Genomic DNA, 57,291 nt, shown 5'->3' with positions numbered 1-57,291 from the left:
CTTGAAGGAAAATTGCCAAGACCAGAAACAGCCCCGGTATGCCGCTAAAAAATAATGTGACCAACGCCAGACGGTAAAGATAGGTCGGGTTGGACATCAAGCCGGGCGGCATCAGGGCGGATGCGCCGCGTGCACTCCGATTGCGCTGATGTGAGGCAAAAGCCAAAACCGCCGGAATGGAGGCGGCCATCAATGCAAAGCTCCACCATGGCCAGCCAAGTGCGCGGCCCTGGATCAACGGAAAGATGAGCAGCAAAGCGGCCAACGCAAAAAGCGCAGATCCAAACCAATCGGGCTGCGTTTCACGATCCGTTTCGAGACGCGGCAGATAAAGCCACGCCCCGACAAGTGCGGCAACGCCCAGAGGAATGTTGAGCAGAAATGCCGGGCGCCAGCCAAGACCCGCGAGATCGGCGGAAATCAAGGCCCCGCCGATGATGGGCCCAACGACCACACCAAGGCTGGAAATCGTACCAAACAGACCAAAAACGCGGGCCTTTTCACTGGGGGCAAAGATCACATGCACGATGGCAAGCACTTGCGGTACCATCATCGCAGCGGCCATGCCTTGCATTGCACGCGCCGCGATCAGGCTTTCGATATTCGGGGCCAATCCACAGACCGCCGATGCCGCTGTAAACCCAAGAAGCCCCCAGACAAACATTCGCGGCCGGCCAAAGACATCGCCAAACCGTCCAAACGGCAAGAGGCCCACGGCCAATGCCAGAACATAGGCTTCAGCGACCCACTTGAGCTGCGTCGGGGTGGCTCCGGTGTCCGCTTGAATTTGCGGCAAGGCCACGTTCACGATGCTCACGTCAATCAGATTGATCAAACTCGCAAGATAGAGAACGGCCAGCGCCGCCCAACGCCGGATGGGTTTGAACTGCGGCTCGACGCTGTTGCTGGTGTTTTGGGGGGCACTCATGTAACTTTCAATGAAACATGTTTTGCGCCGAGTCAATCTCTCGTGCGAATAAAAGTTACATGAAGGAAAGCCAACATGCGCACTGACAGTCGCCTCTCCCGTGTTTTGCACGCGCTTCTTCATCTTGATGAGATGGACGGACCCGCCACCTCAGAACAAATTGCACAGATGCTTCAAACCAATTCTGCGGTTGTTCGCCGGATGATGTCAGGTCTGCGGGAGGCGGGATTTGTTGCCTCTGTCAAAGGGCATGGCGGTGGGTGGTCTTTGCAAAAACCGCTCACAGAAATCACGTTGCTTGCCATCTACCAGGCGCTGGGAACACCACATCTGTTTGCCATCGGAAATGACGAGGAAGCGCCCAAATGCCTCCTTGCACGGGCCGCCAACGATGCAACGCGGCAAGCGCTGAGCGAGGCGCAGGCGGAGTTTGAGAGATCACTGTCAGAAAAAACTGTCGCGCAACTGGCAAAGCGTGGATGAGCTACGCTGGTTGGTCCGCCCGCCTGTTGGTGCGCCGTTTATTAAAAACCTCGCGCCGTGCTGCTGTTACCAGACGCCCTTCAAACCAGACGATCAAGCGCGCGCGGCGTGGCCATCATTGCTGGCCGGGACAAGCCCGCCTGCGGCCTCCAGCAAATCAACGATTTCTGCCACTCCTTCCCGTTTCCGGCATGCCGCAAAAACAAACGGACGCCCCCGGCGCATTCTCTGTGCGTCTTTGTCCATAACCTCCAAAGAGGCGCCGACATGTGGGGCCAGGTCCGTCTTGTTTATGATCAGGATGTCTGATTTGGTGATGGCAGGTCCACCCTTGCGCGGAATTTCCTCACCCGCCGCGACGTCGATCACATAAAGCGTCACATCTGCCAACTCGGGGCTGAAGGTCGCCGAAAGGTTATCTCCGCCGCTTTCAATCAGCACTATTTCGACATCTGGGTGACGACCAACCATCTCGGCCACAGCGGCGAGGTTGATAGAGGCATCCTCGCGGATCGCGGTATGGGGGCAACCGCCGGTCTCCACCCCGATGATCCGGTCTTGGGGCAATATCTGCATCCGCATCAACGCCTCCGCATCCTCTTGTGTGTAGATGTCATTGGTGATCACGCCGATGGAATAGGTCTCGCGAAGGGCCTCACACAGGGCGGCTGTCAGTGTGGTCTTACCGGCGCCCACCGGGCCGCCAATGCCCACGCGCAGTGGTCCGTTCATTTGGGTCATGTGCGGAAAATCCTTGAGTATTGGGTTTCATGGTGCATCGCAGCCACGTCCGTCAGAAAGGCCGTATTGCTGAGATCGTCGAGAGAGGCGCCGCTTGTGCGTTCTGCCAGCTGGGTGCAAAGCGGGGTCAACGCGCGGATCAGTTTCTGACCCTCGGTTTGACCTAGAGGTACAAGGCGCATGGCTATGGTCGCGAGGTTGGCGATGAAAGCCTGCAAATAGAATTGTGTGGTCAGATCCAATGGCAGGCCCTGCAACCACGCGGCGCGGCCCACAGCCACGGGATAGGTCAGCCCCTCCAGATCTGCGGACCACACCTTTTGCGTGACCTCACAAAACGCGGCCCCTTGCAGGTCCGTTTCCTTTAGCCGTTCGGCAGATGCGGCAAAGGCGCGGCACTGCGCGTCGATCTCAGCCACATCTGCCGCATTGGCCCGGTAAGCAGCGGCCAGAAACAGGCTGTCGTTCCACCCTGCGCCATGATTCAAAACCGTTGAGATCCAAACGCCTGCGTGTTCGGCGGTGATGATCTGGCCGTGGTCAATCGCCCACTCTAAGCCGTGCGAATAAGCAAATGCACCCACCGGATAGCCCGGCGAGAACCATTGGGTCAGGGTCAGGATGTCAGTGACTGTGGCCATGGGTCCGCCCGTGACCATAGGCCCCGCCTTCGGGGGTGAAAGGCTCAACAACCTCACGCACTGTTGCGCCGATCTTGTCCAGCATGTCGCGGATCACATGGTCGCGCTGGATCAGCAGGCGGTCGCGCTCGATCTGGCAGGGCGTATGGCGATTGCCGATATGCCAAGCGATGCGGGGCAGATCAGCGCCCGTCACCTCAAGGAGATCTTCGTCCGCGGCGACCACTTCGATCAAGCGCCCATCTTCCAACTCAAGCGCATCACCATGGTCAAGCGAAGTTGTCTGCACCAGATCAATGATGAAGGCCTCTGCCGCGGCAGTGGTCAGCCTTTTGCGCCGTAAAAACCGATCATCATAGTTGAGGCTGACACGGTCATAAGCCTTGGACCAATGGCCAGTTTTGCGGATCTGGCGGCAAGGGGGAAGCGTCATATGGTGTCCCTTCAGAACAAGAAATATCGTTGCGCCATCGGAAGAACCTCAGCGGGTTGGCAGGTCAGCAACTCTCCGTCGGCGCGGACTTCGTAGGTTTCCGGGTCCACCTCCATGTGCGGCGTTGCATCGTTCAGCACCAAATCGGATTTACCAATGGCGCGGGTGTTGCGCACCGGCAGCGTGGCCTTGGCGAGACCTAAATGTGTGCCGATGCCGGCGTCTTGGGCGGCGGCGCTGACGAAGGTCACGGAGGAATGTTCGACTGATCTCCCATAGGCACCAAACATCGGCCGAGAATAGACAGGTTGTGGCGTCGGGATAGAGGCGTTGGGATCGCCCATCTGGGCCATCGCAATGGTGCCGCCCAGCAAAACCATCTCGGGTTTCACACCAAAGAAGGCCGGATTCCAAAGCACCAGATCGGCGCGTTTGCCCTCGCTGACGGAGCCGATTTCGTGGCTCATGCCGTGAGCAACGGCCGGATTGATCGTGTACTTCGAGATGTAGCGACGCACGCGGAAATTGTCGTTTTCGCCGACCTCTTCAGGCAGTTGTCCGCGTTGCTTTTTCATCTTGTCGGCGGTTTGCCATGTGCGGATCAACACCTCACCAACCCGGCCCATGGCCTGACTGTCGGAGGCGATGATCGAAAACGCGCCCATATCGTGCAGGATATCTTCTGCCGCGATGGTTTCACGGCGGATCCGGCTTTCGGCAAAGGCCACATCTTCGGGTATCGATTTATCAAGGTGGTGACACACCATCAGCATATCGAGATGCTCTTCGAGGGTGTTGACCGTGAAAGGGCGCGTGGGGTTTGTTGACGAGGGCAGGACATTCTCCTGGCCGCAGATTTTGATGATATCAGGGGCATGCCCGCCCCCTGCCCCTTCGGTGTGGAACGCATGGATGGTGCGGCCTTTCATGGCTGCGACCGTGTGTTCCACAAATCCAGATTCGTTTAAGGTATCAGTGTGGATCATCACCTGAACGTCATATGCGTCAGCCACAGAGAGGCAGCAGTCGATGGCAGCGGGGGTGGTGCCCCAATCCTCGTGCAATTTCAACGCGCAAGCGCCGCCCAGGATCTGTTCTTCGAGGGCTTGGGGCAAGGACGCGTTGCCCTTGCCAGCAAAGGCAAGGTTCATCGGAAAGGCGTCAGCGGCCTGCAACATCCGCCCGATATGCCAAGGACCGGGTGTGCAAGTGGTTGCCAAGGTGCCATGGGCCGGACCCGTGCCACCGCCCAGCATCGTGGTCAGGCCGGAATGTAACGCGTCTTCGATTTGCTGTGGACAGATAAAGTGGATGTGGCTGTCAAACCCGCCCGCGGTCAGGATGCGCCCTTCACCGGCGATAGCCTCGGTGCCGGGGCCAACGATTATATCGACACCTGGCTGCGTGTCCGGGTTGCCCGCTTTTCCGATCTTGAGAATGCGCCCGTCTTTCAACCCGACATCGGCCTTGAAGATGCCGCTGTGATCGACAATCAGCGCGTTGGTGATCACGGTGTCAACGGCTCCAGCCGCACGGGTGGTCTGGGCCTGCCCCATGCCATCGCGGATCACTTTTCCGCCACCGAATTTAACCTCTTCGCCGTAGGTCGTGAGATCATATTCCACCTCGATGATCAGATCGGTATCGGCCAGTCTCAGGCGATCCCCGGTGGTGGGGCCGAACATGGCGGCATAATCGGCACGTGAAATTTTTGCGGGCATTTGGGAGCCTTTCAAACGTCGAAAGCAGGCAAAGGGGCAGCACGGTTATGAGGAGACCTGAAAATCACAGATCTCCCATGACCTTTTGGTTAAAGCCAAAGACCCGTCGCGCGCCGGCGATCGGCACCAACGACACGTCGCGCCGTTGTCCGGGCTCGAACCGCACGGCAGTGCCCGCCGCGATGTCCAACCGCTGGCCATGCGCTGCCTGCCTGTCAAAATCAAGCGCCGGGTTGGTTTCTGCAAAATGGTAGTGGCTGCCGACCTGCACGGGTCGATCACCGGTATTGGCAACCATCAGCACTGTCACGGTGCGGTCTTGGTTCAAAACCAGGTCTCCCTCAGCAGGAAACAGCTCACCGGGGATCATTTGACAGCTGCCCGTCTGACAGCAAAGCCGGCGAAAGCACTCGCCAGCCCAAGGACCAACATCACCGCCAGCAACGAAGGTTCCTGCCCGTGCTGCACGACATGGGTTCCGGGATGGGCGACTGCGGGCCCAGCGGCGAGCATTGCAATCGGGATAAGGGACAATATCAGGTGTTTCATCTTAGGTCTCCTTCAGCGGATCGGGTTGTGAACAGTGACGAGTTTGGTGCCGTCTGGAAATGTGGCCTCGACCTGCACGTCGTGGATCATCTGGGCGATCCCTTCCATGCATTGCGACGCCGAAACCACCTGAGCGCCAGCTTCCATCAGGTCGGCCACTGACCGGCCTTCGCGGGCACCTTCGACCACGGCGTCCGTGATCAGGGCGATCGCCTCGGGGTGGTTCAACCGGACGCCCCGCGCCAGCCGTCTGCGGGCGACCTCGGCCGCCATGGCAACAAGCAGTTTGTCTTTTTCTCTAGGGGTCAGGTTCATTTCAGATCATCCAGCATCGAGGAAAGTCGCCTTGGTTCAAGCATTTCAGAATGGGCAAAAGGATTATTCTCAGGGCAAAACCGTCTTCGGCCAACACCCGCATCACCAGCACATCCTTCCCGATCAAGCTGGCACCACCGGTATCCGGAAGCGCCGCGCGCAGGGTCGGCAGATGGCTTTCGGCGTTGGCTGCAACCATGACCACAAGCGCCATTGCGCCTGCGCCACCCGCGACAAACGGATCGGCCAAATGCGCTTGCACATCCCCGGTCAACGTCATTGCGTCCATAAACAGTGGCCGCCCTTCTCGCCGGATCTCGATCCGGTCCCGAATGCGGAGGTTCCTTAGAACCTCTCCCATCGCGGGGCGCCCGAAAATCAATGGCTCGACCATCAAAAGGGATGCATCGGCGGCCAGATCAACATTCAGGCGCCGGTCCAGCGCACTGCCATTGAAAAGTATCGTTTCCTGCGGCAACCAGTTGATCCTTGCGCCGGGTCCGACGTTAAGGTGATTGCGGAGTTTACCAGTTTGGTCCGGTTGCGCCTTATAGGCCCGCTCGCAAGTTTGTGTTGTCAGGGTCATGGTCGTGCCCTTGGCCGCATGGGCAGACAGGGAAAACTGATCGCCACCGGTTACACCGCCCGCCGTATTCAACAGCACCGCCTCAAACCCAAGGGAGGTCGGACGTGGGAACAGGCATTTGAACGAACCCGATTGATGGAGCCGGTCCAAGGTGGTGACCGCCCCAGCACGTTTGGTACGTAGACGCAGCTTTCCAACAGCGCGCGGCGGGCCAATGCTGGCACTGCGAGATATGTCTGCGTGTTGGGTGATCGGGGCGACCTCTGGCCTTTTAATACTGCCCTTGGTTTTGCCCTCTCCATCCAAAAGCGCCATTCCAATTGGCGCATTGGCGATCAAATTGGGGATCATTGTCTGCTTTTTAATCGATTGCAGCATTGGGCGATCAAAAAATGTGCAGCTGTTGTGAATCTTCAAAATTCGCAGACCTTGGGTTTGCTAATTTCGCTGCAATGCAGAATCGATGAGACACCTGCCGGGGGATCACCCTTTAGAACGCAGGTGTGTGGCGACCATACGAATTGGACCTCGACGCGGCCGCCACACGGATTGCAACACGAAGTTGCGGGGACAGGTAAGGGAACATCGCGCCGCTGCGCAAGCCCCGACCGATGACCCCGCCTGGAGTATAGTATGAACTTTCTCAAATCCGCTCTCACAGGATCCGTCGTTTTTGCCGCTTTGGCCAGCGCTGCTATGGCTGCCGAAGACACGATCAAAGTTGGCGTTCTGCACTCGCTTTCGGGAACGATGGCGATTTCCGAAACAACGCTGAAGGACACCATGCTGATGTTGATTGATCAGCAAAACGCAAAAGGTGGCCTTTTGGGCAAACAGCTGGAAGCCGTCGTGGTTGATCCGGCATCGGACTGGCCGCTGTTCGCCGAAAAGGCCCGTGAACTGCTGACCGTACATGATGTTGACGTGATCTTTGGCAACTGGACATCAGTTTCGCGCAAATCGGTCCTGCCGGTGATCGAAGAGCTAAACGGTTTGTTGTTTTATCCGGTGCAATATGAAGGCGAAGAATCCTCCAAAAACGTCTTCTACACCGGCGCGGCTCCGAACCAGCAAGCCATCCCGGCGACCGACTATTTTCTAGAGGAACTGGAAGTCGAAAAATTCGCGCTGCTTGGTACGGACTATGTCTACCCCAGAACCACCAACAACATTCTGGAAAGCTATCTCAAGCAGAAGGGCATCGCTGACAGCGATATCTTCGTCAATTACACCCCCTTTGGTCACTCTGATTGGTCAAAGATCGTCGCTGACGTGGTGGCCTTGGGCGCGGACGGCAAGAAGGTTGGCGTGATCTCGACCATCAACGGCGATGCAAACATCGGCTTTTACAAAGAGCTGGCCGCTGCGGGCGTATCAGCGGACGATATCCCCGTCATTGCCTTTTCAGTTGGTGAAGAGGAGCTGACCGGTTTGGACACCTCCAACCTTGTCGGCCATTTGGCCGCCTGGAATTATTTCCAATCCGCCGAAAGCGATATGAACACCGAATTCGTCGAAACATGGAAAGCAACGATGGGCGAAGAGCGCGTTACCAATGACCCGATGGAGGCGCATTACATCGGCTTTAATATGTGGGTGAATGCCGCAACCGCCGCCGGTTCGACCGAAGTGGATACGGTGCGTGCCGCGATGTACGGGCAGGAATATCCCAACCTGACCGGTGGCCTGGCCGTAATGCTGCCAAACCACCACCTGGCCAAGCCGGTTTTGATTGGCGAGATCCAGGAAGACGGTCAGTTCGACATCATCAGCCAGACCGCAGAAGTACCGGGCGACGCCTGGACAGACTTCTTGCCGGAATCTGCTCTGCTGAAATCGGATTGGAAAGACCTTGGGTGCGGTATGTACAACATCGAAACCAAGACCTGCGTTCAGACTCTGTCGAATTACTGAGGCCTGAACTTGCGAAGGGGGCTGCCGGGCGGCCTCCTTCCATCCCAAATCGCGGACATATCCGATATGAAAAGACTATACCTATTGGGGCTCGCGGCCTTGCTTTGCTGTGTGATGGCCGCTGCGCAAGCCTCTGACATCCAGCCCATCCTTCAAGAACACAAGCAAATCATCGCCAAAAGCGCGCGCAAAACAATTGCCCCGGCGATTGATGCCATTGCCAAAAGCGGATCACCGCAGGCGCAGACCGTGCTTGAGACATGGGCCGCAAAAGCCATGTGGATGCGCAAGTCTGACGGTGTGTTTTTTGCAGGAGAAAAAGCCGAAGACAAACAATACCGTCTGTTTGATTTTGACAGCGGTGAGGTGGCGGGGACCTATCCCAAGGCTGATCTGAAACAGATAAAACCGAACAGCGGCATTCGTGCGATGATCGGCACTGCCCTTGTTCAATTTCAACTGATTGATCCCGATGCGGCCCGCAGGCAGGCTGCGCTGACCTCTATTCAACGTGATCCCGAGGTCCGTTTTCTCGCGCCGTTGCGAGCGTCGATTGAGGGTGAACCGGACGTGAAGTTGCTGGCCCAGAAACGGCGGCTGGAGCGGTTGTTGACCATCAGTTTTGATAAGAATACCGAGGCCCGCGTCAACGCGATTGAGGAGATGTCCGGAGATCTGGGCGTCGATCTGCGGGCAACGCTCAATCCATTGGTCGCGACAACACGGGACGTGGCACTGGGCGAAGTGCCTTCCGGGTTGAACATCGCGGACATTCTGGCGCCAGGAACAGAATTCTTTTCCCGAACAGACGCCTATGATTTGCTAGTGATCAAGAGCTTGGCCCAGCCAAAGGTGACAGCAAACGACATCCGCAATGCACTGGCTGCCAATATAGATGGCGGACGGGTCGCTGGCATTCCGGTGGCCCGGTTGGACAACGATACCGCCCGCCATCGCGCCTATGATATTTTGGCGAAAGCAGGCCAAGCACCTGCGCGTGTCACCACAGACGACGTCGATGCGGCGCTTGCCAGCCATGTGTTTTTTGAATCCTATTACGAACCGTCCCCAGACGTCACAACCGCCGCAAATGCGTCGCTGACAGCCATCGGCCTCAGGGTCGGTCTGAACCAAACACTCGATCTGGCGCTGGATGCGCTTTCCCTTACGTCGATCTACTTTCTTGCGGCCATTGGGCTAGCGATCACCTTTGGCGTGATGGGCGTGATCAACATGGCCCATGGCGAATTTATCATGATGGGGGCCTATACCGGCTATGTGGTCCAACGGATCATTCCCGATCACACGCTGTCGATCATTGTCGCGATCCCGCTGGCCTTTGTGGTGACGTTTACTGCCGGTGTCGCCATGGAGCGGTTGGTCATTCGTTGGCTCTATGCGCGTCCGCTCGAAACGCTTTTGGCGACTTTTGGCATCTCAATCGCGTTGCAGCAGTTGGCCAAAAACATTTTTGGCACACAGGCGCGACCCCTCACTGCGCCGGAATGGCTGAATGGGGCATTTACGATGAATGACGTGGTGTCGATCAGCTATATCCGCATTGCCATCTTCATCCTTGCGCTAATCTTTCTCGGTGTTTTTTTGTTTATAATGAAGCGCACGCGGCTGGGGTTGGAAACCCGGGCCGTTACACAGAATTCGCGCATGGCGGCCTCCATGGGGATCAATCCCGGCAGGGTGAATATGCTGACCTTTGGTCTTGGTTCTGGGATTGCCGGGGTGGCCGGTGTCGCCATCGGCCTTTTTGCAAAGGTAACCTCGGAACTGGGCAGCGACTACATCGTCCAAAGCTTTATGACCGTCGTTGTCGGCGGGGTTGGCAACATCTGGGGCACCCTTGCCGGGGCCGCGATGATCGGCTTTTTGCAAAAGGGCATCGAATGGCTGAACCCGTCAAACACACTGGCGGCGCAGACCTACATGATCGTCTTTATCATCATTTTCATTCAGTTCCGGCCAAGGGGCATCATTGCCCTCAAAGGCCGCGCGGCGGGAGATTGATCCATGCAACGCTCCTTCATAGCCAAGAACCCATCAGTTCTGATCTTCTTTGCCTGTCTGGCACTGTTCACGCTCGCGGTCACGGTACTGTCGGAAGGGTTTGGCGTCGGTCTGGCGTCCACCAGTTTCGTCAAGACATTGGGTAAGACGCTGTGCCTGTGTCTGATCGCCGTCGCGATGGACTTAATCTGGGGGTTTACCGGCATCTTGTCCCTTGGCCATTTCGCCTTTTTCGGGCTGGGCGGGTACATGATTGGCATGTGGCTAATGTATGAACGCACGCGCCTGATTGTGGTAGAGTCCCTTTCGCAGACCGAAATCCCGCCCACCCCTTCAGAGGTTGTTGATGCCATTGGCAACCAGATCTTCGGCGTTGTCGGTTCCAGCGAGTTCCCTATGATCTGGGCTTTTGCCGACAGCCTCGTTTTGCAATTGGCACTGGTGGTGCTGGTGCCTGGCCTGCTGGCCCTGGTCTTTGGTTGGCTGGCCTTTCGGAGCCGGGTGACTGGGGTGTATCTGTCCATCCTGACCCAAGCGATGACACTCGCGCTGGCGCTTTACCTGTTCCAGAACGACAGCGGTTTGCGGGGCAACAACGGATTGTCAGGGTTGCAAAACCTGCCCGGTGTGACCGCATCGCAAGATTTCGTGTCCGTTTGGTTTCTCTGGGCCTCGGCCGGCGCTTTGGGGCTGGGGTATGCGCTGGCGGCATGGGCCGTTTCGGGAAAATTCGGATCAGTCGTTCGCGGCATCCGCGACAACGAGGCCCGTGTGCGGTTCCTTGGCTATTCAGTGGAAACATACAAACTGGTGATTTTTGTGCTGACCGCTTGCCTCGCGGCGATTGCCGGTGCGCTGTACTATCCTCAGGCTGGAATCATCAATCCGGCGGAAATGGCACCGATTGCATCGGTTTATTTGGCTGTATGGGTCGCAATTGGTGGCCGGGGACGGCTTTACGGTGCTGTCATCGGCGCGGCTTTCGTGAGCCTGCTAAGCACTTGGTTCACCGGTGGTCAGGCGCCTGACATCCCGCTTGGATTCTATACGATCAAATGGGTGGATTGGTGGCTCGTGCTTCTTGGTCTGTCCTTTGTCGCGGTCACCCTTTTTGCGCCCAAAGGGATGGGCGGTTTGATCGATCTGTGGACACGGCGCAAAAGCCCCAATCGTCACGGTCTAGATCTTGGCCCCGATGAAGGCGCTTTGCGCGAACAGGAGGCCAGTAAATGAGCACCCTTTTGGAAGTTTCCGGTGTCTCGGTCAGCTTTGACGGGTTTCGTGCCATCAACAACCTTTCCTTCCGGATCGGCGAGGCAGAGTTACGGGCAGTGATCGGGCCAAACGGCGCAGGAAAGACAACGTTTATGGACATCGTGACCGGCAAGACCAAACCGGACGAAGGCCGGGTGATCTGGGGCGAGAAGTCCATTTCTCTGCTGAAAATGAACGAGGCAAAAATTGCCCAAGCCGGGGTCGGCCGAAAGTTTCAAAAGCCAACCGTGTTTGAAGATCAAACCGTGCAGGAGAACCTGTTGATGGCGTTGAAAAAACCGCGCAGTTGGCTCTCAGTATTGGCCTATAAACCCAGTACAACGGATCTGGATCAGACTGCTGCGCTGGCGCAAGAGATCGGCCTACTTGATGCGCTTAAACGCAATTCGGGCGAATTGAGCCACGGCCAAAAGCAATGGCTGGAGATCGGTATGTTGCTGGCACAAGAGCCGCGTCTGCTGTTGGTGGATGAACCCGCCGCAGGGATGACGCCGCAGGAACGAGAGCACACCACCGATTTGTTGTTGGAGGCTGCCAAGACCCGCGCCGTGGTGGTTGTGGAGCATGATATGGAGTTCGTACGCAGGCTGAATTGCAAAGTGACAGTTCTGCATGAAGGGTCGGTTCTGGCCGAAGGCAGTCTTGACCATGTCACCTCCAACCAAGAAGTCATCGATGTCTATCTGGGGCGCTGAACCATGTTAAAACTGCAAGATCTAACCCTGCATTACGGACACTCACAAATCCTGAACGGCATCTCGATGGAGGCCGCGGTTGGCGAGGTGACCTGTGTGATGGGCACCAATGGCGTTGGTAAAACCAGCTTGATCAAGGCCATTTCCGGAACTCATCCGCGATCTGGGGGAACCGTGCAATTGCAGGGGGAAGCATTGGGCATTCTGCCTGCCCACAAGCTGGCGCATAAGGGCATCGCCTATGTGCCGCAGGGGCGAGAGATCTTCCCGCTGCTGAGCGTGCGAGAGAACCTAGAAATCGGTTTTGTCTGCCTGCCGCCTTCCGCGCATTTCATTCCGGATGAGATCTTTGATCTGTTTCCAGTGCTCAAGGAAATGCAAAACCGTCGCGGCGGGGATTTGTCCGGTGGCCAGCAACAGCAATTGGCCATCGCCCGCGCATTGATCACGAAACCGAGGCTTTTGCTGTTGGATGAGCCAACAGAAGGCATTCAACCCAACATCATCCAACAGATAGGCGATGTGATCCGTCTGCTGCGAGACAAGGGCGAAATGGCCATTGTTTTGGTCGAGCAGTATTTTGAGTTTGCCTATGATTTGGCAGACAGGTTCGTCGTGTTGCGGCGGGGCGAAATCATGATCTCAGGGACCAAAGAGACACTCACCAAACAGGATGTGCTAAAAGGTGTATCGGTCTGAATAGGAGCGATGATCCTCGGCGCCGCCAGGTTCGCGCATAAAAAAAGCGGCACCTCGAAAGATGCCGCTCCTTGGACGCTACAGATCTTTGATCAGACGATGAATTCTTCCATTTCATCACCCGCAGTGGCATCCGTCTCTTCCTCGGTGCCTGCCCCGCTCATCAGGGACATGACATCTTCGAGGACAATATCGCTGTCGTCCTGACCGTCGCCATCCATAAAGTCGGGATGGTCACTGTCTGACACACCAAGGACTTCTCCTCCGGTTCCGTCGCTGTCGACGATCACCCGCATGCCGTTCAGGTCAATATCTTCAAGCGTCACCGGACCGTCATCTGACCACAGCGTAAAGCTGGCGTTGTTTACACTGCCCTCAGAGCTGTCAGGCTCGGTGCCGAATTGCAGGCCAACGTCAAAGTTCTGACCGACACCTGCGCCGTTTGGCAAGGCCGAGACGCCATTCGCTTCGGCTTGAATGTCCGTGACGTTGTGGCTGTTTTCTTCGGGGAAGAAATTGAGCGAGCCCAACTGGCTGTCATCGGCCATGTCAAAGAATATGCCGTCGATGTCAGATGGCGATCCTGCGAAGTCGGTTTGGCTCATGTTGAAGTGCAACTGGCCCTCCGGTGTTTCGGACACGGAGATGTTGATCTCTGCCGGATCACCCATGACGAAGTTCAGAACCGATTTGTCGCTTGCAGGTGGATCGACGGGATCACCGCCGCCATTGGTGCCGCCGGACCCTGATCCATTCGAACCGCCAGACCCAGAACCCCGCGTACCGCCGGAGCCTGAGCCCCGCGTGCCGCCAGAGCCGGAGCCCTTCGTGCCGCCAGAACCAGAACCGCGTGTCCCGCCAGAGCCGGAGCCCTTCGTGCCGCCAGAACCAGAACCGCGCGTGCCGCCAGAGCCGGAGCCCTTCGTGCCGCCAGAACCAGAACCGCTCGTGCCACCGGAGCCGGAGCCCTTCGTGCCGCCAGAACCAGAACCGCGCGTGCCACCGGAGCCTGAACCCTTGGTGCCACCGGAGCCTGAACCCTTGGTGCCGCCAGAACCGGAACCCTTCGTGCCACCGGAGCCAGAGCCCTTGGTGCCGCCGGAGCCTGAACCCTTAGTGCCACCGGAGCCTGAACCCTTAGTGCCACCGGAGCCTGAACCCTTAGTGCCACCGGAGCCTGAACCTTTCGTACCGCCGGAACCCGAACCCTTAGTGCCGCCAGAGCCAGAGCCATTTGGATCGCTATTGTCGTCAGTAAACTCAGCTGCAAGGTGTTGGTCGTACCAGTTGGCAAAGCTGGAACCTTCTACACCACCGTTGTGATAAGACTTGGTGCCGCTTGCGCCGCTGCCGTCAGAATCGCTGGTCTGCGACGATCCCCAATTGCGAAATCCATAACCCATTGTGCCTAGCTCCTATGCTGTTGTCCGGTGCCAGAAGGGTGCAACAGGTTTGCAAACCACCTCGGCCGAATGAAGCGTTAAGCTATGGGAATCGCTCATTTCTAGACAAATCATTTCCGTTTTTTTGCCATATTTCCACGATTCTGGGATTTTTTCGGAAACAGTGTTTTGCGTCTTTCGGAGATTTGCCCCTGATCTGGATACAATCAGGTTCTGCGTAAAAGAGAATCACTTCAGCGCATTTAGGGGTTAACTTCTTTTTGACAGTTGGCCGCCACAGTAACGCCCTCTTGTGCTGATTTATCTCAAAGGGAAACCACGATTGGGACAGTTTGATGAGCAATAGCAAAGAGCAAAGCACACAGGATAAGATCATCGAATGTGCAGAGGCACATTTTGATGCGCGGGTGAAAAAGATCTCCGCGCCGGGTGGTGAAGGGCGGTCCAGCTTTCGGTTGTCCGTGGCCGGGCAATCGGTGATCGCAACCTTGCGCCCCAACTTCCGCCGCACTCATCTTGAGGCCCATGTTCTGGGCCAACTCAGTGCCCACTGTGATGACCTGCCTCAATGCCTTGGCGTGGTCGGAGAGATCATGTTTCAATCCGATGTGGGCGACCGCCGGCTCAACGTCGAGATCGCCGAAGTGACGCCCAGCGCACGGCTTGATCTCGCGCATGACGCGATTTCCGCGATCTTTCGCATTCAATCGGCAGCACGGAAAACCCAGCTGCATGAAATGATGCCGCATCTGGGCACCAACGACGACTGGATTTTGAACTTTGTCGATGCCATTGATTTTCTCCGCGACCTGGGCGGCGGCATCTCGGACAAGTTTGACCGCGAGGCGGCCTATGAACGGGTTGCGGTCGCTGGCACACAGTTTGTGAAATGGGATTGCCGGTCCGGCAACGCAGCCATCGACAGCAAGGACAAACTGCGCTGGTTCGACTTCGAATATGCAGGTCTGCGCCATGGTGCAGAGGACATCGCTTGGTTGATCGGCGATGAGGCATGGCCGATCCGGCCGCAGGACATGGTTGATATCGTGATCGATACCTTTGACCCCGAATGCGGTTACGAGCTGGATGATTACCTTGATTACCTGTCGGTATATTTGACGTTCCACGCGGTGCAGCGACTAAAGCTGATCAGCAAAGAAAGCCGCAAGCGCGGGTGGTTGAGCAAGGAAAAGATCCGCAAATATGACGATGCCGGCGTACATCCCGAGTTTGCCGCCCAGATTTGCAGAGTTGGCGCATATTTCTCGGCGCAATCGCCGCTAACGGCGCCATTGTCACGGAATTTCCTGTCCGCGTTGCATGGATTTATCCAGATCAACAACCAAGAAGATCAGCGGAACTTGCGCAGGGCTTAATCTAGGGTCGCGGCAGGACTGCGACCTCCACAAGCCTGCGCGCGATACTTGAGGTGCGGTTGCTGTTGGCGATCTTTATCCATCGCATGTGCAGGCGCAAGCGTCGGGCCCCTCTTGCCTCCCCGGAACACGCGGGGTCTCGTTACACAATGTCATTTTCCCATTGCACGGGATAAATCCAGCTTGATTCTGATTTGAATTCCAATCTTACTGCATCAGATTGCGTCAAATGACATCAAATCAAGGCAGGGCGACGATGAAGGCAACCATAAGTGACATCGCCGCAGCCGCCGAGGTTTCGACGGCCACTGTTGACCGGGTATTGAACGGCAGGTCGGGTGTAAAAGCCGCCAATCGCTACCGGGTGTTGGATGCCGCGGCCAAGCTTGGCTATTTGCCCGAAACCGGTGATCTGTCGATGCCGGCCAAACCCGCCCGGTTGGAGTTTTTTCTGCCGGTAGGGGGCAACCGGTTCCTTGAAAACCTTGCCTTTCAAATTGAGGATTATTGCCTGCGCCTGCCGCTTGTTTCTGAATGCAGGGTCACAAGGCTGCCCGATGCGTCGCCGTCCACTTTGCTGGCGGCCCTTGATGATCTTGATCCGAATACAGCGGGCCTTGGCGTTGTGGCGGTCGACGACCCCAAGACCAGAGCCGCGATCCAGCGTTTGGTTGAGGCCGGGGTCAGGGTTGTGACCATTGCATCAGATTTGCCCTCTTCGATGCGGGCAAATTATGTTGGTGTCGACAACCGGATTGCAGGGCGCACCGCCGCCAAGTTGATGGGTTCGATGCTCAGCAAAGAGGATGCAAAGATTGCCCTGTTTCTTGGCTCGCGCCGTTACCGTGGCCATGACGAACGGGAATCCGGGTTCCGTTCGGTGCTGTCCGAAGAATTCCCGCATTTGCAGGTTATCGAAGCGGTTGAAATCAACGACGATGCCGAACGCGGCTATCAACGGGCGGCGTCGATCCTTGCCCGGCATCCTGATTTGGGCGGTATCTATGTGGCAGGGGGTGGTCGTTCGGGCGTGATCAAAGCCGTTGAGGACCAAGGCGATGCGCCCGGTCTCGTCTTGTTTTGCCATGACTTGACGGATCAAACGCGAAAGTTCCTTTTGAACGATCGGGTCACCGTGGTCATTGATCAAAACGCACGGTTGATGGCCGAACAGGCCACCATCCAGCTGCTTGGTTCACTGGCCTCTTCCGCGCCCTATCTGACCAAAAAGTTCATCGAGCCCCGGGTCATCACAAGAGAGAATATTCCCGCCATGTGATCCACCGATCATTTCGCCTGTTCGGCCCTCAGCATCTCGACCATCTGATCCCGCATCACAAATTTCTGCGGCTTTCCGGTGATTGTCATTGGCAATTCATCGACCACACGGATGTGCCGCGGCACTTTGAAATGGGCAATCTGGCCCTGACAAAACTGGCGCAATGCATCTGGCGTCAGTTCTGCATCATCCGCCGCAACAACCCATGCACAGACTTCTTCGCCCAATCGATCATCCGGCACACCAAAAACCTGCGCCTCGCGGACTTGCGGATGGGAGTACAGGAATTCTTCGATCTCGCGGGGATAGATGTTTTCGCCGCCCCGAATGATCATGTCTTTGACACGTCCGGTGATGGTGCAGAACCCGTCTTTGTCAAACACGGCCAAGTCGCCGGTGTGCATCCATCCATCGCGGATGGCTTCGGCGCTGCGACCCGGATCGTCCCAATAGCCTTTCATCACCGAATAGCCGCGCGTACACAGCTCGCCCTGCGTCCCTGCTGGCACGATCTGCCCGTTCTCGTCGACAATCTTGACCTCAAGATGCGGATGCACCCGCCCAACTGTTTCGCAGCGCTGGGTGACCGGATCATCGACAAAGCTTTGGAAAGACACGGGCGCGGTTTCGGTCATGCCATAACAGATCGTGACCTCATCCATGTGCATCACAGAATTGACCGCTTTCATCACATCCACCGGGCATGGCGCCCCGGCCATCACCCCTGTGCGCATCGCCGACAGATCGCGCGGCGTTGTCTCAAGGTCTTGCAGCATCGCCACAAACATCGTCGGCACACCATAAATCGCGGTGCAGCGTTCCTTGGCCAGCGCATCGAGGGTTTGCGCCGCATCGAACCCCTCTCCGGGAAAGACCATCGCCGCGCCTTTACTGACCGCGCCCAGAACGCCCATGACCATGCCAAAGCAATGATACAGCGGCACCGGAATGGCCAATCTGTCATTCTCTGTCAATTTGATCCTGTCGGTCACAAACCGCGCGTTGTTCACCACGTTGTAGTGAGACAGCGTGGCACCCTTGGGCTGTCCGGTCGTGCCTGAGGTGAACTGGATGTTGATCGCATCATCAGGCTGCAACGTGGCGCCGATCTGTGGCAGGCGCAGTTGCTGGGCCGGGCCACCCAGTTCGGACAGCGTATCAAAGGACCACAGCCCCTGCCCCTCAGGCACATCGCCCATCACGATCACATGGCGCAGATGCGGCAGTCTGGCCGCATGCAGTTTGCCGCGCTCTGCCGTGGCCAGCTCCGGTGCGAGGGTCCGAACCATCCCCAGATAGTCTGAGGTTTTGAAAGCGGGGGCCAGCACCAGCGCCTTGCAGCCCACTTTGTTCAGCGCATATTCCAGTTCGGACAACCGGTAAGCCGGATTGATATTGACCAGAATCGCGCCGATCCGTGCGGTTGCAAATTGGGTGAGCACCCATTCCAGGCGGTTCGGCGACCAGATGCCAACACGGTCGCCTTTTTCGAGACCCAGCGCCAGCAGGCCCGAGGCCAGTGCATCCACAGCGCGGTCGAGATCATAATAGCTGAGCGTGCGATCGGGAAACACCAGCGCATCCCTTGGGCCGTACCGCGCCACGGCATCTTGCAACAACTGCGGGATGGTTGCGAAGGCCAGCGGCGGATGTGTGGGCCCCTGCACATATGATTTGCCATCGCGGGGCGTCAGGTCGGCTTGTTCTGCGGCGGCGTCATTTACACCGAACTTTTGGATCTGGTTTGCAATGCTTTCGTTTAAAATGGTCATCTCGAAGCCTCCCCGCTTACATGTCGCGCCAGTCGCCTGATTGTTCAAACGCATGGGCGGCTTGGTAAATCTTCATTTCCCCGTAGTTCGGGCCAACCAGTTGCATCCCGATTGGCAGGCCCTCGCTTAGTCCGCAAGGGATGCTCATCGCGGGCAAACCGCCGTTAAAGGGGGCCGTATTTGGCACCATCTCAAAGGCACGTTGAACATACAAGCTGAGCGAGCAATCGGCGGGCGGATGTTCTTGCGGTTTGATCGGCAGGGTCGGCATCAACAGCAGGTCATATTGCTGAAGCGCGGCGTGATAGCGTTCGTTGACCTTGCGCATGATATTCTGTGCCTTGCCGTAGAACCGTCCGCGATACTGACGCTGAAAATGCTCGCCTACAAACATGCAGGCCTTCAGGGAATGGCTCAGCTCATCCGCCCTGCCTTTCCATTGCGCCATGTGGTCGGTCATCGACGGCAAGAACAGACCGCGATAATTGGTGCCGGTGGAATTGCCCCACATCATCCCGTCTTGCAGACCTTCCAGTGTGATCGCGGTCCAGGCGTCCATGGCTGTGTGATGCTCAGGCACAGAGATCGTGTCGACCCTTGCACCCAATTCGCGGAACCGTTCGGCGGCGGCCAGGACTTTTTGTTCCACGTCACTTTCGGAATTGGGATGCCCGAAACCTTCTGTCAGGATCCCGATCCGCATGCCATGGACGCCGCGTCCCAGGCTTTCGGTATAGCTGTAGGTTTTGGGTTTGTACTGGCGCGGGTCCAGCCCATCTTCGCCTGCCAAGACCTCCAACAAAAGGGCATTGTCGGCAACGTTGTTGGTCACCGGGCCGAGGTGATCAATGGTTTGCTCAATCGGCATCGCGCCGGTGTAGGGCACCAACCCATGGGTGGGTTTCATGCCGTAGACGCCACAATTTGACGATGGAATGCGGATTGATCCACCCTGATCCCCGGCGATGGCCATATCGACCTCGCCCGCCGCGACCAGTGCCGCAGAGCCACCCGAAGATCCGCCCGCCATATAGCCGCGTTTCCATGGGTTGTGGATCGGTCCTTTGGCATTGGTGTGCGATCCGCCCGAGAGGCAAAAGTTTTCGCAATGCGCTTTGCCTGCGATCAATGCACCTGCATCGAGCATACGGGTCACGATGGTGGCGTCGATCTCGGGTGTGTACCCCTCCATGATGGATGAGCCGTTCATCATCGGCACCCCAGCCAGACAGATCGTGTCTTTCAACGCGATGCGTTTGCCGCGCAGTTTGCCATCCGGTGCGCCCCGCACTTCGGTCTTGACGTACCATGCGTTCAGCGGGTTTTCGGTTTGGTCCGGAAAATACCCCGGACTGCGCGGATAGCGGACCTGCGGCAGGTTGTCAGGCAAAGCGTCAAGCCGGTCATAGGCCTGCATATAGGGCTCGATGATCTCGGTGTATTCGGCCAGATCTTCGTCTGACAGGCTCATCCCGAACCGATCCGCCATGGCGCGCATCTGGGACAATGTAGGGCGTTTGATGGTCATGGATGTCACCGTGGGGCTGTTGGGTTGCGAATGAAGCGGCGCCGATGGCTTCGCGGCGCCGTCTTTGGGGAACGTCTGCGGGCGGCGGCTTGTAGGCGGCGCGGCAGGCGCGGTGGCAGGCGGTTCGGCCCGCGTGCCTGAGGTTTGGCGGGTGCCACGCGCCGCACCGAACCCGAGGAACTGATCCACTTTGGCCTGATCCGACAGTTCTGCCCGCGTCAGCGTGCCGGTGATCCGGCCCCGCTCCAGCACCAGCACCCGGTCGGACAGATCGGCGATAAAGTCGAAGTTCTGCTCGACCAGCAGGATCGACAACCCGCGCTGTTCGCGCAGGTGCAGCAGCGTTTCGGCCATCTCTTCGATGATCGAAGGCTGGATGCCTTCGGTCGGCTCGTCCAGCAACAGGAAATCCGGATCACCCATCAGACTGCGGGCCAACGCCAAAAGCTGTTGTTCACCGCCCGACAATGCGCCGCCTTCGCGATCCAGAAGGCGTTGCAAGCGCGGGAAGTCGGCAAGCACCGCGTCCATCACTTCTGTCTCGGTTCCGCCCGCGTGATCGTGCCAAGCGAACCTCAGATTGTCGCGCACGGAAAGCTGCGGAAATATCCCGCGCCCCTGCGGCACATAGCCGATGCCCATTTGGCCGCGCACATTGGGCGGTGTCCGGGTGATATCGGTCTGATCATAACGGACCTGCCCGGCAGTGGCGGGCAAAAATCCCATGAGGGTCTTGAGCAAGGTCGTCTTGCCCATACCGTTGTGACCCAGCACGCCGACAACCTCATTTTCGGCCACGTCCAGATCTATCCCATGCAGGATTGGCACGCGGCCATAGCCCCCAGAAACCCCTTTGGCAGACAGCAATATCTCGCGCTCTTCGGTCATCTTATGCCTTCTTTCCAAGATAAACGGCGCGGACTGTCGGATCAGACATCACATGATCGACATGGTCTTCCATCAGGACGGCCCCTTGATGGAAAACTGTGACCGTCTCCGCGATGGAGCGGATGAATTGCATGTCATGTTCGACAATCACCACTGCGGCACTGCGGGTCAGTTCGTGGATGATTTCGGTCATCCGGTCCACGTCTTGCGCGCTCATCCCCGCGGCAGGTTCATCCAGCAGCACAAGCCACGGATCGGCCACTGCGACCAATCCCAGCTCCACCCGCTGCCGTTCACCATGGGCCAGCTGTCCCAATTCAGTGCGGGCAATTCCGCCCAAGGCCAATCTGTCGATGATGGTATCGGTGCGGGCCTTTGCCTCTGCCGCGTCATGAAAACGACGGGCGGAAAGCCAGATGTTTTCATGCACACTCAGCGCGTCCATCACATTGGGCGTCTGGGTTTTGATCCCAACCCCGAGCGAGGCAATCTGGTGGGGTTGCCAGCCCGTGACGTCCTGCCCGCGCATGAAGACCTGCCCCTCCGTCGGGGTCAGAAGGCCGGTCACGCATTTAAAGAACGTGGATTTGCCTGCGCCGTTGGGGCCGATCAGACAGCGCAATTCGCGCGCCTTGAGCGAGAAATTCACATTGTCGCTGGCCGTGACCCCGCCAAAGCGCATGGTCAGCCCATGGGTTTCCAGAACAGTTTCAGCCATGTCTTGCTTTCCGTCTTTGCCGCGCATGCGGTCGGCGCCGGGCCCGGCCAAAGCTGGCCTTCCAGGGGGCCGCCACTGCGGGCACCAGACCTTTGGGCAGGAACAGTACGAACAGCACAAGGATCAGCCCGGTGATCAAGGTGTTGTCGATCAGGCTTTGCTGGCCCAACATGAATTTCAGATAAGCCAGACCCGCCGCGCCCAGAATTGGACCCAGCCGCGTGCCAAGACCGCCAACAATGCACCAGATGATAATCTCGGCCGATTGGCCCAGCGAGAACAACCCCGGGGTGACGATCTCGCCCCAGTTCGCAAAAAGCGCCCCGGCCAGCCCGGCGATGGCCGCGCCAATGGCGAACAGCACGGTTTTGCGGGCGGCTACGTCATAGCCCATCAGCGCCATGCGGGTTTCGTTCTCGCGGATACCGATGGCGACCCGGCCAAAGGACGAGCGCAGCAGCCATGTGACAAGCAAGAACACAATCACCAGCGTCACAGCACAGAAATAGAAGTACGGATCGCCCCAGATATAGGCGTCCGGATTGCCCGGCACGTTCAGTGTTTGAAACCCCGGAATACCGTTGTATCCGCCCAGTCGCGCGTTGCCGATCACATATTGCGGCCCTGCGGTTGAGTTCACAAATTTGAACAGGATCAGCGTCACAACAAGGGTGATCACCCCCAGATAGACATCCGTCAGCCGCCCGTAGAACATCAGCGCGCCCAGCACAGCCGCAAAGATCAGCGGCACCAGCACCGCCAAGAGCATTGGCACCGTGCTTTCCCCGAAATTGATCGCCGCGATGGCATAGGTATATGCGCCAAGACCAAAGAACGCCGCCTGACCAAAACACAAGATCCCGCCGAAGCCCCAGATCAACCCAAGGCTCAGCCCCAACATCCCGTAGATCACCAGCACCGTCAGCGTATAGGTCGCAACCATCATCGGCAGCAGCCAGATCAGCAGCGCCGACACGATCAAAGTGGCGGTGATGTCTTTTCCCAATGACCGCTCCATCACAGTTTACCTTTGAAAAAGCGGCCTGTGATCCCCTGCGGCATCAGCCGAAGCAGGATAACAGCCGCAACAAGCAGCGCCACCTCACCAATCACCGGAGAGATCGCAAAGGTGAACACTTGATTGACGACGCCAAAGGAGGTGGCCGAACTCAGCAAGCCTGCAATCAGCGAAGGGCCGCCAGCGATCACCGTGATGAAAGCTTTGGCGATGTAAGCGCCGCCCGATGTCGGCACCAAGCCAACCAACGGCGCAAGCACCGCGCCCGCCAATCCCGACAGGGCAGAGCCGCAGAAAAACGTCGCCATATAGATGCGGTCCGGGCTGTAGCCGAGGGCGGCGGCCATATCGGCCCGCTGCATCGTGCCGCGTGCAATCAGCCCCGCGCGGGTGCCGCGCAGCACCGCCAGCATCGCGATCACCAAAACGACAGCCACCACAATGATAAAGAAGTTATAGCCGCTGATTTGATAGTCCCCCACGGCAAAACCGGGGATCGGGGTCGAGATACCGGTGGTGGTGTTGCCAAAGATCATCGTGGCCAGACCAATGAACACAAGGCTGAGGCCCCATGTGGCCAACATTGTATCAACCAGTCGCCCATAAAGGTGCCGGATCACCAATCGTTCCACAATCAACCCGATCAGCCCCACCACCAAGGGCGCAATCACCAGCATTGCAATAAAGACATTCACGCCCAGCCCCACGGCGGTGATGGTCGTATAGCCGCCCAGCATCATGAACTCGCCATGTGCCAGATTGATGACCTTCATCATGCCAAAAACCACGGCCAATCCGGCGCTGATCAAGACCAGCGAGGCGACCGCGTAGAGCACTTCAACCGCTATGACAAAACTGAGATCCATGGAGGCCTGCTTGAATGAGAATTCAGGGTATGGCGGGGCACCAATGGCACCCCGCCTGGGAGAAACACGCAGTTAGATTTCGATTTCGTACTGCGTGTTGTCATTTGGATTTGCGCTGAGGTCGCAAACCGCTTGGGTGTCGACCGGCTGCCGCTGCGGCAGGGTTTCGATCACCTTCATTTGCTGGTCCTGCATTTCCATCAGATGCACGTCCAGAACGGCGTGGTGGGTCTTAGGATCAACCGTCACTTTGCCGCCCGGACCCATGATCGAAATGCCGGTTTCCAAGGCTTCGATGATTGCCATCCGGTCAAGTGATCCGGCTTTGCGCACCCCTTCGGCCCATGTTTTGATACCGTGGTAATGCGATACGGCAATCTCGTGCATCGACTGATCGCCATCAAACATCGCGGCCCATTTTTCCTTGAACTGGGCGTTCTCCGGCGTGTCCAGTTCCTGGCTGTAGTTGTAGGCGCACATGATGCCGTTGCCCTCTTCGGGGGTCAGGACCTTGTGTTCGTTGCCCACGCCCAAGGTGGTCGAGGCCAGTGCAATCTTGTCTTTCATGCCGGCAGCAGCCCACTGACGGAAAAAGGACAGATGCGCACCGCCAACCAGCGGGGCAATCACCAGATCGGGGGCGGCGGTCTGGACTTTGGCGATGGTGGAGCCAAAGTCGCTCACATCCAACGGGAAGAAATCGGTGCCGACCACTTCGCCGCCGTTGTCCGCCACAAACTTTTGAATCCACCGTGCGGTGATCTGGCCGTAGTTATAGTCAGCGGCAAGGATATAGACCTTCTTGCCCGAGTTTTTCATCGCGAAAGGCACCAATGCCTCAACCTGCTGGGCGGGCGTTACACCGTTGATAAAGATGTTCCGGTCGCAGACGCCGCCTTCATAGAGCACGTTGTAGAAATACAGCGTCTTGGTTTTGCGCATGGTTTGGCGGATCGCCTCGCGGGAGGCGGACAGGATGCCGCCGTGCACCACATCCACTTTGTCCTGGCGGGTCAGTTGCTGACCATATTGCGAATAAAGCGCCATGTCCGATTGGGTGTCATATGCGGTGACCTCAACCTGACGGCCCAGCAGACCGCCCGCTTCGTTGATCTCTGACACGGCCATGCGCATGGCTTGATCCATCGGTTTGCCATAGGCGTCAAAGGGGCCGGATGCGTCCAGAATGGAGCCAAGTTTGATGGTGCCATCCGCAAAAACGGCTGTGGGCAGCATCGCGGTTGTGGTCAAGGCGGCCGTGCGGCCAAGGAAATCTCTTCTGTTCAGAGACATGTGTAAGTCCTCCGTTAAACGACTGTTGGATGTGTGGAAAGGTGACTTAGATCACTCTTTGTCTTTGGGTTTCGGATCGTCTTTTGCCTTTATCCGGTTGGCATAATCCGCCGTGCGGCCTGCGATGTTGGGGTCGAAATCAAGGCCTATTTCATCGCCCATCTGTTTCATCGCGGGCAGGCGTACGGCCATGCCGAGGATCTGGTCCATCGCCGCACCAAAAGCTCCGTCGACACCCTCGGTCTGGCCGGTGCCGCCGCTGCCCATGCCGCCGATCTGGTTGATGCGGATCGAGTCGATCTTTTCGACGGGCTTCATCATCTGGGTCATAATCTCGGGCATCCGGTCGAGCTTGCGCTCTTCGAGGCGCATGCGGATCACTGCATCGCTCAGCGTGTTTTCCGCCGTATTCAGCGCGGCTTGACCTGCGGCTTGCGCTTCCATGGCTTCTTTGTCGGCGCTGGCGGCAGCGGTTTTGGCGGCGGCGTCAGCTTGGGCACGGGCCAGCAGGGTGCTGACATCACTTTGCACGCGGGCGTCTTCAAGTTCGATGTCGCGCTCTTGCTTGAGTTTGGCAATCTCCCGTTCGCGTTGGGCAATGGCGCGTTCTTTCTGGGCCTGCACGTTTTCGGCGGCGAGGATCACCTGAATACGGGCTTCCTCTTCGTCCGCTTTGGACTTGGCCTCTTTGGTGCGGGCCTGAGACAGCTTGATGTTGTTGGCAATCTTTGCCTCTTCCAGCTCCATCAATGCGGTCATCTCGGCTTTGCGCAACGCCTCGTCATTGGCGACCTGTGCGGATTTGGTCAGGCGTTCCTCGGCGATCCGGACAGCCTCTGACGCGCGGTGCGCCTCGGCACGGGTCTGGGCAGAGCGGCTTTCGGCTTCGGCCTCAAGGCGGGCAAGGTGTTCTTGCTGGGCGATCTCTGCCTCACGTTCCGCCTTTTGCAGCTCAATCTGGCGTTGATGCTGGGACAGGCGGTGTTCGCGCACCGCGACTTCGGTTGAGGTCTCGATGGCGATCCGCGCCTTGCGTTCCTCGGCCACCAATTCGGCCAAGCGCCGCATGCCTGTTGCGTTGAAGGCATTGTTTTCGTCGCGGCCCGACAGATCACTTTGATCCACCGAAATCAGCGAGGCCGACACCAGTGCCAGCCCAAGCCGGTCGGCATGATCTGCGACCATGTCCGCCACATCCTTGGTAAATTCGGCGCGGTTGAGATGGATGTCTGTCAGTGCACGCGCCGCTGCGGCGCTGTGTACGGCATTAATCAAGGCACCGGAGAGCACCTCTGCAATCGCATCACCGCTGCGGGCGATCCGATGACCAAAGGCTTGCGCTGCCGTTGCAATCCTGTCCGTGTCAGGGGCGACACGCAGTTCAAACTCCATTGCGATATCGGCCCGCAATTGATCGGCGGTCAGCACTGCCTCACGGCCACTGCGGACAATTTCGGTGGCTGCGGTCTGCATGGAGACCCGTTGCACCTGATGCAGGATCGGCAGGGCCAAACAGCCCCCGTCAGTCAGCACACGGCGACCGCCCATTCCGGTTCGAACAAGCGCCGTTTCAAGCGTGGCCTTCGCGTAAAACCGCTGAAAAAACCAAATGCCGACCAAGACCGCGACGATAAAAATGACAACAGCTAGCGCCCAATACAAAGCAAATTCCCCCACCTGTCACGCAGCGCTCAGATGGCCTGCACGATTCTGTTGCTTTACGGTGGGGGAGATTAGTTTCCAGTTCAAGTATTTTATTTGAAATGGAAAGTTAATTTCATTTTTTGTTTGTTTACAGAAGCTTGAAGTCGCAAAATTGAACACCATCGGCCCGCGCCATGTAAACAGATGGGCGCCTCAGAGCGGGCGAATGTGTGAAGTTGCGTCCGCTGGCATAGCTGACAGGCAGTTGGTCGCGGGTTGATTTTTGCTGCCAGACATCACCGAACTGGCCAATCAATCCGGCAAGGTAGTGCAGCCCCTCATAGGTCGATTGCCCCAGGGCATTCAGCGCCGGTGCGGTATCGCCGTGCATCCCGTAATACCGTTCCTTAAAGGCGGCATTTTCGTCATTGGAAATAGAGCCAAAATACGAAGACACTGAAAACAGACGCTCCAGATTGCCCCTGCCGCAGGCCATCAGCCCATTCTCTTCTAGCGCGGTGGAAAGCCGGACGATGTTTTTATGAAGCCCGCGCCGCCCGAAGGTGCGATTGAACATCACCGCATCTTGACCCACCAATGACACCAGTACCGCATCCGCGCCCGAGGCTTCGAGTTGTGAGACCAGACCGCTCATATTCGACAGGCCAAACGGCACGTAGCATTCCATCGCCAGATCAACGTTCATCTGTTTGAGGCAGGATTTCGCATAATCATGTGAACTGCGCGGCCAGACATAATCATTGCCGATCAACGCCCATTTGCGGGGCTTGAACCGCTTTTGCATGAACACCATTGCGGGGCCGAGTTGTTCTTTTGGGGTTTCGCCAATGGCAAAGAGGCCCGCCGTGGTTTCACCGCCTTCATAGAGCGGCGTATAGATATAGGGAATGCGCTGGCGCACGACCTTGGACAGGCGTTGCCGGATCGCGCTGAGGTGCATGCCGACAATCGCGTCGATTGCACCCAGATCAATCAAGTCGTTTACGATCTCTTCGATTGGCTCCCCGGCCTCAACCGCGGCGTCAATCATGATCAGCTGCACCTTGCGCCCGTCGATCCCGTCGGCCTTGTTCAGCTCGGCCACGGCAACCTGCGCGCTGGAGATGCAGGACGGTGCCCAGATGCCCGCCGCCCCGCAAAGGGGGATCAATAGCGCAACGCGATAGACACCACTTGCGTGAAACTGTCCATTCTCGCGGAAGTCAGCGAGTTCCATTGGCATGGTCACGTCGTGTCGCAGCGTCCCTCCCCCTCTGCGATGTGCGCTTGATGCAAGCTTGGTGGCACATTGCAATTGAATTTGCTTTCCAAGTCAACTAAATTCAGGTCAGTGATCATTGGTGATAGACATGTCTGAGCAGACCAGTTCGTTTGAAACGCATATTTCCTATGCCGTGGCGGCCGCGCATCGTTCGGTCAATCAACGGATGACGGCGCAGCTGAAAAAGCACGGGATTCAGATCGAAGCCTGGCGCGTGATGGAATGTCTGGATGCGGGCGAGCGGCTGACCATGGGCGCGCTGGCCAGCAAGGCGTTGATCAACCCGCCAACGCTCAGCAAACTGGTGGATCGCATGGTTTCCGATGGTCTGGTTCATCGCCAAATCTCGCAGAGCGACCAACGCGAAATCAATCTGCTGCTGACCCATTTGGGGCGCATTCGGATGCTCGACATTCGCAAGGACGTCGAGGAACAAGACGGCGCGTTGAACGGATTGCTTGAGACAGAAGACGGGGCGCTGCTGCTAAAGCTGCTGTCGAAGATTACGGTCTGATCTCAGCGGTGATCAGCGTCAATCAACTGTCGTTGCAAGGCTGCAAGGCCGTGGCCAAAACCGGCGCCAAATGACGTGCAATGCGGCCCGCGCCGGGTGCCGCTGGATGAATGTCATCGCGATAGTCCCCCACCTGCATCCGAACATCGCCCAGATCTATCAAGGAAATATCTTGGCTGCGTGACCATTGCGCAAACCTTGCCTTTGCCGGTTTCACCGTGCCGCCGCGTTCTTGTTGGGTGGGGTGATAGATCAGGAAAGGGTGCACGCCCTGATCCCTCAACATCATCGCCATCCGGTCCAGCGCTTCTAGACTTTGTCTTTCACGCTCCTCCAGTGGTGCCAGATCCGCCCCCGCATGTGCCGCCTGTTGTCTACGCTCAATGACGGCCTGAACCGCATCGCCGATGGCCGACCAGGATGGTGCCTGGCGATAGGGCAGAATGTCCGAGGCGGTTTGCGGAACGTCGTAAAGATCATGGGCGGAAACCACGATGCCCGCGACACTGGATCCAAATGTGCCCCGCTCGGCCAAGAACGCCGCCTGATTGATCGGGCCCCAACTGGACACCGCCATGGGCAGCACTCGAATGATGCAGCCGTCCAGATCTGGATCAGCCTCAAACGCGCGCCGCAATTGCGCCGATATCGTCTCTGTTTGATCCAGAAAGTGACCGCCATAAACAACACTGTCCCCGACCAAAAGCAGATGACGTTCATCGCTGGCGGGGGTATCGGGATGGTCTGGCGCGCGCATTCCGTTGGCGTTGATCGAAATGGTATTGCCCCAGCGCCGATAGCTCGCCGATGGCACCAGTTCGTATTCCGTTGCCCGGTCCATCCGGGCCAGCGGCGGATCACCAAGACCAATCCCCCAACGCAAGGCACATTCCGCCGCGACCAGCGCAAGCGCCGCAGTTGCGGCCAGATATGACAAGGCGGGCCTGTTCATCAATGTCCCGTGAGCCGCCGTCGCAGCGGATGAAACGGTTTTTCAAGCCAGCGATAGGTCGCCGCAGCAAATGCCGCCGAGAGCGCAGCCGAGGTCACGACCAATGTCCAATCGCCCAGCGCGGCAAAGCCGGAATAGATCAGCGCCTCGATGATAACGTAATGGATCAAATAGATCGTGAATGACCATTGCCCGATCTTGCGCAGCGGTGCCCAGTTCAAGGGCCGGAACCAAAGGTCGGAGGGCTGCGTCACAGCGTAGTGGAATATGGGCATCAACGCCAAACCCTGCAAGCTGTAGCGCGGGATGGAGCGGAAGGTCTCATCGCGGATCGACAAACACACCAACAGCGCAACAACAGCCCCGCCGAGCCACACCAGGCGGACCGGCAGGGATGGGCCAAACAACCGATCAGCGTGGCCGCGCCATGTCAGCATCGCCAGCAAACACCCATACAGCAGGCTGTCGAGGCGGGTGTCTGTTGAGATGTAGATCGTCCATTCATCCGTCCCGAGGCCAAAGACCCTGATCGCCCGCCAAACCACCACGGCCATCAACAGCACCAGCAAATAGCGGATTTCGAACCTTGTATTGACCAACAGAATGAACAGCGTCGGCCAGATCAGGTAGAAATGTTCCTCAACCGCGAGGGACCAAAGGATGCCCAACCCATTCACCGTGGCCGGATCAGGCGCATAAAGTGAGAAGTAGTTATAATAAAAGAAGATCTGACTGCTGATGGTTCGGATATCCAAACGCCCTTCGGCCCATCCGGCCCAAACCAGCAGCGCACTGACCAAAAGCACGAACAAGATTGGCGGGCTGAGCCGGACGATACGGCGTAGGTAGAACGCCCTCATTGCGATGGACCCATGTTGATCCCATTCGCGGGTCATCAATGTGGTGATCAGATAACCGGACAGGAAAAAGAAAATCGTGACCCCAAAACCACCCGGCACAACATGTCCAAAGCCGACGTGGCTCAAGAACACCAGCGCGATGGAAACCGCGCGAAGTCCGTCAAGCGATGGGATATAGGACGGTTTAGCCATTTCTACACTGGCCTTTCCCTGCCAACTCTTTTCATGCCGCCTGTCGCATCATTGGCTTTGGAGCGCGTTTCAAAAACCCTAAGTTGCAAGGGGCACATGCGCAATTGGTTTTGTCTGCAATAACTGCGGGACGTGCGCCTTTGGCCGGCCTCAAGATGGTGTAGGTTCCGGACCGTAAGTTCGTTCGGCAATGTCGATGGCAGAGAGCTCTTTCGCAAGTGCGGTGAGAAACACCGCGTCTGCCTCTGATTGGCGGCGAGCCGGATTGCTGATCAAATAGATGTTCACCATCGGCAAATCTTCATAGGGCGGCAACTGGCGGATATGGCCCGCGATCACGTCTTGCTGCGCCACGTGGACCGGCAGGGCCCCGATGCCGATATTGGCCATGATCATGCGCCGGATTTCATTCAAGCTGGAAGATACGCCGCGCCATGTGTTGGCCAGCCCCAGCCGGGCGCGAAGATGGGCTATCGCCTCAAGCGGGCCACCTTCGGCCTCAGTCTGGAAGGCCACAAACGGCTCACCCTCCAGTTCTTTGGGCTCAATGTCTGCAACGTTAAAGAGCGGATGCCGCGCACCGCAGTAAAGGCCAAAGTATTCGCGGTAGAGCACCATGGTATCGAGGTTCTTTGGCGCCTTGGACAGCAGACAGATGCCGCAACTTGCCCGGTTTTGGGAAATCGCGGTTTCGACCTCATCACTTTCGGACACAGTAAAGGAATAGGTCACATTTGGATGCGCCTTGGAAAACCGGTTCAGAAAATCATCAAAATGGTCCGAAATCACATAACTGGTGATCGCAATCGACAGATGGCCGCGCAGATCGGTGTTGTCGACATCCATGAGGGCCGGCAATTGCGAGATCGAGCCAAAGATCGTCGCGCATTCGGTATAAAGCACCTGCCCCGCACGGGTGATGGTAAACTCATTGGGTTTTCGGATGATCAACGTTCTGCCCGTGGACAATTCCAACCGCTTGAGCGCGGCTGAAACCGTAGGCTGTTTGAGGCCGAGAAAATCCGCGGCTTTTGAAATTCCGCGCTGTTCGACCACCACCATAAACATGCGCAGCAGGTTCCAGTCGAGGTTCCAGGGGAAACGTTGCTGATGGGGAAGGCGCATAGATTTCATCTATATTGAAGATACCTATTATTTATTTGCACGATGTTAGGGGCCATGCAAGTGTTTTTGCAGAGCGGGGAATCCGCCAATATCGCCGGGGTTTCACCCCCGGCGCAGTAACAACCGGGAGAAAAAAATGACTGTTCGCCGCACAATTCTGAAATCTGCAATCGCCGCAGCTTCGCTGGCGGTTTTTGGGCTGACCGCAGCCGCCGCAGAGGAACTCGATACACTCAAGGAAAAGGGCGTCATTCGCATTTCGATGTCCGGTGCCTATCCTCCGTTCAACTTTGTAAACGATGAAAACAAGGTGGTCGGCTTTGACCCTGCCGTCGGCACCGAGATCGCCAAGCGGATGGGTTTGGAAGCCGAGATCGTGACGACCGCATGGGACGGGATCATCGGCGGCCTGCTGGCCAACAAATACGATGCCATCGTCGGGTCCATGACCATCACCGCAGAACGGGACGAAGTGGTGGATTTTGTCGGCCCCTACTATTCCGACAAACGCGCCATCTTTACCAAGCCCGGATCAGACATCACCAGTCTGGCGGATCTGGATGGCAAAAAAGTTGGCCTGACATTGGGCGAAACCCATGAGGATTGGGCGCGCGCGAAAGGATATTCGATCAACACCTACAAAGGCTTGCCTGAGCTGCTGTTGGAGCTGGAAAATGGCCGTGTAGATGCGATCGTGAACGATTCCATCGCCGCCATTCTGGCGATGACTGCCAAGGGCCAGGAATTTGCGATGTTTGACGATCCGGACACCAAGCCCTTTGGCGCTGGCATCGCCATTCGTGAAGGCAACCCCGAACTGGCCGCAGCCATGCAGGCGGCGCTGGATTCCATGATGGAAGATGGCACCTATCTGGCGCTGGCCGAAAAGTGGATCGGCGCTGACATCCGCTAACCTCCCTGCCCCTTCCGCCCCTGTGCGGTGGGGGATTTTTGCAAGCGGTTTGACTGCTCCGCCCTCCTGCCCGACGATGGGGCAAACTCCGGGGCCAAGCTGGCGGTCAAAGCCGAACGTCAGGTCCGGGCTTTCATGTTCTTCTGCGCAGGATTTTCTTTGATGGCGAACAGGCAGGTCACTCTCTTATCAGGTCACTTTACAAAAGGAGGGCGGCATGGACTTTGAACTGATGCTGAAGGTCTATCCGTTCTTTCTTGAGGCGGCTTGGCTGACCATCCTATTGTCGGTGTTGACCGCCATATTGGGTCTGACTTGCGGGGCCCTTGGGGCCGCGGCGCGGTTGTCGCGGTTTCGCACATTACGGTTCATCGGCGCGGCTTATGTCAGTGTCATTCGCGGCACGCCCGCGCTGATCCAATTGTTCATTCTCTACTTTGGCGGGCCGCAGATCGGCATCCAACTGGATGCCTTCGAGGCCGGCGTGATTGGCCTTGGTGTCAACGCCGGGGCCTATATGACCGAAACCATTCGGGGTGCAATCATCACCATCGACAAGGGCCAGGGTGAAGCCGCGCGGACTTTGGGCCTCAGCCAATGGCAAGCGATGTACAAGGTCATTCTGCCGCAATCGGCACGCCTGATGATCCGCCCCCTGGGCGTCAACATCAATGCACTGATCAAGGCAACGGCGCTTGTCGCGGCGATCTCTGTGGTTGAGCTGACCTATACCGCGCAGCGCTATATCGGATCGACCTACAAGCCCTTTGAAATGTTCCTGCTGGCCGGGATTCTTTACATGATCATCATCTACGTGGCTGGCCGGGGCATTGCCTGGCTGGACCGCAAAGCACAGATCACCTGATCAGGAAAGGACGCACAGATGGGTCTCGATTTCTCTATTGTTCCCAAATACATGGATGTGATCCTTCTGGGCTGTGCCTGGACCATAGGGATCACTGTTGCCGCCGCCTTGCTCAGCTTCTTCGGCGGGATCGTTTTTGCGGTGATCGCGCTTTACGGGCCTTGGCTTTTGCGGCAGCCGTTCCGCCTTTTTGCGTGGCTCTTCATGGGCACGCCGCTGCTGTTGCAACTGTTCTTGATCTACTTCGGCCTGGTGCAGATCGGTATCGACCTGCCCGCATTTGTTGCCGGTATCATCGGCCTTGGCCTGCACTTTGCCGTCTATAACTCCGAACTGATCCAGACCGCGATCCTAGCGGTGGACAAGGGTCAAATGGAAGCGGCCCGCACATTGGGTCTCAGCCGCGGCGAGGCGCTGCGCAAGGTGGTGATCCCGCAAGCGGTACGGGCCGTGCTGCCGCCGATTGGCAACAACATGATCGCCCTGCTGAAGGACAGCGCATTGGTTTCGGTTATCGGGGTGAGTGAGCTGACCTTGTCGGCCCAGCGCGTCATCGGCAAGACCTACCGCCCCTTCGAATTCTATCTGCTGGCGGCGGCCTGTTACTACGTCATCAATCTCGGAATGGAATGGGTGCAGCGCCGGATTGAGCGCCGCATCTCCATCTCACGCTGATCTCAAGGGGCCAGACATGACCGACACATCCGACTTCGTCAGAATTGAACACGCACAGAAATCCTTTGGCAAACTTGAGGTGCTCAAAGACATCAGCCTGACCGTGGAACGCGGCCAGATTGTTGCCATCATTGGCCCGTCGGGATCGGGCAAATCAACCCTGCTGCGGGCGATCAATGATCTTGATGCGCTGACCGGCGGTGAGATCTGGCTGGACGGGGTGCAGGTCAACAAGACCCTGCCCCACCGCCAATATGAGAAACACATCAACGAGATGCGCCAACAGATTGGCATGGTGTTCCAGCATTTCAACCTGTTCCCGCATTTGACGGTGCGCGAAAATGTCACCATGGCGCCGATGTTGCTCAAGGATCTGTCCAAGGCTGAGGCGAACAAGCTGGCCGAAGAACAGCTTGACCATGTCGGGATGCTTGAACGGATTGAGTATTACCCCTCGCAATTGTCCGGCGGCCAGAAACAGCGGGTTGCGATCGCCCGCGCCTTGGCGATGAAGCCCAAGTTGATGCTGTTTGATGAAGCCACATCCGCCCTTGATCCTGAATTGGTGGATGAGGTGAATCAAGTGATGAAGAAGCTGGCCGAGGATCACATGACCATGATCATCGTCACCCACGAGATGGATTTTGCCGCGGCGGTTTGTGATCGGGTTCTGTTTATGGATCAAGGCGTTGTGGTTGAAGAGGGTCCGCCCGAGGTTGTGTTCAAGAACCCTGTCAAAGACCGCACCCGCGAATTTCTGCGCAAACACATCGAAGGTGCCAAGTGACCGACGCGCCCTCCTATCTGTTCTACCAATCGCGCAACCCGCGCCCGTTTTTGGATCGGGGCGAAGGCATCTATCTGTTTGATGAGGCAGGCAAACGCTACATCGACGGCTCTTCTGGTGCGATGGTGTCGAACATTGGCCATTCCAACCCACGTGTGCTGGCCAAGATCAAGGTCCAGATGGACAAGGCCACCTTTGGGTATCGCCTGCATTTCCGCACTCACCCGTCTGAGGATCTGGCGGCCAAGACGGTCGCCATGACGCCCGAAGGGCTGGACAGGGTGTTCTTTGTCTCTGGCGGGTCGGAGGCCGTGGAAAGCGCACTCAAGCTGGCCCGGCAATATGCGCTGACACAAGGGCAAGGCAGCCGCAGCAAGGTCATCTCACGGTTTCCATCCTATCATGGGTGTACGTTGGGGGCGCTTGATCTGACCGGCTATGATCCGCTGCGTGCGCCTTTTGACCCGATGATGAAAGGGATGCCAAGCATTCCCGCGCCTGCCACTTACCTGGACCGTGACAACCTCAGCGAAGAGGCACGGGGCCTGAAGTACGCGGAAATGCTGCGCGACAAGATCATCGAGGAAGGCCCTGAAACAGTTCTGGCGTTCTTGATGGAGCCGGTCGGCGGGGCCTCGACCGGCGCTTTGGTTGCGCCCGACAGTTACTATGGCCGCATCCGTGAAATTTGCGACGAATTTGACGTGTTGCTGATTTACGACGAGGTCATGACAGGCGCGGGACGCACCGGCAAATTCCTTGCTGCCGAACATTGGGGCATCACGCCGGATATCGTGGCCATGTCCAAGGGGTTTGGCGCGGGCTATGCGCCCTTGGGCGCGATTGTCGCCGGGGCGCGGCTGGTCGAACCGGTGCTGGATGCGGGCGGGTTTTTGCATGGGTTCACCTATGCAGGCAATCCTTTGGCCTGTTCGGCGGGGCTGGCCGTGCTGGAAGAAATGGAAGACCAAGGTCTGATCGAAAACGCCGCAAAAATGGGCGAGGTGCTGATGGCACGGCTGTGCGGGTTGATGGAGGGTTATCCGTTCATCGGGGACGTGCGCGGCAAGGGGCTTTTGACCGCGTTTGAATTTGTCAGCGACCGTGAAAGCATGGAGCCTTTGCCGCCCGCCCTTGAGGCGCATGCTCGGCTGGTTGAACTGGCCTATGAGCGCGGTTTGATCATCTATTCGCGCCGCACACGTGGCGGCACGGCGGGCGATCATTTTCTGCTGGCCCCACCCTTGATCATCACCGAAGCCCAGATTGACGAGATGATGACGATCCTTTGCGCGGCGCTGGATGCTTTCGCGGCTGAAACCGGACTGCACGTCGAGGGCGCGCAATGAAGCTGCGCGACAAACGATGTGACATCGCGGCAGCGGTGGGCCGGATCAAGGATGGCGATACGGTTATGATCGGCGGGTTTGGCGTGCCCGGCACGCCTTTCACGCTGATCCAGGCACTTGTCCAACAAGACGCTCGCAATCTGACCGTGATCAAGAATGACGCCAATGAACCAGGCATGGGCGTTGATCATCTGCTGCGCAGCGGACAGGTGGCGCGGCTGATCACCACCCATCTGGGGCTGAACAGCCACGCCATTGGATTGATGAACTCCGGCGCGATAGACGTTGAATTCAATCCCCAAGGCATCTTGGCAGAGCGCATTCGTGCTGGCGGCAGCGGCCTTGGCGGGGTGCTAAGCGATATTGGCATCGGAACCGAACTGGCCGAAGGCAAACAGGTGGTCAAGATGCAGGGAACAACCTATCTGGTTGAGCCTGCCTTGCGGGCCGATGTGGCCCTGATCCACGCGGATCGCGCCGATACTTTTGGCAATCTGACCTATGCTGCCACAGCGCAGAACTTCAGCCCGCTGATGGCGATGGCCGCGGCTTGTGTCATCGTTGAGGCCGAGACTGTTGTCCTTCCCGGGGAAATTGCAGCCAACGCGGTGCAAACTGCGGGCGTTTTTGTCGATCACGTCACACAGTTGGAAAACTTGTCCGAGGAATATGCCGTTGTCCGACGCTAGAACCCGCATGATCGCCCGCGCCGCCCGCGAGATTGCACCGGGGATGGTGGTCAATCTGGGGATTGGTATGCCCACCCAAGTGGTCAATCATCTGGCCGCTGACTATCCTGTTTGTCTGCATACGGAAAACGGCATGACCGGAGTTGGACCAGTGCTGCCACCCGAACAGGCAGACCGCAATTTGATTGACGCAGGGGGGGCCTATGTCTCCACCGTGGCGGGATCGGCGTTTTTTGACAGCGCGACCAGCTTTGCCATGGTCCGGTCCGGGCGTTTGGACCTGACGATGCTGGGTGCCTTTGAGGTGGCGGCCAATGGCGATCTGGCAAACTGGAAGATACCGGGCAAGTTTTCACCCGGTGTTGGCGGCGGGGTCGAATTGGCGCAAAAGGCACGGCGGGTGGTTGTGTTGACGACCCATTTGGACCGCGCCGGGCGATCCAAGCTAAAGGCAAAATGCGCCCTTCCGATCACCGCGCAGGCCTGCGTGGCGCGGATTTTCACCGACATGGCAGTGATTGATGTCACCCCTGATGGCTTTGCACTGGTCGAGGTCGCCCAAGGGGTCAGCCCTGCTGAGATTTGCGCCGCCACCGATGCGCCCTTGACCATTCCACAATCGCCCCTGCCCAGTTTTTAAGGAGCCAGATCATGCAATCAGACTTACAATCGCGCCTGTTTGATGCCGTAGATGCGGCCTTTGATCAGCAAGTTGCGTTCCTGTCTGACTTGACCGCTTTTCCCTCGACCAGAGGCAAAGAACAGGCCGCGCAGGATTTCATGGCCAGCGCCCTGACCGCACGGGGTTATAAGCTGGACCGCTGGCAGATCGACGTGGCGGAGATCCAGCATCTTCCGGGGTTTTCGCCAGTGCTTGGGCCTTACGAGGACGCGGTTAATGTGGTCGGCACCCGCCAGTCAAAGACCAAAACCGGGCGATCTCTGATCCTGAACGGGCATATCGATGTGGTGCCGGAGGGGCCGCTGGATATGTGGGACAGCCCGCCCTATGAGCCGCGCGTTGAAGGCGGATGGCTTTATGGGCGCGGCGGCGGTGATATGAAGGCAGGACTGGCGTCGAACCTCTTTGCAATGGACGCTTTGGCCGCCTGCGGATTGGCCCCTGCGGCAGATGTTTTTTATCAATCCGTGGTCGAGGAGGAATGCACAGGCAATGGCGCTTTGGCCTGCCTTGCGCGGGGGTACAAAGCCGATGCCGCGCTGATCCCGGAACCGTTCTCGGAAAAGCTGGTCACCGCGCAATTGGGCGTTTTGTGGTTTCAGGTGCATCTCAAGGGCCGCCCGACCCATGTGGCCTATGCAGGCAGCGGGGCCAATGCGATTGAGGCCGCCATACCCTTGATCAAGGCCTTACACGAGATGGAACATCGCTGGAATGCCGCCGAAAACCGCCCTGATGATTATGCTCATATGGAACATGCGCTGAACCTGAATGTTGCCAAGATCAAGGGCGGCGACTGGACCAGCTCTGTGCCCGCCTGGGCGGTCTTTGATGTGCGCATGGCGATCTTTCCGGGCCAATCCATTGAGGCCGCCAAAACCGAGATCGAAGAGGTCATTCTGGACGCGGCGCGGGAAAACGACTTTTTGCGGAATTCCCTGCCCGAGATCGTCTATCACGGGTTTGAAGCAGAGGGTTACGCGCTGTCGCAAGACAGTTCAGACCGCGCCAGATCTGCCATTGATGCGCTGGGGGATGCCCATCAGGCCGCCACCGGTGCGGACCTCAAAAAGGCGGCGATCACGGCAACAACAGATGCCCGGTTCTTCGGGCTTTACGCTGATACACCGGCGCTGGTCTATGGGCCGAGGGCCGAAGCGATCCATGGGTTTAACGAACGCGTCGAGCTGGAAAGTATGCGGCGCGTGACCAAAGCCACCGCATCTTTCATCGCCCGCTGGTGCGGCACCGAAGAGATTTGAGGACCGGCGCGATGGCCCATTCTTGCCAGAGAACTCATCCAACGCATAACGAACGCGGATCATTTGGGCGGCTTGTTTCGTGACCCACCGCCGCGATCTTTGCCGCAGTTCTTGGTGCGACATCTACCAAAGCCGCATTTCCAAAAATCTAGAACTGGCCTGCAATATGTTGCCCAGCCGGTCCAAGTTTTGCGCCGTTCTGAAAGCAGATGCATACGGTCACGGGATCAAGCAGGTTGTGCCATTGGTCACGGCGCAAGGCATCACCTGCATCGGGATCACATCCAACGCTGAGGCCCGCGCCGTGCGCGAGGCAGGCTTTACCGGCGACCTCATCCGCCTGCGCGCGGCGACTTTGGCCGAGATGGGCAGTGCCGCATCTGACCACGTTCAAGAACAGATCGGATCGCTTGACGCGGCACGGCATTATCGCAGCCTTTTGGATGGGGGCCATGATCTTGAGAGGGCTCATCTGGCCCTCGACGCGGAAGGCATGTCACGAGACGGGTTAGATTTGTCGACCGATGCCGGCAAGGCGGCATGCATGGAAATACTGGCCCTGCTTGGCGGGCATGTCACCGGGATCTGCACGCATTTTTCGTCGAATGAACCCGCGCATTTGCAGCAAAACTCTGCCGTTTTCCAACACCAGGTCGGCTGGGTCTTGGACAACAGCGATCTGCAACGCTCAGACCTGATTGTGCATGCGGGCAGTTCATTGACCCTGGTTTCGGATGTCCCGATTGACACGGACATGTACCGCTGCGGTGCGATTATTTATGGAATTTTGAAACCCGAACTCGGCTTTGTCCCCACGATGGAATTGAAGGCCCACGTTGTTGGCCTCGGGGCCTACCCTCAAGGTGCGACCGTTGGCTATGACCGCGCCAATCATCTGGACCGGGACAGCCGGCTGGCCTGTATTTCCATTGGCTATGCCAACGGCTTTTACCGCCACGCGCACAACCGCAGTGCCGTGATCATCAAAGGTCAGGTCGTACCAGTCCTAGGCAAAATGTCGATGAACACCATTGTGGCCGATGTGACCAAGATCAGCGGTGTGCAGGTTGGCGATGTTGTAACGGTGTTTGGCGGCACTGGCGCAGGTGTGATCGAGAAGGCGCAGGCAGAGGCGCAGTTTGGCACTATCATGGCCGATCTCTACTCTGACTGGGGCCTGCGCAACCACCGCGTTTATCGCTAGTCGTCAGTCGTTTAGATCATGCAGCAGACGGCTGTGTTTGCGGGTCTCTTCGATCAACTGGCCAAAGGTATTTACGCCCCTGCCCTCTAACAGCGGCAGCAGCTTGACCAAGGCCGCACCAGTTGCATGGGCGTCACCATAAGCGGTGTGTCGCAGCTCTGCCGGGATTGTAATGGCAAGGCGATCGCATAATGCATCCAGCGAATGCTCTTCGGTCACGCCAAAGATCACCGCAGACAACAGCACCGTATCCAACACAGGATGGTTCCACTCCACCCCCATCTCGGCTTCGGATTTGCGCAGGAGCCCGATGTCGAAGGGTGCGTTATGGGCAACCAGAATGGCGTCGCGGGCGAAATGGTGAAAGGCACGCCCGGCCGTGGCAATGTCGGGCGCATCTGTGACATCATCATCCGAAATTCCGTGCACCAGCGTTGAGCCGGGCGGTATTGTGCGACCGGGATGCACAAAGCTGCTGAACGCCTCACCGTCGATGATCTGTCCGTTCAGGATGCGCACGCCGCCGATCTGGATGATCGCGTCATTTTCAACCGAAAGGCCGGTGGTTTCGGTGTCGAAAGGCACAAAACACAAATCCCGCAGCGGGGTGTCCCTGATCTCTTTGGTTTCGGCGACATTCATCAGCTCAAAGTCAAACACCAAGGGCCGCGCCTTGAGAAGCTGGCTGGCGATGGCTTGCACATCGATGAGGATCATATGACCGCCATCGCCCAAAGACTTCACCTGCGCGTCAAAGACACGCTCGGCTTTTTTGTCACCCAGTTTGAAGGGCACCTCCGAGATGTCCGGCGATAGTTGGGCAATCGCATCGGTAAGCGTGGTGAGATCAAAATAATCCGACAAAGGCGCTTTGAGGCGCGGCGGCGCTATTTGCGACAGAACATCGGCTGCCTGACCGTCATAAAGGACAATCTCATGGGCCGGGTTCAGCAGGATCGTTGCTATCGGAATTTCCGTGAGCAGCGCCGTCAGGCGTTCGCTTTCGGATTTCAAACGCTGGGTTTCATGGGCAACCTGCGTAGCGGTGTCCATCATCGACGCGTTCAGAGTGCGCGACAACGCCCCCGCTGCCGGGGCCAGATCGCCCAAATACCGTGCGGCGTCTGTATCGACCGGCCCATCAATCCCCGAATGTGCCCGCAGCCGCAGATCGGCGGACAATTTGTTGATCGGCTTGGCAACGTTTTCGTCAAACAGCAGCCAGACCGCCACCGCAAGACCGGTGTTGAGGAAGGCAAACATGATAAAGGACGTGATGAAGGGCGCCGTGGGCAAGGCGGTTTCGGCCCGCGACCAGCCAAACCAAAGCGCCCCGCCCGCCAGCGCCGCACCTCCCGCCGCCAACAGGCAGAAAAACAGGAAGATGCGCAAACGCAGGGACAGGCGGGTGAACATGTCAGCCCTCGCAGACCAGTTTCAGGATTGGATCATCGGCTGGCACTGCGTGCCAATCGGCATCGGCGACCGCGCCATCCGCGCCAAAGACCGCCCCGTCGATGAGCAATGCGGACCGCGATGCCGCACAATCAAACAGCATCGGCGCCTGACTGATCGGCGACCAGCGGCCAAAGAAATAGATATCGGCAAGCCGTTGGTCCGGCAGATTTTCATTGCGGCGCGCCGTGCCGGTATCGACAGCCGAAAACCGCTTGGTATAGGGCCAGACCTTGGTCCATGGCCGCAGCCAGCCCTGTTCCTCGACCTTGAGCGCGATTTCGACACCTTCGGGCAGGCGTTCGGCGGTACGGTCGAACCATGTGTATTCGTTCGAGATGGTCATGCCGATCATACCTGCCCCTGCGGCGATGGGCATGATCCACTTGGGCAAACGCCGCCCTGTGATGATGTTCAGCGCCATCACAAGACCGGCGCAGGCAATCCCGGCAAAAACCGTGGCTATCAATTCTACAAACATGACGTCATCCTATCGCACCTTTGCCGGATCCCACGGCCGATTGCATTGTTTTGACCACCACAAAGGCATCGCGCAAATGGCTGCGCTCAAAATCAGACAGTTGAGATGGATCGAGGTAATTGCCCGGCTTTTCCCCTGCCTTGATCTGCGCCGCCTGATGTTCAAGCCGTGTCACGGCGATCAGGTCGTAGGCGTCCAGCAGATCCGCGCCGCCGGAACTCGACAGCACGCCAGCAGCCATCGCAGCCTCAAGACGGGCGCGGGTGTTGACCTGCGTCAGACGCCCTTGCAAGGTGTAGATCCGGCCCAGATCCACCACCGGCACCACGCCCGCATGTTTGAGATCAAGCTGGTTACGATGTTCCCCTGACCGGATGGTCGCCAGCCCGCGCAACAACCCCAAAGGCGGCTGATGCTTGAGCGAGTTTGAGATCATATGCGCCGTGAAGATCGAATTTTTCGACGCCTGCTTGAGAGTCTTTTTCTGTAGATCGGCAAACAGGGTTTGATCACCGCCGATGGGCCGCAAATCAAACATGACAGAGGCCAGCATCTGCGCCTCGGGGTCGGGCTTGGCGATCCAGCCTTTGAAATAGTCGCGCCAGACCTGCAATGGCTGACACCAACGCGGGTTGGTCGCCATCATATCGCCGGGGCAATAGAAATATCCGCAAGTGTCCAACCCGTCACTGACGTATTTGGCGAACGCCGCGAAATAGGGCATGTCGGCATCGGTGACATCATCAGACAGGATCAGGCAATTGTCCTGATCCGAAACACCGGTTTGTTCCTGCCGACCCTGTGATCCGCAAGCCAGCCACAAATAGGGCACCGGCGGTGTACCCAGCTCTGCCTCGGCCAGTGCCAGCAACCGGCGGGTGGCGGTGTCGGCGATATCGGTGATCAGACGGGTGATAACCTCATGGCGATTTCCGGCCTCCACCAGTTGCACCAGCAGTTGCGGGATCTCGGCCGTGGCGCGGGCCATCGTGGCCGCCTCATCCGCCTTGGCCACACGGCCCACCAGATCCGCCGAGGACATGGCTTGGGCGCGGGTCAGATCGGTTTGCGTAACGATGCCCAGAAGGTCAGCACCGTCCACGATGGGGATATGGCCAATGCCGCGCTCGACCATCAGGTGCAGAACATCCGTGACCAGCGCCTTGGGCCCAAGGGTCAGTTGGGTACGGGTCATCACATCACGAATGGGGCCATTGATATCAGCGCCCTGCGCCACGACGCGGCCCGTCATGTCACGGACGGTCACGATCCCCTCAAGCCCGTCCGGGCCAGTAACGCAGATCGACGAAATATGCGCCTCATGCATCATCGCGGCGGCCTCGCGAATGGTGGTCTGCGGCGTGCAGGTCACCGGATTGCGGGTCATCAACTGATCTACCGGCAAGGTGGTCAGGTCTTTGCGGTCGGCCCTTGTTGGGCGGCGGCGATCAAAGAACCGTGCAACAGCAGGCTGGCCCTCGATAAGTTCAAAAAGGGTGGCGGCGGGCATGACGATCATCCGCGATTGCGCCGTGACCGTGGCGGTACGGCTGGCGGCATCGCCGCGCAGCAAGGCGCGTTCGCCAAAGGAGTTGCGCGGACCAAGGATCGACAATTGCACGCCGGTCTCGTCGGTGATCTCCACCTCGCCCTCGGCGATGATAAACAGATCCGCAACAGTGTCCCCTACGGCAAAGGCCAAAGCTCCCGGCGCAAAATCACGCGCCTCGCAGACGGCTCCCAGCGCGTTCAGGTCGCCTTCGGACAGGCTGTCATAGGGATGAACCGAGGCAAGAAACTGGATCAGGTTGGCCGGAAGGGGCATATCGCTTGCCTTTGTAAATGCGTTGTCCTGCCCACAGTGACGCGGGCAGGACGGAATTGAAATGCGAGACACCGCCGCAGGTTTGCAGCGGTGTCAGGCGTTTGTTTAGTGGTCTTCGATCGCGCCGCCCGCACCGCGGGGGATACGCACGCTTTGGACCAGATCCTTGATCTCTTGCGGGGTCTCTTTGGTCATGCCTGTTACGATATAGGCAACCGCAAAGTTGACCGCCGCACCAATCGCACCAAAGGAGGTGGATTTGATCGGGCCAAGCAGAGGATCTGCATCGGTGAAGGAGTTGGTGTCAGGAATAAAGAACCAACCCTTGTGCAGGAAGATGTAGACCAGCGTCACAACCAGACCGGCCAGCATACCAGCCACGGCGCCGGTGTTGTTGATGCGGGTGGAGAAGATTCCCATCATCAGCGCAGGGAAGATGGATGCTGCGGCGAGACCAAAGGCAAGCGCCACGGTTTGCGCCGCAAATCCCGGGGGGTTGAGGCCCAGCAGAACCGCCACCACAATCGCCGCCGCCATCGAGATACGCGCCGCCAAGAGTTCTGACTTCTCAGACATGTTCGGGGTCAACTGGCCCTTCAGCAGATCGTGAGACACCGCAGAGGAGATCGCCAGAAGCAGACCCGCCGCAGTAGACAGAGCCGCCGCAAGGCCGCCCGCGGCCACAAGACCGATCACCCAGCCCGGAAGGCTTGCGATTTCGGGGTTGGCCAGCACAAGGATGTCACGGTTGAAGTTGGTCAACTCGTTCCCGGTCCAGCCGTTGGCCTCGGCCTTGGCTTGCAGATCCGCGTTCTTGTCGTTGTAGTACTGGATCTTGCCGTCGCCGTTCTTGTCTTCCCAACCGAGAAGACCGGTTTTCTGCCACGTTTCCATCCAGGCGTATTGCGGATCATTTTCGATCTGCTCAACGCTGACCGCCGCGCCATCCGTGCCATTTGGCCACATCAGCTCAGAGATATTCAGACGCGCCATTGCACCAACAGCAGGGGCTGTGAGGTACAGCAAGGCAATGAACACCAGCGTCCAACCGGCGGACCAACGTGCGTCAGACACCTTTGGAACGGTGAAAAAGCGCATGATGACGTGCGGCAGACCCGCGGTACCGATCATCAAAGACAGGGTGAAGAGCACCATGTTGATCGTCGAGCCGTGAGCGGCTGTGTATTCAGCAAAGCCAAGATCGCGCACGATTTGGTCCAGCTTGGCCAACAATGGCTCACCCGTTGCGGCGTGATCACCAAACAGACCCAAAGCAGGGATCGGATTGCCCGTCAGTTGCAGTGAGATGAACACAGCCGGAATGGTATAGGCCATGATCAACACGCAGTATTGTGCAACCTGTGTGTAAGTCACGCCTTTCATGCCGCCAAACACCGCATAGGCAAACACCACACAAGAGCCAAGCAGCAGGCCAAGCGTTGCGTCGATTTCCAAGAAGCGGCCAAAGGCAATGCCCACGCCCTGCATCTGGCCGATCACGTAAGTGATAGAGGCCACCAGCAGACAAATCACCGCCACCATGCGTGCGGTCTTGGAATAGAACCGGTCGCCGATGAATTCAGAGACTGTGAACTTGCCAAACTTGCGCAGGTAAGGGGCAAGCAACAGCGCGAGCAGCACATAACCGCCCGTCCAACCCATCAAGAAGGAGGAGTTGTCATAGCCGGTAAAGGCAATCAAACCCGCCATTGAGATGAAGGAGGCCGCAGACATCCAGTCCGCCGCCGTGGCCATACCGTTGGTGACAGGGTGGACACCCCGGCCAGCCGCATAAAATTCAGACGTGGACCCGGCACGGGCCCAAATCGCGATGCCGATATAAAGCGCAAAGGACGCGCCAACAAACAGCAGGTTAAGTGTAAACTGATCCATGGTGATTATTCCTCGTCCACGCCATGCTCACGGTCGAGCTTGTTCATCCGCCAGGCGTAAAAGAAGATCAAAATCAAGAAGATGATGATCGACCCTTGCTGTGCGAACCAAAAACCAAGGTCGGTGCCGCCCACGGCGATGCCCGACAATGCCGGGCGCAGGATGATCCCGAACCCGAATGAAACCAGCGCCCAGATGGCGAGACTGATCAGGATCAGACGCACATTGGCACTCCAGTATGCGTTGTTGCTTTCGTCTTGTTGGGACATGTGTTTGAGCCCTCCTTCGTTTGCTTTCGCAAGGCCCGGTTGGCGGGCCTTGGGTCCAAGCGTTATGCCGTGGCTTGCGACACAACGGCGTTGAGTTCGGCGGCAATATCGTCAATTGCGCCCATCGCAGGGACAGCACGAAGCGCCCCTTTGGTTTGGTAATAATCAATCAGCGGTGCGGTCTGCGCGTGATAGGCCTCAAGCCGCTGTGCCACGGTTTCGGCGTTGTCATCGGCCCGGCGTTTCATGTCTGTGGAACCGCAGTTGTCACAGATGCCTGCCTTGGCAGTGGGTTTGAAACTGTCGTGATACCCTTCACCGCATGCGCCGCAGGTGAACCGCCCCGAAATCCGCTCCACCATCGCGGCGTCTTCGACCTCAAGGCTGATTGCAGCGTTGATCCGCTGACCCGTGCCAGCAAGCAGGGCATCCAGCGCTTCGGCCTGAACCGTGGTACGCGGGAACCCGTCGAGGATGACGCCCTTGGCGCAATCGGGCTCTGCCAGACGGTCGCGCAGGATCGCGATCACGATGTTATCGCTGACCAGATCGCCCGCTTCCATCACGGCCTTGGCCTGTTTGCCCGCATCCGTGCCCGCCGCAACGGCGGCCCGCAGCAGATCACCCGTAGACAGTTGGATAAGCCCATGGGTCTCTTCGAGCATACGCGCCTGCGTGCCTTTGCCGGCTCCCGGAGGGCCGAGCAGAATGAGGACGGGTGCGACTGTCGGTGTACCTGCGCCGTCCATCACGAGGCGCTCCGGTTCATACGGTTGTTGATCAGATCATCCACAACGGACGGATCGGCAAGGGTTGAAGTATCACCCAATGCACCAAAGTCGTCTTCGGCAATCTTGCGCAGGATACGGCGCATGATCTTGCCTGAGCGGGTTTTGGGCAGGCCGGGGGCCCATTGGATCAGGTCCGGCTTGGCAATCGGGCCAATCTCGGTGCGTACCCAGACTTCCAGCTCTTTGCGCAGTTCGTCCGAAGGCTCTTCTCCGTTCATCAAGGTGACATAGGCGTAGATGCCCTGCCCTTTGACGTCATGGGGATAGCCGACCACCGCGCTTTCAGCGACTTTGGCGTGGGCGACCAATGCGCTTTCGACCTCTGCCGTGCCCATCCGGTGGCCAGACACGTTGATCACATCATCCACGCGGCCGGTGATCCAATAGTCGCCATCCTCGTCGCGGCGGCATCCGTCCCCTGAGAAATAGTAACCTTTGTAATCGCCAAAATAGGTTTTCTCGAACCGCTCATGATCCTGCCAAACGGTGCGCATCTGGCCCGGCCAACTGTCTTTCATGCACAGAACACCTTCGACACCATTGCCCTCGATCACCTCACCGCTGGTGGGTTCCAGCACGACCGGCTGCACGCCAAAGAACGGCTGTTGCGCGGCGCCGGGTTTGAGCTGAGTGGCGCCGGGCAGCGGGGTCAACATGTGACCGCCCGTTTCGGTCTGCCAGAAGGTATCGACGATGGGGCAATTGCCCTTGCCGACAACCTCATTGTACCAGTTCCATGCTTCGGGGTTGATCGGCTCCCCTACGGAGCCCAGGACGCGCAGATCGGACAGGTCATGCTTTTCCACCCATTCTGGTCCGGCGCCCATCAAGGCGCGGATTGCGGTTGGGGCTGTATAGAATTGATTGACCTTGTGTTTGGCGCAGACCTCCCAGAAGCGACCTGCATCGGGGAATGTGGGGACGCCTTCAAACATGATCGTGGTCGCGCCATTGGCCAACGGGCCATAGACGATGTAACTGTGGCCCGTGACCCAGCCAACATCAGCAGTGCACCAGAAAACATCGCCCTGATGATAGTCAAAAACGATTTCGTGGGTCATCGCAGCATAAACCAGATAGCCGCCTGACGAGTGCACAACGCCCTTGGGCTGACCGGTGGAGCCTGACGTATAGAGAATAAACAGCGGATCTTCGGCACCCATCTCGGCAGGGGCAAAGTCGTCAGAGGCCGCATTCATCAATGCATTGCAATCATGGTCGCGGTCGGTCCAGGTGGTCTGGCTGCCGGTGCGTTTGACCACCAGACATTTTACGTTGTCCTTGCAATGCAGCAGCGCAGTGTCGGTGTTGGATTTGAGCGGCGTTTCTCGACCACCTCGGGGGGCGTAATCCGCGGTGATGACAACTTTCGCGTCACAACCGTTGATACGCGCCCCCAAAGCGTCCGGGGAGAACCCTGCAAAAACAATGGAATGAATGGCCCCGATCCGGGCGCAGGCCAACATGGCGTAGGCGGCCTCTGGAATCATGGGAAGATAGATAACAACGCGGTCGCCTTTGGACACACCCAGATCCGTCAGGACATTGGCCATCTTGCAGACCGATGTATGCAGATCCTTGTAGGTGATGTGCAGGGCCGCTTCTTTGTTAGGATCGTCTGGCTCCCAGATGATTGCGGTCTGATCACCACGGGTTTCCAGATGACGATCGATGCAATTGGCGCTGACGTTTAGCGTGCCGTCCTCAAACCAGCGGATATCCACGTTGCCCGGAGCGAAGGAGGTGTTTTTGACGGTCTGGAACGGTTTGATCCAATCGATCCGTTTGCCTTCCCGCGCCCAAAAGGCATCTGGATCGTTCACCGACTCTGCATACATACGCGCATAATCCTGAGCGTTTACATGTGGCGGGCGGGATGTGTCTTGGGTTGCCGGCTGGCTTGCCTTGTTCAACAGATCTTCGGTTGTCATGGTATCCTCCTCGTGCTGCGCCGCCTGTCTCGCACTGAGAAACAGACAGCATCTGCTGTGGGAACATACTTAACTTTGTAAATAATCCGCGATTTCCGTTGGCTTTATTGCCACTTTCTGTAAATTTTTTTCGTTTTCGGAAAGTGCTTTGTAAAGATTTTCTCAAATCGCGAGAAACGGCAGAGTTTACTGACCTATAGTCAACTGCCTCTTAAATTGGGTCAGCGCTAACAGTATACAAACGTATACAGCAATATGGGCACAAGCCGTCAGATTGCGCTGCGACAAATCGTCAACAGGTGGTGGAATTGCCCCTGAATGAGGCGAATCGCACTGTGATTAGAGCGTTGAGAAAACTGTGAAGTCCGGCATCTCTTCAAGCCGCGATTTTTTGGTCCCTTCCGACACTCGATGACAAAGGCGCACTTGCGGCACGCATTGCACTGACGAGGAATTCCGCCTCACTGCATTTGAGCATCATCCTTGCACTCTGCGCAGTTGCCGTCATCGGAGCTTGTCCCACCGAAGGGAAAATGCGCGCAATCTCAGTGATTGATTGTTTTGGCAAGATACCAAGCGCAGTGTCACCAAGGAAAAAGCTTTCGGTTGCCTGGTTCTCTGCCAAGAGCACCTCGTGCTGACCAAGCAAGATGTGATAGTAGGTTACCTCGCGGGCGCTTTGGTGAAAGATATCGCGATGGTTGACCAGTGATTTTGCTGGCACCCAGACATCGGGTTGATCAAAATGCAAACTGGCCTGTGCAGAGCTGACCATCACACGGTGCTGCGGGGACAGGCAAAGCGGGCGTTCGTTGCTGAGAAAACCGGGGTTGATCACAACCGGTGCCGATGATCCGGCTGCAAGTACTGTTCGTTTACCAATCCACAAAATCTCTTGTGCGCTGTTATCAAGGGTTGTCACCTTGTCGCCCACCCGCAGCGTTTCCACCGGGAAGTTTCCGCGCGGTGTCAGAATGTTGGTGCCGCCGGTAAAGCAGACATAGCTAAAACTCTCGGAATCCTGATCACTGGTCCAGAAGGCATTGGGGCTGGATGGGCCTCCGCCATTGCTCCAATACCATTCTTCAAGATCAAAGTTTGGTGTCCAGACCATCTGGAACATTTCGCCGGTGTTGGAGTTGATCCCTTCAAACACAATCGCGCCCTGCCCCGGCTGCAAATAGTCAGAACGGATGACAGTGGCGTCCTCCATGTTACCGCCACCGTGACCTTCCCAACTGATATCGTAGGTCTCACCCGTTTCAAAATTGCGCGGATCATCATCGCCCTTGTTCGAGGTGATCGTCAGATTACTGGTCGAATTGGGCGGATGGTCAAAATAACTGCGATCCGATTGCACGTTCACATTTGACCCGCTCGCAGCGGCGAATTCGTGATTAGGCGGTGTGAATGTCATAATCATCGGCTCAATCCTTTCAGTGCATCCGGCCTCGCTGGACCGGTGGCGTTGCAAGGGTGATAAGCAGGCGCTTTGGCCATTTCGTGATGGAAATGGGGCAGGAATGGGAAAACTTCTTTGGCAGGACCGCAAATCGTTAGATATTTAGACAAAGGCAAACGTGCGAAAAGCAGATTTGAAAGGCTCATTGGCCAAAGAATGGTTTGGTGTTCGGGGGCGCATTGGCTAGCGTGATCAAATGACAGATGCCTTGCCCCCGTTTTATGCTTCCGTTCCGGTTCAGGATGATTTTGCCGCCCTGTCGGACACTGAAAACTACACCTCTCTGCCAGAGGATTGGTGGGTCGGCACATCAGACATCGTTGGATCAACGCAAGCCGCCGCCGCAGGAAAATATAAAACCGTCAACATGGTTGGGGCGGCCGTGATTTCTGCCCAGATCAACGCTCATGGCGGGGCGGCGTTTCCCTATATCTTTGGCGGCGACGGCGCGGGATTTGCCGTGCCGCCCGAATGGAAAGACCGCGCGGCGCAAGCCCTAGCCGCGGTTCAGGTCTGGGCAGCGGAAGAGTTTGAGATGTCCCTGCGGATCGGCATGGTGCGTATCTCGGAGGTGCGGGCCGCGGGCCATGATGTGCGCATAGCCCGGTTTGGTGCGGCGGCAGGTGTCGATTACGCAATGTTCGCTGGCGGCGGGTTGGCTTGGGCAGAGGCGCGTATGAAGGATGGCGCAAACGGCTTACCGCCCGCACCGGCAGGCACACAGCCTGATCTCACCGGATTGTCGTGCCGTTGGAGCCATATGCCAAGCCGCTATGGCGCGATCCTTTCGGTGGTGATCATGCCCGCCCGCACGGCAGAAGACCCCGCCTTTGCAAAGCTGGCCAATCAGGTTGTTACCTTGGCAAGCGGCCTAGACCGGTCCGGCCATCCCGGCGACACAAGGGGGCCCGGCGTAGACTGGCCGCCCGCCGGTGCGCAGCTGGAGGCCCATGCCCAACACGGGCAGGGATCGCTTGGCGCGGCGCGGCGCAAAGCGTTGTTTGAAAGCTTCGTTGCTTGGCTGCTGATCAAGACAGGTCTCAAGCTCGGCGGTTTCGACGCTCGCCGCTACCGCCGTGTCGTTGGACAAAACGCCGATTTCCGTAAATTCGAAGATGGCCTGAAGATGACCGTTGATTGCGACCCTGAAACAGAGGCCAATTTACGCGCGCTGCTGGATGAGGCTGCGGCGAAGGGTGTTGTCAGATATGGCATTCACGCCCAGTCAGAGGCGATGATGACCTGCATTGTGCCATCCATCATGACAGATGATCACGTGCATTTCGTCGATGGTGCCTCGGGCGGCTATACCGTCGCCGCGCAAGCCATCAAAGGATGACCGGCGCGGCGAACTGAAATGTATGGCAGGCGATCAGCCCTCAAATACCTTGGCGCCTTGCAGGCGGAACATGGCCGCGCGTCTGTGGCCCTCCATCTCTTCGGTCGCCGCTTGACGGCCCGCGGGCAGCGCCACGGTCTCGACACCCCGATCTTCGAGCCATTGGTGGGTACAGATTTTCACAAATGAGCCGACCCAAAGCCCGCCCGTATAGCGCCCTGCCCCCATTGTCGGCAGCGTATGATTGGTGCCGCAGCATTTGTCAGAATACACAACCGAGGCATTCTCACCGATAAACAGCGACCCGTAGTGGCGCAACTTCTGGCCTGTCGCCTTTGAATCGCGGGTGTGAACTTGCAAGTGTTCGGCTGCGATGATGTCGGAATAGGCGATCATCGCCTCTTCAGTTTCACAGACAACAATGGATCCGTAGTCGCGCCATGCGGGGGCGGCAACTGCGGCTGTGGACAGATGGGTCAGCTGGGCCTCGACTTCCTTCAATGTGGCCTGCGCCAGCGCCGCATCGGTGGTGATCAATCCCACACGCGTACGGACATCATGTTCGGCCTGCGCCAACAGATCTGCGGCCACCATCACCGGATTGGCGGTTTCGTCCGCCACGATGAAAATTTCGCTTGGGCCAGCCAACTGATCGATGCCAACCGGGCCAAACACCTGCCGTTTGGCCTCATTCACGAAGGCATTACCGGGGCCGACGATCTTGTCCACCGAAGGAACGGTCTGCGTGCCAAAGGCCATAGCCGCGATGGCCTGCGCCCCGCCGATGCGAAAAATTCGGTCAGCGCCTGACAGATGGCACCCGGCGATCATCGCGGGATGGGCGTTGGGCGGCAGGCAGGCTATCACCTCATCACAGCCCGCCACCTTGGCCGGAACAAGGCTCATGATCGGCGCTGACAACAGCGGGAACCGCCCGCCGGGCACATAGCAGCCGACCCGTTCAATCGGGATGACGCGGTGCCCTAGATGAATACCGGGATGCAGTTCGACCTCAAGCGGCAGGATCGTGTCCATCTGTGCCTGCGCAAACCGCCGGACATTGTCGATGGCAAATTCGGTATCGGCGCGGGTTTGTGGATCCAGTTGTGCCAGCGCCGCTTCGCGGTCTTTGGCACTGACTTCAAACGCCTCAAGGTCAGAGCCGTCAAACTTGCTGGCATATCTAGCCACCGCTGCGTCCCCATCTTTGCGGACGTCGTCGAGGACCGTTTTGACCAGACTTTCGATTTCCGCAGTGTCTTTTTCAGCGCTGCGTTCTGGCGTTTTTACAAATGTCAGCTGGGCGTTCAGGGCGTCGTCGATATGGATCATGGGATTCGCTCTTTGGTATGAGGGCATTCACCCCGGATCATCTTCGGTTGCTGTGCACCAATCAATTGACTTGTAATCCTTGGTCAATATTCTGAACACAGCAGGGAGATCTTGATGGCCAAAGTAGGAAAACGCGTCGCCACGTTACGGCAACGGCGGATGCTCACGGTGAGGGAGCTAGCGGCGCGATCTGGCATTGCACACTCCACTATATCTTTGATTGAACGTGATAAAGTCAGCCCATCCGTTGACACCTTGGCCGCAATTGTCGATGCATTGGGCGCAACACTGACGGCATTTTTTGGCATTGAAGGTGTGCAGGAGGACATTCATCCCTTTTATAACGAGGCGGATTTGGTCGAAATAGGCTCCACCGAGCAGATTTCTTACCGGATGGTCGGGATGAACTTTTCCGAGCGGCAGATGCTGTTGATGATGGAAACCTATCAGCCCGGGGCGGTATCGACCGAAGCGTTGAGCCACAAAGCCCAAGAAGGCGGGTTTGTTTTACAAGGTTCGGTGCGGGTCTGCGTGGGCGACGAGGTGCGGGAGCTCAAAGCCGGGGATGGGTATTACTTCGACAGCCGCATCCCGCATTCTTTCGAAAACCTGTCAGAGGGCGAAAGCAAGATCGTCAGCGCGGTCACTCCGCCAAATTACTGAGCCTCTGCTGCCGCTATGTCCGCCGCGCGAAAGTCAGGTTTTTGGCAACTGTGATCGGTAGCGCGTTCGAACATCTGTGCCACCTGCAACACCTTCATATCATCATGCCGCGCCCCGACGATCTGGAGACCTAGGGGCATGCCATCCTGCAACCCCACCGGAATAGAAATGGCGGGTTGACCGCTCATGTTAAACGGGATGGTTCGCATCGGGGTCCATGTCGCTTTACCATCTTCAAAGCTGTCGAACCGCTCTGCGGGACACAAGGTGGTCGGCAGGATCAACACGTCAAACTTTGCCATCGCTGCTTCGGCTTGCTGGGCAAAGTCCTGCGCCACGGCCTGTCCCTTCGCGTAGGTCTGATCATCCACGCCACGCCCGGCCTGCATCGTATCCAGCAGCAAGTGACCGACCTGATCAGGGGTGCGCGCAATCTCCGGCCAGTGATTGCGCACTTGTTCATACAGCAACACCTCACAGGCCGCGTCCTCTAGCGGAGTATAATCGGGCAAGTCCACGAGCGTCACTGGCGCCCCGATCAAGCTGAGATCGGAGGCGGCTTTGTCATAAGCTTGCACGGTCTGGGCATCACACCAATTGCGGACAAAACCCACACGCAGCTTTTCCGATTGCCCCTCTGGCGCTGGCATTCCGGCCATTGCCGTCATTGCAAATGCCGCATCTTCCGCAGTCTGTGTGAGCAGGCCAATGTGATCCAACGTTTGCGACAGCGGCATGACGCCCTCCATCGGGAACCTGTCAAAGGTTGGTTTGAACCCAACCACACCGCAAAAGGCCGCCGGGCTGCGCACAGACCCGCCCGTATCAGTGCCAAGCGCCAAGGGCGCCATGCCGCCCGCCACGGCCGCTGCCGATCCGGACGACGATCCGCCCGTGATATGATCCGCATTCCATGGGTTGCGTGGCTGCGCATAAAGGCTGCTTGGGTCCGGCCCTACAGTGGCCATTTCATAGGTGGCAACCACACCCAAAAGCACAGCGCCCTGTTCGCGAAGGTTCTTGACCACAGCCGCATCCTGCGCCGCAACCCGGTGCTGCCAAAGGGACGACCCCCAGCGCACAGGCCATCCCGCCACGTCGATCACATCTTTGATGGCAACAGGAATGCCTTGCAGCGGGCCATTGTCTCGACCACCTGCAAAAGCAACATCCGCCGCCGCCGCCGCGGCAAGCGCACCGTCCCGATCAACGTGGACAAAGGCGCTGATCTGCGGATCGCGATCGGCGATGCGGGTGAGAAACGCGCGAACAAGCGCCACCGAGGAAAGCTGCCCCGCCCGCAACGCCGCCGCCATTTGTGCCAGGGTCAGATCGGCGGGGTTGCCATCGGTGCTTTCGGGAATGGCCTGCATTTTGGACATGTTACCCCTGCCAGGTTGCACCCGCCGCATCATCTGTGGCGATGATGTGATACAGCGCTGCCTCGCCTGTCATGGAAGGCACCGCCCGGTGCATCAGCCCTTCTGGCACCGACATCGTATCGCCCGGTGCCAGCGTGGCAGAGCCGCCCTCATAGTCGACGCGCCAGTGGCCTTTGACCGGCATCAAAACCGAGGGCCGGTCATGTTTGTGCATCTCTGCTGACGCACAGGCACGGGTGATGAAATCAATCTCAAAACCGGGTTTGTCCCGAATGATGCCGTTTTCGCCAATCACCTTGACCGGTGCATCCTCCGCCAGCGCGACCATATCCAGATAGCGGCGCACATAGCCGCCGATCACCTGCATGGCGCTGGGGCAATCGACCTTGTCCAGCTCGGCCTGGGTCAACAGCGGCATCGGGGATACGCCATCCGGCAGGGTTTCGCCTTTCTTGCTGTCATACAGCTTGCCATTCTCGCCAAGGATCAGCCCATGCGCTTTGGCGTCTTCGATCACATGCGGGGCCCAGATCACGCCGCCGCCGGCATCATCACCGCCCAGAACTGCCATGATCATCCCATAGTCGGTGCCGATGTTTTCGAAACCGCGAAAGATGTTGGTGGGGATGTTAAAGATGTCGCCCTCTTCAAGAATGACCTCGCCCGCATCGCCATGTTCACCCCAGAAAAACCGCCAGCGACCGCTTAGGATAAAAAACACCTCAGCGGTGCGGTGGTTGTGCATGGAGTTCCGGCACTTGGGCGGCTGGCCTGCCGCGCCGATGTTGAACCCGTGCGGGATGCCGATGTGCACGTGCTGATCGGGGCTTTCGCTGACACCGCCGCCGATAATCGTAAAGTTTTCCTTTTGGTCGCTACCGGGGGTATGGGCGTCAATGAACGCGGTCCGGCAAGGGCGCAAATCACCATAGCGCACGATGCGGCTTTCGATCTCTTGAGGTGTCATCTTGTTGTCCTTTTCCTTTTGCGCACGCCTTGAGCGCGTCTTGTAGTCTTTTGAGGCTTTGTTCAGCCTTGCCTTTGGCTGGGTCCGCCTGTTGATCCGCGCACGATCAGTTCGCCCTCAAGGCGCAGCTTGCGCGCCGGGATGTCGGCGTTGTCAATCTGCGCCAGCAAGACATCCACGGTCTGCGCCACCATCCGATTGATGGGCTGGCGGTAACTGGTCAAATCATAGGCTGGCCACGCCGCAATCGGCACGTCGTCAAACCCGGCGACCAACAGGTCTTCGGGGATGCGCATCCCGATCTTGTGGCGCACCGCATCGACAAAGGCGAAGGCCATGTGATCGTTGCAAACAAAGACCGCGTCCGGCCGATCACGGCCAGCACAAAACTCCAACGCGGCGGTGCGGGCCAAGGGATATTCAAACCCGCCCACCTCGCGCATGGCAAGGGAAAGCCCCGCCTCTTCCAACCCCTGCAAAAACCCTTTTTCACGGTCGATCTGTGTCGAGGCCCCTTCAAAGCCGGCAACATAACCTACCCGCTGTGCGCCCTGTTCGGCAAAGTGCCGTGCGATGGCCCGTCCGCCTTCGATATTGTCGGTGGTGACCGCGCTCATCCGCGCATCATCTTGATCGCGGTTAAACAGAACCACCGGAATGCCGTGGTCTTCACATTTGCTGGCAAGGCTCGAAGACATGGAGACCGAAGCCAGCACGATCCCATCAACCTGATAGTCAAGCAGTTGGCGCATCACATCATCGGTGTCACCGATCGTGGGTGTCGCCATAAAGACCAGCGCATGATAGCCCTGTTCCTGCAAGGCAACGGCCAGCCGTTCGATGGCTTCGGGATAGAACTGGTTGTCCAGATACGCCACGACAAGCCCGATGATCTGGCTGCGGCCTGTGGTCATGGCGCGGGCCAGAACATTGGGACTATAGCCAAGGCTTTCGGCGGCCCGCATCACCTTTTCACGGGTCTTGTCCGACACGCTGCCGCCGGGGGTAAAAACCCGGCTGACCGCCGATTGACTGACCCCCGCCTTGTGGGCCACCTGCATGGACGTCACTCTGGATTTGTTCACTTTCCCCACCTTGCGCGGCCGCCTTGCAAGGGCAGATGTCGCCGCTGGCAACATGTCGCCCCGGATGCCTTGGCTGGCATCTATCGGTCCGTAGCTCCGTGATAGAACAAAACCACCACGGAGAGGAGTGCCCTGTCCAAATTCTTCGTCCAACGTGGTTACTCCGCCGCGTCCTGCCACTGCGCCGCCTCGCCATATGGCACGTTCTGGCCGCCATAGCGGCGGACGCGCAGGTTGCATTGTTCGGCGTGGCCGACAAAGCCTTCGAGCAGGCACAG

General features: G+C 58.0%; 53 protein-coding genes (1 of these 53 only partly in view). 20 read left to right on the top strand and 33 right to left on the bottom strand.

What is annotated here, in order from left to right; all coding sequences use genetic code 11:
- A protein-coding gene (locus C8N31_RS17755) for an MFS transporter (RefSeq protein ID WP_051544586.1) crosses the window boundary here: on the bottom strand, positions 1–928 show its 5' portion. It extends 548 nt beyond the left edge of the window; only the first 928 of its 1,476 coding nucleotides appear in the window; it begins with the start codon at positions 926–928; its stop codon lies off the left edge, out of view.
- A 75-nt stretch (positions 929–1,003) separates the two neighbouring features.
- Between C8N31_RS17755 and C8N31_RS17750 the strand changes: the two genes are divergently transcribed.
- The gene (locus C8N31_RS17750; RefSeq protein WP_025047532.1) at positions 1,004–1,411 is read left to right on the top strand and encodes an Rrf2 family transcriptional regulator; all 408 of its coding nucleotides are present in this window, start codon (positions 1,004–1,006) and stop codon (positions 1,409–1,411) included.
- Between the two features lie 93 nt (positions 1,412–1,504).
- Here the strand turns inward: C8N31_RS17750 and ureG are convergent, their stop codons facing one another.
- The 8 genes from ureG to C8N31_RS17710 form a co-directional block, all read right to left on the bottom strand.
- Positions 1,505–2,152 (bottom strand): urease accessory protein UreG, encoded by a 648-nt coding sequence (gene ureG, locus C8N31_RS17745; RefSeq protein WP_025047531.1) that lies wholly within the window; start codon positions 2,150–2,152, stop codon positions 1,505–1,507.
- Positions 2,149–2,793: an urease accessory protein UreF gene (locus C8N31_RS17740; protein ID WP_025047530.1), complete on the bottom strand. Its 645-nt coding sequence runs from the start codon at positions 2,791–2,793 to the stop codon at positions 2,149–2,151. The genes ureG and C8N31_RS17740 overlap by 4 nt, the downstream gene beginning before the upstream one ends.
- Positions 2,777–3,226: an urease accessory protein UreE gene (ureE, locus tag C8N31_RS17735; protein WP_025047529.1), complete on the bottom strand. Its 450-nt coding sequence runs from the start codon at positions 3,224–3,226 to the stop codon at positions 2,777–2,779. The genes C8N31_RS17740 and ureE overlap by 17 nt, the downstream gene beginning before the upstream one ends.
- An 11-nt stretch (positions 3,227–3,237) precedes the next feature.
- Complete coding sequence (gene ureC, locus C8N31_RS17730; protein ID WP_025047528.1) at positions 3,238–4,947, bottom strand: urease subunit alpha; 1,710 nt, start codon at positions 4,945–4,947, stop codon at positions 3,238–3,240.
- A gap of 64 nt (positions 4,948–5,011) precedes the next feature.
- Entirely contained in the window at positions 5,012–5,317 is a 306-nt protein-coding gene (locus C8N31_RS17725; protein ID WP_025047527.1) for an urease subunit beta, read from the bottom strand.
- Positions 5,314–5,496: a hypothetical protein gene (locus C8N31_RS17720; RefSeq protein ID WP_037918023.1), complete on the bottom strand. Its 183-nt coding sequence runs from the start codon at positions 5,494–5,496 to the stop codon at positions 5,314–5,316. Before C8N31_RS17720 ends, C8N31_RS17725 begins: the two co-directional genes overlap by 4 nt.
- Before the next feature lie 12 nt (positions 5,497–5,508).
- Positions 5,509–5,811 (bottom strand): urease subunit gamma, encoded by a 303-nt coding sequence (locus tag C8N31_RS17715; protein WP_025047526.1) that lies wholly within the window; start codon positions 5,809–5,811, stop codon positions 5,509–5,511.
- A 1-nt stretch (position 5,812) separates the two neighbouring features.
- Entirely contained in the window at positions 5,813–6,748 is a 936-nt protein-coding gene (locus C8N31_RS17710) for an urease accessory protein UreD (RefSeq protein ID WP_231476731.1), read from the bottom strand.
- Positions 6,749–7,030: 282 nt separating this feature from the next.
- Between C8N31_RS17710 and urtA the strand changes: the two genes are divergently transcribed.
- From urtA to urtE, 5 genes are all read left to right on the top strand, one after another.
- Complete coding sequence (gene urtA, locus C8N31_RS17705; RefSeq protein ID WP_025047524.1) at positions 7,031–8,311, top strand: urea ABC transporter substrate-binding protein; 1,281 nt, start codon at positions 7,031–7,033, stop codon at positions 8,309–8,311.
- A 66-nt stretch (positions 8,312–8,377) separates the two neighbouring features.
- Positions 8,378–10,333, top strand: a complete 1,956-nt coding sequence (gene urtB, locus C8N31_RS17700; protein ID WP_025047523.1) for an urea ABC transporter permease subunit UrtB — start codon at positions 8,378–8,380, stop codon at positions 10,331–10,333.
- Positions 10,334–10,336: 3 nt separating this feature from the next.
- Positions 10,337–11,566, top strand: a complete 1,230-nt coding sequence (urtC, locus tag C8N31_RS17695) for an urea ABC transporter permease subunit UrtC (protein WP_025047522.1) — start codon at positions 10,337–10,339, stop codon at positions 11,564–11,566.
- The gene (gene urtD / locus C8N31_RS17690; protein WP_025047521.1) at positions 11,563–12,303 is read left to right on the top strand and encodes an urea ABC transporter ATP-binding protein UrtD; all 741 of its coding nucleotides are present in this window, start codon (positions 11,563–11,565) and stop codon (positions 12,301–12,303) included. Before urtC ends, urtD begins: the two co-directional genes overlap by 4 nt.
- A gap of 3 nt (positions 12,304–12,306) precedes the next feature.
- Positions 12,307–13,002, top strand: coding sequence for an urea ABC transporter ATP-binding subunit UrtE (gene urtE / locus C8N31_RS17685; RefSeq protein WP_025047520.1), 696 nt, complete (start codon positions 12,307–12,309; stop codon positions 13,000–13,002).
- A gap of 92 nt (positions 13,003–13,094) precedes the next feature.
- Here urtE and C8N31_RS20480 read toward each other — a convergent pair whose 3' ends face one another.
- Positions 13,095–14,405, bottom strand: coding sequence for a hypothetical protein (locus tag C8N31_RS20480; RefSeq protein ID WP_025047519.1), 1,311 nt, complete (start codon positions 14,403–14,405; stop codon positions 13,095–13,097).
- Positions 14,406–14,740: 335 nt separating this feature from the next.
- Between C8N31_RS20480 and C8N31_RS17675 the strand changes: the two genes are divergently transcribed.
- Both C8N31_RS17675 and C8N31_RS17670 read left to right on the top strand, forming a co-directional pair.
- Positions 14,741–15,781 carry a hypothetical protein gene (locus C8N31_RS17675; protein WP_025047518.1) on the top strand — a complete coding sequence of 347 codons (1,041 nt, stop codon included), beginning with the start codon at positions 14,741–14,743 and terminating at the stop codon, positions 15,779–15,781.
- A gap of 229 nt (positions 15,782–16,010) precedes the next feature.
- On the top strand, positions 16,011–17,060 hold the full coding sequence (locus C8N31_RS17670; RefSeq protein ID WP_197021502.1) for a LacI family DNA-binding transcriptional regulator: 1,050 nt from the start codon (positions 16,011–16,013) through the stop codon (positions 17,058–17,060).
- Positions 17,061–17,068: 8 nt separating this feature from the next.
- On the opposite strand, the gene C8N31_RS17665 is transcribed toward C8N31_RS17670, so the two are convergent.
- The 8 genes from C8N31_RS17665 to C8N31_RS17630 form a co-directional block, all read right to left on the bottom strand.
- Positions 17,069–18,832, bottom strand: a complete 1,764-nt coding sequence (locus C8N31_RS17665; protein WP_025047516.1) for an AMP-binding protein — start codon at positions 18,830–18,832, stop codon at positions 17,069–17,071.
- Between the two features lie 16 nt (positions 18,833–18,848).
- Entirely contained in the window at positions 18,849–21,248 is a 2,400-nt protein-coding gene (locus C8N31_RS17660) for an amidase (protein WP_081785657.1), read from the bottom strand.
- 1 nt (position 21,249) lies between these two features.
- Positions 21,250–21,966 carry an ABC transporter ATP-binding protein gene (locus tag C8N31_RS17655; protein WP_025047514.1) on the bottom strand — a complete coding sequence of 239 codons (717 nt, stop codon included), beginning with the start codon at positions 21,964–21,966 and terminating at the stop codon, positions 21,250–21,252.
- A complete protein-coding gene (locus tag C8N31_RS17650; protein WP_025047513.1) occupies positions 21,959–22,984 on the bottom strand; it encodes a branched-chain amino acid ABC transporter permease in 1,026 nt (341 codons plus the stop codon). Before C8N31_RS17650 ends, C8N31_RS17655 begins: the two co-directional genes overlap by 8 nt.
- Entirely contained in the window at positions 22,984–23,850 is an 867-nt protein-coding gene (locus C8N31_RS17645) for an ABC transporter permease subunit (protein ID WP_025047512.1), read from the bottom strand. Before C8N31_RS17645 ends, C8N31_RS17650 begins: the two co-directional genes overlap by 1 nt.
- A gap of 72 nt (positions 23,851–23,922) precedes the next feature.
- Complete coding sequence (locus tag C8N31_RS17640) at positions 23,923–25,143, bottom strand: urea ABC transporter substrate-binding protein (protein WP_025047511.1); 1,221 nt, start codon at positions 25,141–25,143, stop codon at positions 23,923–23,925.
- Positions 25,144–25,194: 51 nt separating this feature from the next.
- Positions 25,195–26,691 (bottom strand): flotillin domain-containing protein, encoded by a 1,497-nt coding sequence (locus tag C8N31_RS17635; RefSeq protein ID WP_231476729.1) that lies wholly within the window; start codon positions 26,689–26,691, stop codon positions 25,195–25,197.
- Between the two features lie 244 nt (positions 26,692–26,935).
- The gene (locus C8N31_RS17630; RefSeq protein ID WP_025047509.1) at positions 26,936–28,024 is read right to left on the bottom strand and encodes a substrate-binding domain-containing protein; all 1,089 of its coding nucleotides are present in this window, start codon (positions 28,022–28,024) and stop codon (positions 26,936–26,938) included.
- A gap of 133 nt (positions 28,025–28,157) precedes the next feature.
- On the opposite strand from C8N31_RS17630, the gene C8N31_RS17625 reads away from it, so the two are divergent.
- Entirely contained in the window at positions 28,158–28,583 is a 426-nt protein-coding gene (locus C8N31_RS17625; protein WP_025047508.1) for a MarR family winged helix-turn-helix transcriptional regulator, read from the top strand.
- Between the two features lie 22 nt (positions 28,584–28,605).
- Here C8N31_RS17625 and C8N31_RS17620 read toward each other — a convergent pair whose 3' ends face one another.
- The 3 genes from C8N31_RS17620 to C8N31_RS17610 form a co-directional block, all read right to left on the bottom strand.
- Complete coding sequence (locus C8N31_RS17620; RefSeq protein WP_025047507.1) at positions 28,606–29,535, bottom strand: hypothetical protein; 930 nt, start codon at positions 29,533–29,535, stop codon at positions 28,606–28,608.
- A complete protein-coding gene (locus tag C8N31_RS17615; RefSeq protein ID WP_025047506.1) occupies positions 29,535–30,587 on the bottom strand; it encodes an acyltransferase family protein in 1,053 nt (350 codons plus the stop codon). Before C8N31_RS17615 ends, C8N31_RS17620 begins: the two co-directional genes overlap by 1 nt.
- 150 nt (positions 30,588–30,737) lie before the next feature.
- Entirely contained in the window at positions 30,738–31,712 is a 975-nt protein-coding gene (locus C8N31_RS17610) for a LysR family transcriptional regulator (RefSeq protein WP_025047505.1), read from the bottom strand.
- Between the two features lie 136 nt (positions 31,713–31,848).
- On the opposite strand from C8N31_RS17610, the gene C8N31_RS17605 reads away from it, so the two are divergent.
- The 9 genes from C8N31_RS17605 (at position 31,849) to C8N31_RS17565 (ending at position 40,138) form a co-directional block, all read left to right on the top strand.
- Entirely contained in the window at positions 31,849–32,625 is a 777-nt protein-coding gene (locus tag C8N31_RS17605) for a transporter substrate-binding domain-containing protein (protein WP_025047504.1), read from the top strand.
- Positions 32,626–32,842: 217 nt separating this feature from the next.
- Positions 32,843–33,490 (top strand): amino acid ABC transporter permease, encoded by a 648-nt coding sequence (locus C8N31_RS17600; protein ID WP_025047503.1) that lies wholly within the window; start codon positions 32,843–32,845, stop codon positions 33,488–33,490.
- 18 nt (positions 33,491–33,508) lie between these two features.
- Entirely contained in the window at positions 33,509–34,165 is a 657-nt protein-coding gene (locus tag C8N31_RS17595) for an amino acid ABC transporter permease (RefSeq protein WP_025047502.1), read from the top strand.
- A gap of 16 nt (positions 34,166–34,181) precedes the next feature.
- Complete coding sequence (locus C8N31_RS17590; RefSeq protein WP_025047501.1) at positions 34,182–34,952, top strand: amino acid ABC transporter ATP-binding protein; 771 nt, start codon at positions 34,182–34,184, stop codon at positions 34,950–34,952.
- Positions 34,949–36,301: an aminotransferase family protein gene (locus C8N31_RS17585; protein ID WP_025047500.1), complete on the top strand. Its 1,353-nt coding sequence runs from the start codon at positions 34,949–34,951 to the stop codon at positions 36,299–36,301. The genes C8N31_RS17590 and C8N31_RS17585 overlap by 4 nt, the downstream gene beginning before the upstream one ends.
- On the top strand, positions 36,298–36,990 hold the full coding sequence (locus C8N31_RS17580; RefSeq protein ID WP_025047499.1) for a CoA transferase subunit A: 693 nt from the start codon (positions 36,298–36,300) through the stop codon (positions 36,988–36,990). Before C8N31_RS17585 ends, C8N31_RS17580 begins: the two co-directional genes overlap by 4 nt.
- Positions 36,977–37,630, top strand: a complete 654-nt coding sequence (locus tag C8N31_RS17575; protein WP_420834943.1) for a 3-oxoacid CoA-transferase subunit B — start codon at positions 36,977–36,979, stop codon at positions 37,628–37,630. Before C8N31_RS17580 ends, C8N31_RS17575 begins: the two co-directional genes overlap by 14 nt.
- A gap of 11 nt (positions 37,631–37,641) precedes the next feature.
- Positions 37,642–38,934, top strand: coding sequence for an ArgE/DapE family deacylase (locus C8N31_RS17570; protein WP_025047497.1), 1,293 nt, complete (start codon positions 37,642–37,644; stop codon positions 38,932–38,934).
- A gap of 79 nt (positions 38,935–39,013) precedes the next feature.
- Positions 39,014–40,138 (top strand): alanine racemase, encoded by a 1,125-nt coding sequence (locus C8N31_RS17565; RefSeq protein ID WP_025047496.1) that lies wholly within the window; start codon positions 39,014–39,016, stop codon positions 40,136–40,138.
- Between the two features lie 3 nt (positions 40,139–40,141).
- Here the strand turns inward: C8N31_RS17565 and C8N31_RS17560 are convergent, their stop codons facing one another.
- The 8 genes from C8N31_RS17560 to C8N31_RS17525 form a co-directional block, all read right to left on the bottom strand.
- The gene (locus C8N31_RS17560) at positions 40,142–41,554 is read right to left on the bottom strand and encodes a 3'-5' exonuclease (RefSeq protein WP_025047495.1); all 1,413 of its coding nucleotides are present in this window, start codon (positions 41,552–41,554) and stop codon (positions 40,142–40,144) included.
- 1 nt (position 41,555) lies between these two features.
- Complete coding sequence (locus C8N31_RS17555; RefSeq protein WP_025047494.1) at positions 41,556–42,074, bottom strand: hypothetical protein; 519 nt, start codon at positions 42,072–42,074, stop codon at positions 41,556–41,558.
- A gap of 4 nt (positions 42,075–42,078) precedes the next feature.
- Positions 42,079–43,899 (bottom strand): DUF294 nucleotidyltransferase-like domain-containing protein, encoded by a 1,821-nt coding sequence (locus C8N31_RS17550; protein WP_025047493.1) that lies wholly within the window; start codon positions 43,897–43,899, stop codon positions 42,079–42,081.
- Between the two features lie 105 nt (positions 43,900–44,004).
- Positions 44,005–45,792, bottom strand: coding sequence for a sodium:solute symporter family protein (locus C8N31_RS17545; protein WP_025047492.1), 1,788 nt, complete (start codon positions 45,790–45,792; stop codon positions 44,005–44,007).
- Between the two features lie 5 nt (positions 45,793–45,797).
- Positions 45,798–46,061 carry a DUF4212 domain-containing protein gene (locus tag C8N31_RS17540; RefSeq protein WP_025047491.1) on the bottom strand — a complete coding sequence of 88 codons (264 nt, stop codon included), beginning with the start codon at positions 46,059–46,061 and terminating at the stop codon, positions 45,798–45,800.
- Between the two features lie 62 nt (positions 46,062–46,123).
- On the bottom strand, positions 46,124–46,810 hold the full coding sequence (locus C8N31_RS17535; RefSeq protein WP_025047490.1) for an adenylate kinase: 687 nt from the start codon (positions 46,808–46,810) through the stop codon (positions 46,124–46,126).
- The gene (gene acs / locus C8N31_RS17530; RefSeq protein ID WP_025047489.1) at positions 46,810–48,783 is read right to left on the bottom strand and encodes an acetate--CoA ligase; all 1,974 of its coding nucleotides are present in this window, start codon (positions 48,781–48,783) and stop codon (positions 46,810–46,812) included. The genes C8N31_RS17535 and acs overlap by 1 nt, the downstream gene beginning before the upstream one ends.
- Before the next feature lie 376 nt (positions 48,784–49,159).
- On the bottom strand, positions 49,160–50,206 hold the full coding sequence (locus C8N31_RS17525; protein ID WP_025047488.1) for a Hint domain-containing protein: 1,047 nt from the start codon (positions 50,204–50,206) through the stop codon (positions 49,160–49,162).
- Between the two features lie 235 nt (positions 50,207–50,441).
- Between C8N31_RS17525 and C8N31_RS17520 the strand changes: the two genes are divergently transcribed.
- Complete coding sequence (locus C8N31_RS17520; RefSeq protein WP_025047487.1) at positions 50,442–51,584, top strand: DUF3095 domain-containing protein; 1,143 nt, start codon at positions 50,442–50,444, stop codon at positions 51,582–51,584.
- A 33-nt stretch (positions 51,585–51,617) separates the two neighbouring features.
- Here C8N31_RS17520 and hisD read toward each other — a convergent pair whose 3' ends face one another.
- The gene (gene hisD / locus C8N31_RS17515) at positions 51,618–52,916 is read right to left on the bottom strand and encodes a histidinol dehydrogenase (protein WP_025047486.1); all 1,299 of its coding nucleotides are present in this window, start codon (positions 52,914–52,916) and stop codon (positions 51,618–51,620) included.
- Between the two features lie 114 nt (positions 52,917–53,030).
- On the opposite strand from hisD, the gene C8N31_RS17510 reads away from it, so the two are divergent.
- The gene (locus tag C8N31_RS17510; protein WP_025047485.1) at positions 53,031–53,579 is read left to right on the top strand and encodes a cupin domain-containing protein; all 549 of its coding nucleotides are present in this window, start codon (positions 53,031–53,033) and stop codon (positions 53,577–53,579) included.
- Here the strand turns inward: C8N31_RS17510 and C8N31_RS17505 are convergent.
- From C8N31_RS17505 to C8N31_RS17495, 3 genes are all read right to left on the bottom strand, one after another.
- On the bottom strand, positions 53,573–54,961 hold the full coding sequence (locus C8N31_RS17505; protein WP_025047484.1) for an amidase: 1,389 nt from the start codon (positions 54,959–54,961) through the stop codon (positions 53,573–53,575). The two genes, C8N31_RS17510 and C8N31_RS17505, sit on opposite strands and share 7 nt — an antisense overlap.
- A 1-nt stretch (position 54,962) precedes the next feature.
- The gene (locus C8N31_RS17500; RefSeq protein WP_025047483.1) at positions 54,963–55,928 is read right to left on the bottom strand and encodes a cupin domain-containing protein; all 966 of its coding nucleotides are present in this window, start codon (positions 55,926–55,928) and stop codon (positions 54,963–54,965) included.
- A 62-nt stretch (positions 55,929–55,990) separates the two neighbouring features.
- The gene (locus C8N31_RS17495; protein ID WP_025047482.1) at positions 55,991–57,013 is read right to left on the bottom strand and encodes a LacI family DNA-binding transcriptional regulator; all 1,023 of its coding nucleotides are present in this window, start codon (positions 57,011–57,013) and stop codon (positions 55,991–55,993) included.
- Positions 57,014–57,291 lie beyond the last annotated feature (278 nt).

Origin of the sequence: Sulfitobacter mediterraneus (assembly GCF_003054325.1) — a bacterium.
In the GTDB taxonomy this organism is placed as follows: domain Bacteria; phylum Pseudomonadota; class Alphaproteobacteria; order Rhodobacterales; family Rhodobacteraceae; genus Sulfitobacter; species Sulfitobacter mediterraneus.
This window is presented reverse-complemented; position numbering and strand designations above follow the sequence as displayed.

Excerpts from the sequence above, each read along its gene's own strand:
- C8N31_RS17750 (WP_025047532.1), top strand. The coding sequence starts at position 1,004 with ATGCGCACTGACAGTCGCCTCTCCCGTGTTTTGCACGCGCTTCTTCAT.
- ureG (WP_025047531.1), bottom strand. The coding sequence starts at position 2,152 with ATGACCCAAATGAACGGACCACTGCGCGTGGGCATTGGCGGCCCGGTG.
- C8N31_RS17740 (WP_025047530.1), bottom strand. The coding sequence starts at position 2,793 with ATGGCCACAGTCACTGACATCCTGACCCTGACCCAATGGTTCTCGCCG.
- ureE (WP_025047529.1), bottom strand. The coding sequence starts at position 3,226 with ATGACGCTTCCCCCTTGCCGCCAGATCCGCAAAACTGGCCATTGGTCC.
- ureC (WP_025047528.1), bottom strand. The coding sequence starts at position 4,947 with ATGCCCGCAAAAATTTCACGTGCCGATTATGCCGCCATGTTCGGCCCC.
- C8N31_RS17725 (WP_025047527.1), bottom strand. The coding sequence starts at position 5,317 with ATGATCCCCGGTGAGCTGTTTCCTGCTGAGGGAGACCTGGTTTTGAAC.
- C8N31_RS17720 (WP_037918023.1), bottom strand. The coding sequence starts at position 5,496 with ATGAAACACCTGATATTGTCCCTTATCCCGATTGCAATGCTCGCCGCT.
- C8N31_RS17715 (WP_025047526.1), bottom strand. The coding sequence starts at position 5,811 with ATGAACCTGACCCCTAGAGAAAAAGACAAACTGCTTGTTGCCATGGCG.
- C8N31_RS17710 (WP_231476731.1), bottom strand. The coding sequence starts at position 6,748 with ATGATCCCCAATTTGATCGCCAATGCGCCAATTGGAATGGCGCTTTTG.
- urtA (WP_025047524.1), top strand. The coding sequence starts at position 7,031 with ATGAACTTTCTCAAATCCGCTCTCACAGGATCCGTCGTTTTTGCCGCT.
- urtB (WP_025047523.1), top strand. The coding sequence starts at position 8,378 with ATGAAAAGACTATACCTATTGGGGCTCGCGGCCTTGCTTTGCTGTGTG.
- urtC (WP_025047522.1), top strand. The coding sequence starts at position 10,337 with ATGCAACGCTCCTTCATAGCCAAGAACCCATCAGTTCTGATCTTCTTT.
- urtD (WP_025047521.1), top strand. The coding sequence starts at position 11,563 with ATGAGCACCCTTTTGGAAGTTTCCGGTGTCTCGGTCAGCTTTGACGGG.
- urtE (WP_025047520.1), top strand. The coding sequence starts at position 12,307 with ATGTTAAAACTGCAAGATCTAACCCTGCATTACGGACACTCACAAATC.
- C8N31_RS20480 (WP_025047519.1), bottom strand. The coding sequence starts at position 14,405 with ATGGGTTATGGATTTCGCAATTGGGGATCGTCGCAGACCAGCGATTCT.
- C8N31_RS17675 (WP_025047518.1), top strand. The coding sequence starts at position 14,741 with ATGAGCAATAGCAAAGAGCAAAGCACACAGGATAAGATCATCGAATGT.
- C8N31_RS17670 (WP_197021502.1), top strand. The coding sequence starts at position 16,011 with ATGACATCAAATCAAGGCAGGGCGACGATGAAGGCAACCATAAGTGAC.
- C8N31_RS17665 (WP_025047516.1), bottom strand. The coding sequence starts at position 18,832 with ATGACCATTTTAAACGAAAGCATTGCAAACCAGATCCAAAAGTTCGGT.
- C8N31_RS17660 (WP_081785657.1), bottom strand. The coding sequence starts at position 21,248 with ATGACCGAAGAGCGCGAGATATTGCTGTCTGCCAAAGGGGTTTCTGGG.
- C8N31_RS17655 (WP_025047514.1), bottom strand. The coding sequence starts at position 21,966 with ATGGCTGAAACTGTTCTGGAAACCCATGGGCTGACCATGCGCTTTGGC.
- C8N31_RS17650 (WP_025047513.1), bottom strand. The coding sequence starts at position 22,984 with ATGGAGCGGTCATTGGGAAAAGACATCACCGCCACTTTGATCGTGTCG.
- C8N31_RS17645 (WP_025047512.1), bottom strand. The coding sequence starts at position 23,850 with ATGGATCTCAGTTTTGTCATAGCGGTTGAAGTGCTCTACGCGGTCGCC.
- C8N31_RS17640 (WP_025047511.1), bottom strand. The coding sequence starts at position 25,143 with ATGTCTCTGAACAGAAGAGATTTCCTTGGCCGCACGGCCGCCTTGACC.
- C8N31_RS17635 (WP_231476729.1), bottom strand. The coding sequence starts at position 26,691 with ATGGGCGGTCGCCGTGTGCTGACTGACGGGGGCTGTTTGGCCCTGCCG.
- C8N31_RS17630 (WP_025047509.1), bottom strand. The coding sequence starts at position 28,024 with ATGGAACTCGCTGACTTCCGCGAGAATGGACAGTTTCACGCAAGTGGT.
- C8N31_RS17625 (WP_025047508.1), top strand. The coding sequence starts at position 28,158 with ATGTCTGAGCAGACCAGTTCGTTTGAAACGCATATTTCCTATGCCGTG.
- C8N31_RS17620 (WP_025047507.1), bottom strand. The coding sequence starts at position 29,535 with ATGAACAGGCCCGCCTTGTCATATCTGGCCGCAACTGCGGCGCTTGCG.
- C8N31_RS17615 (WP_025047506.1), bottom strand. The coding sequence starts at position 30,587 with ATGGCTAAACCGTCCTATATCCCATCGCTTGACGGACTTCGCGCGGTT.
- C8N31_RS17610 (WP_025047505.1), bottom strand. The coding sequence starts at position 31,712 with ATGCGCCTTCCCCATCAGCAACGTTTCCCCTGGAACCTCGACTGGAAC.
- C8N31_RS17605 (WP_025047504.1), top strand. The coding sequence starts at position 31,849 with ATGACTGTTCGCCGCACAATTCTGAAATCTGCAATCGCCGCAGCTTCG.
- C8N31_RS17600 (WP_025047503.1), top strand. The coding sequence starts at position 32,843 with ATGGACTTTGAACTGATGCTGAAGGTCTATCCGTTCTTTCTTGAGGCG.
- C8N31_RS17595 (WP_025047502.1), top strand. The coding sequence starts at position 33,509 with ATGGGTCTCGATTTCTCTATTGTTCCCAAATACATGGATGTGATCCTT.
- C8N31_RS17590 (WP_025047501.1), top strand. The coding sequence starts at position 34,182 with ATGACCGACACATCCGACTTCGTCAGAATTGAACACGCACAGAAATCC.
- C8N31_RS17580 (WP_025047499.1), top strand. The coding sequence starts at position 36,298 with ATGAAGCTGCGCGACAAACGATGTGACATCGCGGCAGCGGTGGGCCGG.
- C8N31_RS17570 (WP_025047497.1), top strand. The coding sequence starts at position 37,642 with ATGCAATCAGACTTACAATCGCGCCTGTTTGATGCCGTAGATGCGGCC.
- C8N31_RS17560 (WP_025047495.1), bottom strand. The coding sequence starts at position 41,554 with ATGTTCACCCGCCTGTCCCTGCGTTTGCGCATCTTCCTGTTTTTCTGC.
- C8N31_RS17555 (WP_025047494.1), bottom strand. The coding sequence starts at position 42,074 with ATGTTTGTAGAATTGATAGCCACGGTTTTTGCCGGGATTGCCTGCGCC.
- C8N31_RS17550 (WP_025047493.1), bottom strand. The coding sequence starts at position 43,899 with ATGCCCCTTCCGGCCAACCTGATCCAGTTTCTTGCCTCGGTTCATCCC.
- C8N31_RS17545 (WP_025047492.1), bottom strand. The coding sequence starts at position 45,792 with ATGGATCAGTTTACACTTAACCTGCTGTTTGTTGGCGCGTCCTTTGCG.
- C8N31_RS17540 (WP_025047491.1), bottom strand. The coding sequence starts at position 46,061 with ATGTCCCAACAAGACGAAAGCAACAACGCATACTGGAGTGCCAATGTG.
- C8N31_RS17535 (WP_025047490.1), bottom strand. The coding sequence starts at position 46,810 with ATGGACGGCGCAGGTACACCGACAGTCGCACCCGTCCTCATTCTGCTC.
- acs (WP_025047489.1), bottom strand. The coding sequence starts at position 48,783 with ATGACAACCGAAGATCTGTTGAACAAGGCAAGCCAGCCGGCAACCCAA.
- C8N31_RS17525 (WP_025047488.1), bottom strand. The coding sequence starts at position 50,206 with ATGATTATGACATTCACACCGCCTAATCACGAATTCGCCGCTGCGAGC.
- C8N31_RS17520 (WP_025047487.1), top strand. The coding sequence starts at position 50,442 with ATGACAGATGCCTTGCCCCCGTTTTATGCTTCCGTTCCGGTTCAGGAT.
- hisD (WP_025047486.1), bottom strand. The coding sequence starts at position 52,916 with ATGATCCATATCGACGACGCCCTGAACGCCCAGCTGACATTTGTAAAA.
- C8N31_RS17510 (WP_025047485.1), top strand. The coding sequence starts at position 53,031 with ATGGCCAAAGTAGGAAAACGCGTCGCCACGTTACGGCAACGGCGGATG.
- C8N31_RS17505 (WP_025047484.1), bottom strand. The coding sequence starts at position 54,961 with ATGTCCAAAATGCAGGCCATTCCCGAAAGCACCGATGGCAACCCCGCC.
- C8N31_RS17500 (WP_025047483.1), bottom strand. The coding sequence starts at position 55,928 with ATGACACCTCAAGAGATCGAAAGCCGCATCGTGCGCTATGGTGATTTG.